The sequence below is a fragment of the Flavobacterium sp. Root186 genome (genome assembly GCF_001428525.1).
Classification (GTDB): domain Bacteria; phylum Bacteroidota; class Bacteroidia; order Flavobacteriales; family Flavobacteriaceae; genus Flavobacterium.
The window spans coordinates 553,177-610,847 of record NZ_LMHW01000010.1 but is presented as its reverse complement, the minus strand read 5'-3'; the positions used below and the strand labels follow the sequence as shown (position 1 = coordinate 610,847).

The window sequence follows — 57,671 nt, the reverse complement described above, 5'->3', positions numbered from 1 at the left end:
TCACTAATTACTTCTTACATTTAACATATAACATTTCACATTTAAAAAAAAATCACTACATTTGTAATATATTTTATTACAGTATGCTTTCAGGTAAATTTGCCATAACAATTCACATTCTTACTTTGCTCAATAAATTTCCGAATGATTATTTATCATCAGAATATATTGCAGGAAGTATTAATTTGAATCCTGTTTTGGTTCGAAAAGAGATTGCAAACTTAAAAGCACATCATATTGTAGAAAGTAAAGAAGGAAAAAACGGCGGCACAAAACTGGCTGTAGATTCATCAAAGCTGACTTTAAAAGAAATTTTTGAAATGACTTTTGAAACCATCAATCTGGGTTATGCTAAAAATCAGCCCAATCCGGATTGTCCTGTGGGAAAAAAAATCAATCAGAATCTGGATGCTTTGTATGCAGACATGAATCAAAAAGTGAGTGCACAATTACAAGGCATTTCTTTAGAAGATTTTTCGAACCAATTTTAAAACTATTTTTTTACCTTAAACTGTAACATTTTTTATTACTAAATAAATTTATATATTATGAAAATCGCAATTATTGGAGCCACAGGATTTGTAGGCTCAGCAATCTTGAACGAATTGGCAGGCAGAAATCACGACATTACTGCTATTGCAAGAAACCCAAAAGACACCGCTGGCATTAACTGGAAAAGTGCTAATATCTTTAATGTAACCGAATTGGCAGCAATTTTAAAAGGAAACGACGCTGTTATCAACGCTTATAATTCAGGATGGACAAACCCTAATATTTATGATGATTTTATTTCAGGGTCTAAAGCCATTCAGGAAGCGGTAAAAAAATCGGGTGTAAAACGTTATATCACAATTGGCGGTGCAGGAAGTTTGTTTGTAGCTCCAGGTTTACAAGCAGTGGACACACCAGATTTTCCAAAAGAATTTTATGCCGGCGCAACAGCAGCAAGAGATTATTTAAATATTTTAAAAGAAGAAAAAGAATTAGACTGGGCATTTTTTAGTCCGGCTTTCGAAATGCACCAGGGTATTACAACCGGAAGAACAGGAAAATATCGTTTAGGTTTAGAAAATCCTGTTTTTAACGATGAGCAAAGAAGCATTTTATCCGTAGAAGATTTAGCCGTCGTTATTGCTGATGAAACTGAAACTCCAAAACATCATCAGGTTCGTTTTACTGCAGCTTATTGATTTTTTCTTTTGCCACGAATTAAACGAATTTTCACAAATTATTTTTTTAATACTTAATTTCAGCATAACAAATTAGTGGAAATTCGTGTAATTCGTGGCAAACTAACTTTTTGAAACTGTTTTTGTTTTCTGTACTTTTACAATATTAAAAAAGTATTTTGTCAAGTTTAAAGAAACAGTCGGGGAGTTTAACTGAAAAAGCTGGAATTTCATCTCCTGAAATTACCAATGTTTCGGCTATCAATCAAATTAAAAACAAACGCAGACAGCAGCCTTCTGCAGCCGAATTAGTCTCTGGAATTCTTTCCGGAAATATAACAGCACTGAGCCGCGCGATTACACTTATCGAAAGCACAAATCCGGAACATGCAGCAAAAGCAGACGAAGTAATAAAAGGCTGCCTTCCCCATGCCAATAAATCAATTCGCATAGGGATTACGGGTGTTCCCGGAGTTGGTAAAAGTACTTTTATTGAGGCTTTTGGAACTTATTTGACTCAGGCAGGAAAAAAAGTGGCTGTTCTGGCCGTTGATCCCAGCAGTTCGATTTCGCACGGAAGTATTCTGGGCGATAAAACCCGAATGGAAGAACTCGTAAAAGATGAAAATGCTTTTATCCGTCCAAGTGCATCTGGAGAAAATCTGGGTGGCGTTGCCCGTAAAACCCGTGAAACGATTATTTTATGCGAAGCCGCCCGTTTTGATACGATAATTATAGAAACGGTTGGTGTGGGACAAAGTGAAACTGCTGTTCACAGTATGGTTGACTTTTTTCTTTTATTAAAAATTTCCGGTGCAGGCGATGAACTTCAAGGCATCAAACGCGGTATTATGGAAATGGCAGACACCATCGTCATCAATAAAGCAGACGGTGATAATATCAAAAAAGCCAATCAGGCGAAACTGGAGTTTAACCGTGCGTTGCATTTATTTCCTCCAAAAAAATCAAACTGGCAGCCCAAAGTCACGACTTGCAGCGCCATTACAAAAGAGGGTATTTCGGAGATCTGGAACACCATTTCTGATTATTTCGAAATGACAAAAGAAACAGGATTCTTTCAGGAAAAAAGAAACGAACAAAATCAGTTTTGGATGATGGAAACTATCAACGAACAATTGAAACAAAATTTCTACAATCAGTCCGAAATCATTTCATTATTGGAACAAAATAAAAAAGCGGTGCAAAATAATGAAATATCACCTTTTGCCGCTGCGCAAAAGTTATTAAAATTGTATTTTAATAAAGGTTCAAGGTAACAAAGGCGCAAAGGTTTATCTTTATTTGTCAGTTCTAGCGGAGTCGAGAACTTATTATATTCTTAAACGGTTCGAAATAATAAAGGTGCAAAGAAATAAAGTTTTTTTTTCTCTGTTTCTTTGAACCTTTGTTCCTCTGGACCTTTGTCCCTGAATGAACCTATTTTTTTCTCAATTTATACTTATTCTCTTTATACAAATTCCCCGCTGTAATAACGTGTGCTAAGGCATCTTTTGCTAATTCTTCGTTTAACTTAACCGGAATTAAAGTTGTATCGTTTTTAATTTCGAACTGAAGCGGTTTTAGATTTGGCTGCATAATAACAACCTGATTCTCTACTCTAAAAGCGTTGATATCATTAAACTGCATAATCGATCTTCCCTGCACTTTTGAATCTAGTTTATTTAAGTTTCTTCCCACCATTGGTGTTTCAAAAGAAAGTCCTAAATAGCTTAACAATGTTGGCGGAATATCGATTTGACTTGCCAATCTGTCATAAACTGCTCCTTTTGGAACTCCAGGTCCCATAATAAATGCCGGAATATGGAATTTATTAATTGGTACTAAATTCTTTCCGTATGTTCTTGTATTGTGATCTGCGATTACAATGAAAATAGTATTTTTAAAATACGGCTCTTTTTTAGCCATTTCGAAGAATTTTCCAATTGAGAAATCGGCATATTTCATGGCGTTGTTTACCGTTGCTGCTTTTTTATCAAATTGCTTTATTCTCCCTGCCGGATATTCAAACGGTTCATGATTTGAAGTCGAAAACATTAAGGAGAAGAATGGTTTATCGCCTTTTGATTTGAAATAATTATTGGCTTTTGTTACCAAATCTTCATCAGAGTAGCCCCAAGTTCCCTTGAAAGCATATTTATTTCCATCTGATTCAAAATCTTCCTGATCTACAATATCGCTGAAACCATTTCCGTTGAAAAACGAAGCCATATTATCGAAATTCGCCATTCCGCCATAAATGAAACTTGTATCGTATCCTTTTTGTTTTAAAGCATCGGCAAGAGTAAAAAATCCTTGTTGTGAATTTCCAAGTTTCACCACACTTTCTGACGGCGATGGTAAAAATCCGGTTACAACGGCTTCAATTCCGCGAACGCTTCTGGTTCCTGTACAGTATAAATTAGTAAACAATAATCCTTCTTTTGATAATTTATCAAATTCGGGTGTCAGCGGTTTTCCACCTAAAATTCCAACATATTCTGCACCTAAACTTTCTTGTAGAAAAATCACCAAATTATATGGTTTTTTCTTAACCGAATCTGGCTGCTGTACATGCAGAAACGGAATTTCGGCATCTGTAAAACCATTTGGTCCGGCAATCATGTATTTTTTTACACGAGCAATGGCTTCGGCTTCATCCATTTTACCATACATTTTTGTGTTTCCTTCATTCTTAATTGAATAAGCGGCAAAAGCAACTGTATAAAATGAATTTAGTCCTAAAGTATTGGTCAATTGATCTGTCGAGAAAACAGCATTACTGGCATTAATAGGACGTTTTGAAGTAAGACTTGAACGTGCTCCAAAAAACAATAAAAATGCTACTAATGGAAAAGCGATTAGTTTGAATTTATATTCAGTGCTTGTAGTATGAAAATATTTTTTCCCTTTTTTGAAGGCAAAATAAATGGCTGTTCCCAAAATTATAAAAGTAACGATGATTGAAATCAGGTAACTTTTTAAAAGCATTCCAACCACTTCCTTAGGATAAATCAAATAATCTAAGAAAATCTTATTCGGACGCGTGTCGTATTGTTTTACGAAGTCTGGTGAAGCTAATTCTACAAAAAGAATCAAAAACAGGAATAAGAAACTATAAATTACTAAAAAACTATTGGTGAATTTCAACCATTTATTTGGCAGAAAAGTAATTAAAACAGCCGGCAGAAACGACAAATAACAAAGTAAAATCAAATCCATTCGCAAACCGATTGGAAAAATATACCAGAAATCAGGTGTCTGCTCTACCCTTTCTTTAAAAAGGAAAAATAAAAATATTCGGCTTAATGTTGTAATCAGTAATCCGATTAATATAAAATTGAAAATAGGTTTTAAATAACTTAATTTTTTCATTAGATGAATTACATTAATTTTTTAATTGAGAATATGGGAAGATACTAACTCGCTAAGTTTTTGTTTTAATCCGTTATTTTTTTAATCTCGCAAAAGTCGCAGAGTCGCAAACTTTTATTAAAAAGACTTAAAAAAACAAAAACTTTGCGACTCTGCGACTTTGCGAGCAATTTTTGGTGTTATAGAAAAAACTCGAATGCATAAAAGACGCACTGCAGTGCGTCTCTACATACGCGTCTTTACTCCTCGTAGCGGTTTATTTCTCTGTCGTAAAATTCATTGGCTTTAACAATAAGACCTTCCATTTCTGCATTTAATTCTGCTTCATCAAGATCTTCGGCTTCTTCCATAAATTCAACCTCATCATCTTTTAAGTTGATTATAAATCTTGGATAATCAAGATGAATGATGAAGATATCATCCGGAAAATCAGTATTATCGCCAAGTAAAAATTTAGGTAATTCCATTTTATTTAAGTTTATTTTTTTAAATTATAATGTCTGTTTTTGACCCACAGATTTTACAGATTGAACAGATTCGAATTCTGTGTTATTTAAATAAATCCGTGAAATCTGTGGGCCTATATTTTTAAGCTTCAAATTTAGTTATTTGAAACTGAATCAGTAATTAATTTCTTAGTTAAGTAATGAAAGCGCATGTACAGGAAAATTGCCGCTGTGGTTAATCCTGCCAAAAGCCCAATCCAAACGCCCTGCGCCTTCCATTCTGTATATTCTCCCAAATAATAAGAAATAGGAAAACCAATAACCCAATAGGCTACAAAAGTGATATACATTGGAATTTTGACATCCTGTAAGCCACGTAAAGCTCCCAGAACCACAACCTGAACTCCATCGGAAATTTGAAAAATAGCCGCTATCAATAATAATTTTGAAGCAATTTTGATTACTTCGGTATTATCCAGAATTTGTCCGCTGTTTTCCATATTTAAAAAAATGTGCGGGAAAAAATCATGAAAAACGACAAATAGAAAAGCAAAAAAAGTTTCGATGACAATGGCAAGCAAAAATATAGAACGGGCTACAACAACAAGATTTTTATAATCCTGCAGTCCTCTTTGATTACTTACTCTAATCATCGATGTAACGCTTAATCCCATCGCAAACATAAAAGTAAGCGACGACAAACTCAATGCAATTTGATTGGCTGCCTGACTGGTTTTACCAATATTACCGCAAAGCCAGATCGAAGCTGTAAACAAAACAACTTCAAAAAGCATCTGCATGGCTGATGGAAATCCTAAGTTTATTATTTTTTTGAGCGTTGCACTTTTAATTTCACTGAAACTGAAATTTTTAAAAAAATGTTTTAAATCATTTCTTCTTGACAGCATAATATGCATGAACATAACCAAAAATATTCTCGAAATCACGGTACCAAGTGCCGCGCCGATAATTCCCATTTTAGGAAAAATCCAAATACCATAAATCAAGAGATAATTTATACCTACGTGAAGCACATTTGCCATAATCATGGCGTACATCGAATATTTGGTCATCGATTTTCCGTCGGCAAATTGTTTGTAGCCCTGATACATTACTAAAGGAATCAATGAGAAAGCAACCCAGTCTAAGTATGGTTTTGCCAATACAATTACTTCTTTAGGCTGTTCTAATAACTCCATTAATGGTTTTGCCAAAACAATTAAAGTAAAAAGCAATAACCCAATAATGGCGCATAAAAACAAACCATGATGAAATGCAGAACGAATTTTGCCATCGTTTTTTTCAGCATCGCCTTCGGCTACAATTGGTGTAATTGCTGTCGAAAAACCAATTCCTAATGACATGGCAATAAAAATCATACTGTTTCCAAGTGAAACTGCCGCCAATTCAGTACTTCCTAATTTCCCTACCATTATATTGTCGACAATACCAATTAAAGTATGGCCAACCATACCTAATATAATAGGATATGCCAGTCTGAAATTATATGAAAACTCTTTGGTGTACTGCTTTAAATTCACTTTACTGCTTTTTTAGTGGGCAAAGATAATCAGAAGCTTCGAATTCTATCCTATTAATAAAAAGATAAGCCAATTTTAAGGCTAAATTAGCATACCGTAATATTATATAACGATTTTTAAAAATTATATAACAAGTTCAAAAGGGCTCTATTTTACTTTTACATTATTAATAATTCAAAGATATATGCCATGAAAAAATTACAGTTTATATGCCTCGCTGCATTCGCATTTTTATATTCTAATGCCACTTTCGCTCAAGACAATGCAGCAACAAATTACGATCAGGGTTTTAGATTAGGAATTGGTTTAAACGGAGGAATCCCAACTGATACTGACGATTATGATTTTTCACTTGGTGGAGACGTTCGTTTACAATATGACTTATCTAAAAGAACATCTTTGACATTAACTACAGGTTTTACAAACTTGTTTGTGGGAGGCAAAGATGCTTTAGGAAATGACATAAAAGATTTAGGATTTATTCCTGCAAAAGCTGGTTTTAAAGCTTTTTTCTGGGAAGATCAATTTTATGTTTTAGGTGAAGTAGGTGCCGGTTTTGCTGTGACAAATGGGTATAATGACACCACATTTTTATGGGCTCCAGGAATTGGGTACGCCAACAAATACATTGACGTGAGTGTCCGTTATGAGGACTACGACAAGTTCAACACCAATCAAGTGGCTCTTCGTTTAGCCTATGGTTTTGATCTATAAAAAGAAAGGTTTATTTTATTTTTTTGTTTTTGGTAACAAACCCGGAAGTTTTCATAGTCTTCCGGGTTTTGTATTTTATTAAAGTTCCTAAAAAAAGTAAGCTCGATAGGGTTTAAGCTTTGAAAAAATTATCTAATTATCAAATTGACACATTATCTAATTCCTAACTCTTCTCCAAAGTCTTCTTATAGGTATCAAAATTGTCTTTAATCTCTTTCGGTAATTCCGGAACCTGAATATCGGTGTATTGTTTCATTTCTTCCCAAATAATCTTCGCTACAATATAACGCGCCATATCTTTATCATCTGCGGGAATTACGTACCATGGAGCTTTTTCTGTCGAAGTCTCATTTATTGCTTCTTCATAATATTGCTGGTATTCGTCCCAATGTTCACGTTCTTTTAAATCGCCGGGAGAAAATTTCCAGTTGTGTTTTCCTTCTTCTAAACGACGAAGCAAACGATTCTTTTGTTCGTCTTTACTCAAATGCAGAAAAAACTTCATGACAACTGTTCCGTTTTGAGTAATATGTTTTTCGAAGTTATTGATCTGCTCGATTCTGTTTTTCCAGAATTTAGGTTTTATATCGTCAACCGAATTAATTCCGGGTAAATTTTCTGCCAGAATAAATTCAGGATGAACTCGCGTAACCAAAATATTCTCGTAATGCGTTCGGTTAAAAATTGCAAACTTTCCTTTTTCGGGCAAAGCAATATAATGACGCCATAAATAATCGTGTTCTAATTCAGTTGAATTTGGTGTTTTAAAACTATGAACCACAACCCCACGCGGATTAAATTCTTTAAAAACTTCTCTGATCAAACTGTCTTTTCCGGAAGTATCCATTCCCTGAAGGCATATCAAAACCCCATATTTATTGTGTGCATACATCACATCCTGAAAATCGCTCAATTTTGCCTGAACCTTATCGAGTTTTTCTTCTTTTTCATCATCATCGGCATCAATATTTAATAAAGTTGGAAGTTTACTTAATTTAATTTTATCTGTGACTTTAAAATCTTTCGGTTCTATTGATTTCATATTTTCAAATTTTGTATTATAAATATAGTAATTTTACGAAGCATATTCCTGCTATTCATTGCAATACTTTTTCAATAAATTGCTTTTTCCAAAGCCACAACAAGAGCTTCCGCTGGTCGCTTTGTTCTGTCAGGAAAAAATTCAATTTCTTTTCAAAGTATTTCCATTACTATCAGGGCTGGGCAATTATTTTCAAAACAACATTCATGGAAAAATTCACATTAGAAATATTATTTCAAATCATCGGAATCGGTTCAGCATCAGGATTATTTTATAACAATGATGCGCTTTATATCATTGGCGACAATAGCGGATTCTTATACGAATACAACATGCAGAATCAGCAGTTAAACCAACATCCTTTAATTGATAATCCAACGCAAAATATTCCGAAAAATCTAAAACCCGATTTTGAATCTTTAACGCATCATAACGATACACTATATGTTTTTGGTTCCGGCTCTACCGAAAACAGAAACAAGATGATTGAGTTTAATATTAAATCAAAAACCGTTTTACAAAAAAATAATCTAGTCGATTTATATGCCGTAATGCAAAATTTTGGTTCTATAAAACCTGCAGATTTCAATCTTGAAGGTGCAGTTTTTGACGGCGAGAACTGGTACTTATTCAACCGCGGAAACGGAATTTCAAACAAAAACATCATTTTTACGATTCATGCCAAAAGTCTTGGAGATGAATTTGCTTTGGTTGCGACCAATTATAAACTGCCTAAAATAAAAGGTGTTCGCTCTAGTTTTACCGATGCAATTTTAGTGGAAGACAAAATCTATTTCCTATCTACTGCCGAAGACACAAAATCAACTTACGACGACGGAGAAATCCTTGGAAGTTTCATTGGAAGAATTGATCTTAAAACCATGAAAATTGATTTTACTCAAAAAATAACTTCAACCAATAAATTTGAAGGTTTAACTTTCTATAAAAAAGAAAATAACAAAATTGATTTTTTACTTTGTGAGGATAATGATACGGATCTTTTAGAGACTAAGATTTTTAAATTGACTTTGCCTATTAAATAAGAATTACGCAAAGTATATCTATTACAATAGTAATGTAGAGGCGCACAGCTGTGCGTCTCCATAAAGAATGTAATAATGATGATGACAAAGATTGCGAATTTACGAGACATTAGACACACTGCTATGCGTCTCTACATAAAACCTTTGTAACTTTGAAACTATGAACCTTTGAACCTGAAAAAAAAACTTTTTTTCAACCTCGTCCCAACCTTTTTATCTTTTTCGCTCTCTTTATAATTAAAGACCAATATTGTGATAAACGAAACGCTAATTTCTAACTGCAAAAAAATGAACCGCGATGCGCAGCGTCAGGTTTATGAGCACATGGCTCCAAAATTGTATCGCGTTTGCAAACGATACCTCAAGAAGGAAGAAGAAATCGAAGAAGCCTTGGCTGACGCTTTCTATACCATATTTACAAAACTAGATCAGCTTAAGGAAGAAAAAGCCTTTGAAGCCTGGGCCAGAAAAATTGCCGTTAATTACTGTTTGGCTTCCATCAAGAAAAACACAAATTTCAATATGTATCTTGATGATGTAAAAATGCTTGCACAGCCATTTACAGAAGAAATGAACTCATTAGAAGAAGAAGACTTACTTAATTTATTAAACCATATTCCCGATGGCTGTAAGACTGTTTTTAACCTTTTTGTTATTGAAGGTTTCGGACATAAAGAAATTGCAGCAATGCTCAATATTTCTGAAGGCACTTCAAAATCACAATTGAATGCTGCGAAAACCAAGCTAAAGGAATTAGTAAATAAATTGTATTATCAAAAAGCAAAATAGTCATGGACAATCAAGATAAAATATTCAACAGATTTAAGGAAGCTGCAGATAATGCAGAACCCAAAGATTTTCCGGGAATGGAAAAAGTCTGGTCACGCCTTGAAGACAAACTCGACCGAAAAGAAGATAAAAAAAGCATTGCTCTTTGGAAAAAAATCGCTGTCGCTGCTTCACTTTTATTAGTAATTTCTTTAGGATATCAGTTTTTAAAAACAGACAAAACGACTATTATTCAAACACCAGATAAGGTTGTGGTTAATGAAACTGAAAAAGAAACAATTAATAATTCAGCTTTAGAGAAAAACAAAGCCGTTGTTACTGCAGATTCACAATTAGTTCCAAAAGAAGAAGCTGCTAAAATTCTGGAGAAACAAATTAAACAGCAGGAAAGAGTGGCGATTCAGGAAATTGCAAGTTCTACCGATGTAGTTGCAACACCAAACTATGATGCAATGCCTGCGCTTAGTGCACCTGCCGCCGTTGCTGTAGAATCAGAATATTCGGAAGAAGAAACTGAAGTTTCAAAAGCCAAAGATAAAATAGATGTAAGTTCCGGATATTCAAGAAAAATGGAGAAAGAAACTTTTAAAGCCTCTTCTGCAGAAATGCAATCTCAAAGAGCTAAAAAAAGTGCCCCTTTAGTTATCCTTAACGGTAATGCAATGGCTCACAGCGACGAGGTAAAAAAAGACAAAATGATGCAGGCTGAAATTACAAATCTACAGCCTGAGAATGTAGAATCTCTAGTTGTTTTAGATGAACCTTTGTACATTATTGACGGAATTTACTATTCTGAAAATGATTTATTTGGAAATAATCCAACTAGTCCTTACGCGCCTTTAGACAAACAAGACATTAAAACAATAACCATTTTACAAGATCTTGAAGCCACATCAAAATATGGTGAAAAAGGAAAAAAAGGAGTTGTTATCATAACTACAAAAACAGGAAAACCGGCTTTAAAGAAATAGCCAAAACTCAACAAATCTTAGTCAAAGTTTAAAGCTTTGACTAAGAAAAAAATCCGAACATTAATTTAAAACTTACTATCATGAAAAGTCTAAAACTTATTTCATCAGCCATTGCTATGCTTATATGTTTCGTGTCAATGGCGCAGGAAAGAACGATTACAGGAATTGTTACAGATGCAAGTTCGATTGCGCTTCCGGGGGTTAATGTCTACATTCAAGGGACAAAAACATATGTTGCAACGGATTTTGATGGAAAATACAGCATTCAAGCTCAAAAAGGTGATGCTCTTGTTTTTTCTTATATCGGAATGAAGAGCCAAACAATTATTGTACAAGATTCAAATGTTATCAATGTTGCATTAAAAGACGAATCTAATCAGCTGCAGGAAGTTGTTACAGTGGCTTACGGAATTTCAAGAACTAAAAGAAAAGCCGCAAAACAATCAAAAAGCCAATATACGCCAGCTCCAAGTGTCACGGAATCTGTTTCTCCTAAAAATGAACCGATTTACATTGTTGACGGAGTTGCGATAAAAGCCGATCAAATGGCAAAAATTAATCCGAATGATATTGATGATGTAAAGGTTTTAAAGGATGAATCGGCTATCTCAATTTATGGAAATAAAGCGGCAAACGGCGCAGTAGTTATTGTAACGAAAGACGGACTTTACAAAAATCTTACGGAACAAGAATTAGACAAGAAATTAAATATTATCAGACTAAACCCTGTTCAGCCAGCTCAGGAAGATTATGATACTTTCGTAGAAAATGCTTTTGAAAGCCCAAAAACGGCTCCGCTTTCTACTTTTTCTATTGATGTAGATAATGCTTCTTATACCAATATCAGACGTTTTTTGAATAGTGGACAAGAAGTCCCAAAAGATGCGGTGCGTGTAGAAGAAATGGTCAACTTTTTTAAATACAATTATCCTCAGCCTAAAAATGAACATCCGTTTTCTATTAATACTGAAGTAAGCGATTCACCATGGAACTCACAAAACAAAATTCTGAAAATTGGTTTACAAGGAAAAAATATCCCTACAGATGATTTACCGGCTTCAAATCTTGTTTTCTTAATTGACGTATCAGGTTCAATGGAAGACATGACTAAACTGCCTTTGCTAAAACAATCCATGAAAATATTGGTAAATGAACTACGACCAAATGACAAAGTAGCAATTGTGGTCTATGCGGGAGCAGCAGGAATGGTTTTACCTCCAACTTCTGGAAACGAGAAAAAAACAATAATTAAAGCGCTGGATAAATTAGAAGCCGGAGGAAGTACAGCCGGAGGCGCAGGGATCGAACTCGCTTATAAAATTGCCACTGAAAATTTTATCAAAAGCGGAAACAATCGTGTAATTCTGGCAACCGACGGTGATTTTAATGTGGGAAGTTCTTCAAATTCTGATATGGAGAAATTAATCGAAGAGAAAAGAAAAACCGGCGTTTTCTTAACTTGTCTGGGTTACGGAATGGGAAATTACAAAGACAGTAAAATGGAAATCCTTGCTGATAAAGGAAACGGAAATTATGCCTATATCGATAATATTCAGGAAGCAAATCGTTTTCTTGGAAAAGAGTTTAAAGGTTCAATGTTTGCGATTGCAAAAGATGTAAAAATTCAAATTGAATTCAACCCAAAACAAGTTCAGGCATATCGATTGATTGGTTATGAAAACAGAAAACTTCGTCCGGAAGATTTTAAAAATGATGCAATTGATGCCGGAGAATTAGGAAGTAATCATACCGTTACGGCTTTATATGAAATTATTCCTGCCGGTGTAAAAAGCGATTATTTAAACGTTCAGCCTGATGATTTAAAATACACTCAAACCGAAACAAGTTCAAACAATTACAGCGGTGAACTGGCAACAATAAAATTCCGTTACAAAAAACCTGACGGTGATAAAAGTATCGAAATGGTTCAGATAATCAACAACAGATCGGTTAGTTTAGATAAAGCGAGTGATGATTTTAAATTCAGTACGGCTGTGGCTTGGTTTGGATTAAAACTAAGAGATTCAAAATTAATTACTGATAAATCATCTGAAGCTATTGCAGAATTAGCACAACAAGGAATGTCATTCGACAAAGGAGGTTACAAAGCCGAATTTATTCGCCTTGTTGAAACTTCCGAACAATATAATTAATAAATATTTCTTTACATTTGGTTTTTAATCGAATCATTAATTTTAATAAACGTATGAATCCAATTTTAAGCCAAAATCTATTTTTAGTTAAAGAACATATCGGAATGTTTAAAGCTGCTAACAACTACGACATTTACGACCCTCAAACGAATCAAATAATTATGAACTGCCGAGAAAATAATCTTGGTTTCTTTACTAAAGTATTTCGTTTTACAGATTATAAAAGAGCGACACCTTTTAATGTTGAAATCACAACTGCTTCGGGCGAAAAATTAATTTCGGTAAAAAGAGGAATTGCAATATTCAGATCGACGGTTGAAGTTTTTGACGAAAAAGACAGGTTAATTGGAACTTTCAAACAAAAATTTTTCTCATTTGGAGGAAGATTCGAAATCTTAGATAAAAATGAAAAACCTGTTGCAACATTACAAGGAAAATGGACAGGATGGGATTTTAAATTTTCTTATGAAAATAAACAGCTTGCGCAGGTAAGCAAGAAATGGGCCGGATTAGGAAAAGAGTTCTTTACAAGTGCAGATAATTATGTACTTCAAATTGAAGATACTGTACCATCTGATAGTCCGCTTAGACAATTAATTCTTGCTGCCGTTATGTGTATCGATATGGTTTTGAAAGAATAAAAAAGTTGTTAAACTTAGATTAAGAAAACACCTAAAAGCATCATTTTAGTTGGCAAAAGCTTTATTTTTGTTAGACTTAAAATGATGCTTTTTGCATTTCTAAACATAAATCATGACAGACTTAAAAAATAAAAATGCGCTTATTACAGGCGCTGGTAAAGGAATTGGAAAAGCGATCGCCATTGCTTTGGCAAAAGAAGGTGTAAACGTGATTCTTGTTGCGAGAACTCAGGCCGATGTTGATCAATTGGCCGCTGAAGTAAATAAATTAGGTGTAAAATCGTTAGCTTTATCTGCAGATGTTTCTGATATCAATTCTGTAAATGCTGCTGTTAAAAAAGCTTTAGCCGAATTTAAAACTATTGACATTTTAATTAATAATGCCGGAATTGGTGCTTTTGGAAAATTCCTTGAATTAGAACCAGCTGACTGGGAAAGAATTATTCAGGTAAATTTAATGGGAACGTATTATACAACCCGCGCTGTTATTCCTCAAATGATTGAAAGACAAACGGGCGATATTATTAATATTTCTTCAACAGCAGGATTAAACGGAAATGCTGTAACAAGTGCTTACAGTGCCTCAAAATTTGCTGTTATGGGTTTAACTGATTCACTAATGCAGGAAATGAGAAAACACAATATTCGTGTTACTGCTTTAACGCCGAGTACAGTAGCAACGGATTTGGCAATCGATTTAAAATTAACAGATGGAAACCCAGAAAAAGTAATGCAGTCTGAAGATGTTGCTGAATTGATTATTGCACAGCTTAAATTAAACCGACGAGTTTTTATAAAAAACAGCAGTATTTGGTCTACAAATCCTTAAAAAAATAAACTCCAAATTTTAAATTCCAAATTCCAACTCTTAGTGAAATTGGAATTTGGAGTTTAAAAAAATTGGAATTTTTCAAAACTAATATGATGGAACAATATTTAAGACAATTAATTGCGATAGAATTTCAGGATAAAAAAGAAATTTTTACCGGATTTCTTATTGATTATTCTGATGACTGGATTTTACTTCGAAACAATCCGGTTGATTATATTTTGGATGGTTATGTAATCCTGAAAAACAAAAACATCGAAGCAATTCACAGAGATCAGGATTTGGCCTTTACAGAAAAAGTAATTCGATTAAAAGGGCTAAAAACAAACGCAGAGGATATTATTCCGATTCGGGATTTGAATTCAATTTTAAATTTCATCAACAATCAGCACGGTATTTTTCAGATTTCTAAAAAGTCTGCAAAATCTGCTTATTTAGGAAAATTAATTTCGCTGACTGATGAAGAACTTACAATTGATTTCCTGGATACAAGAGGTCAGTTTGGCGGAGAATTAGCTTTTAATCCTGAAAAAATAAGGGTTATTGAATTTGATACAGATTATATTAATTCGTTAAAATTGGTGATTCCTGAAAATCAGAAGTAGATTTTTTGATACAATAAAAAAAGCCCTTTTAAAAGGGCTTTTTCTTTTTTCTGTCATTGCGGGAAACGAAGCAATCACACTCAGTATTACATTTGATTAGTAAACTTACTTATTATTAGTGAGGTTGCTTCGTTCCTCGCAATGACAAACTAGATGTATATTTTTTTAAGCTTCTGCCAATTTATTTACAAACTCCAAACGAACACTTCCATCTTCATCAATTTTTGTCAAATTGATTTCGTGTAAAGTATTAATCAATTCAGGATTCCAAGGCGTTTTTACTTTTACGTAGTTTTCGGTAAAACCGTGAATATAACCTTCTTTATTTTCGCTTTCGAATAAAACAGTTCTGTTTGTTCCTAATTGGCTTTCGTAAAAAGCACGACGTTTTTTAACAGATAATCCGCGTAACATTTTGCTTCTTTTTGCTCTTACATTCGCAGGAACAACTCCCGGCATATCTGCAGCTTCAGTATTATCTCTTTCAGAATAAGTAAAAACGTGTAGATAAGAAATATCCATTTCATTTAAGAAATGATAGGTTTCTAAGAAATGTTCATCGGTTTCACCAGGAAAACCAACAATTACATCGACACCAATACAGGCGTGCGGCATAACTTCACGAATTTTATTGACACGGTCTGTATACACTTCACGTAAATAACGACGTTTCATTAATTTTAAAATATCGTTGCTTCCTGATTGCAGCGGAATATGGAAATGCGGTACAAAAGTACGGCTTTGTGAAACGAACTCTATTGTTTCATTTTTCAATAAATTAGGCTCGATAGATGAAATACGAAGACGCTCAATTCCTTCAACTTCATCTAAAGCTTTAACTAAATCAAGAAAAGTATGTTCGTGTTTTTTGTTCCCGAATTCGCCTTTTCCGTAATCTCCAATATTAACTCCTGTTAAAACAATTTCTCTAATATTTTGTGCCGAAATTTCTTTGGCATTTTTTAAGACATTCTCTAAAGCGTCACTTCTCGAAATTCCACGCGCTAACGGAATTGTACAATAGGTACATTTATAATCGCAGCCATCCTGAACTTTCAAAAATGCACGAGTACGATCGCCAATAGAATAACTTCCCACATAAAAATCAGCTTCGGCAATTTCGCAGGAATGAACTTCACCCATATCATTCTTGCTCAAGTCATGAATATAGTCTGTGATTTTAAATTTTTCTGTAGCTCCCAAAACTAAATCAACGCCGTCAACAGCTGCTAATTCTTCTGGTTTTAATTGTGCATAACATCCAACTGCTGCAACAAAAGCTTTATCATTAAGTTTCATTGCCTTTTTTACAACCTGCTTAAACTGCTTATCTGCATTTTCTGTTACAGAACAGGTATTGATAACATATATATCTGCAATTTCTTCAAAATCGACACGATCAAAACCTTCATCATTAAAGTTTCTGGCAATCGTAGAGGTTTCTGAGAAATTCAATTTGCAGCCAAGCGTATAAAAAGCAACTTTTTTTCTATTTTCCATAGGAATGCACTACATTTATAGTAGTAAGATATTATATTTACATCTCTGTTAAAGAGTTTGCAAATTTACATACAATATTCTTGAAAATAAAATCAATAATATACTATATATCAATATTTTGCATAAATCATCAATTTTAAAATGCATTAAAAAATCAAATAATAAAACAATTATTTCTTAATTTTTGTACTTTAGGTGATGATAGATTTTAATTCAATAGGAATAAAATGACAAAATTATCGATTAAGTGCAAATTTAATCGATTAAATACATTTTTTTGTCTTTTAAATTAAAATTTTCTTACATTTAACTTTGCTTAGAAAATTTCAACTTTATATTGAGTTTTTATAGATTTTAAACGGTAATATTAATATTATAACAATTCATATAAAACAATTTTGATTTTAAATCGTTATGTTGTTGTTTTGTTATTAAAAAACGAATGGGAACGCCGAAAACCATAAAGAGTAGGCAAAATTAAAAATTAAAAACTCCATTATGAAAGCATTTTTACCCACGATCTGCTTGATGTTCTTAACCATTTTTAGTTCGCAAGCGCAAACTAATGCTCCTGCTGCAGCTGCAAACCCATTTCCATCTATTAGTACTTTAACAAATTGGGCGAGTTTAAACTCTCAGTCACAATTTGATATTGCCATTCGTGCGGTAGGGTTTAAATTTGAAGTAAAGGAGCCAAGTGCAGAATCAACAGCTTACACGTATATTCGTAAAGTAACTGTAAACGAAGTAAACTATACTGATAGAATTGTTTACAGAATTACTAACAATAATTCAGCAAGTATTATCTCTTTAGTTACTGCTTCTACAGATTTAGTAAGTTTATATACTCCACAATTAGCAACATTCAAAAATAATAATTGTAAAACTGAAATGTCTAAAGATAAAAATACAACTTGCAGCTGTTACGAAAGTGCCGCTTATGCAATCGATCTTTGTGACGAACGTGTAAAACTTACAATGGGTGACGGAAATAAATATTTTGTTTCTGTAGCTAAAAAATAATTCAAAGAAACTACGTTTTCCAAATCTTTGCAGACTTTTATAGTTTTCAAAGATTTGGAGGAACGCATTTCTTAAAATATCCTTTATAAGTTTGGATTTTTGAGTTCATACCAAACTTCTATTTCTCCTTCATATTCGAAAGAATTCACAAAATGAAAACCTAGTTTTTCTAAAATCTTTCTGGAATTTTCATTTCCCGCATCCGCGAAAGCGTAAAGCTTCTCTACTTTCATTTCGTTAAAAGCATAATCAATAAAATTTTTTCCTGCCTCAGAAGCGTATCCTTTTCCCCAATGTTTTTCGATAAAACGATATCCCAACTCGTAAAAATTTTTATGATTATTGATTTCGTCTGTAATATACTTTATTCCTGACCAGCCAATAAATTCATTGGTTTCTTTGAGAACTACTGCCCAGCGGCCTGTTCCAAAATCTTTGTATTGTTTTTGAACAAATTTGATATAACCAATACTTTCTTCAATATGTTTTACGGGATTATTCCCTAAAAACAAATGTACATTCGGATTCGAATCCAATTCGAACATTCCTTCTGCATCAGAAAGTTCTAATTCCCGTAATATCAAACGTTCTGTTTCGATTGGATTTTTCATCTCAAAAATTAATTTAAAATATATTTCTGTACTACTTCGGCAACTCCGTCATTGTTATTTGAAGATACAATTAAATTGGCTTTATCTCGCAATTCAGGCGTTACATTATCAACCCAAACACCTAAACCGGCATATTCGATCATAGTTAAATCATTTCCGGCGTTTCCGATGGCAATAATTTCACTTTGATGAATTCCGAGTTTATCTGCCAATTGTTTTAAACTTGCCGCTTTATCTATTCCGTTTTGTGCTGCTTCAAGAAAAAAAGGTTTAGACATCGAAACGCTTAAATGCGGCATTGCGGCTAATAAATCTTTTTCAACTTCTTTTAAATAAGCAGGATTTTCAAGTAAAATACATTTTACAGCAGGTCTGTCAACATAATCTTTAAAACTCGAAACTTTACGGTGCGCCATACCCGTAATATCTTTTTCGATTTCGATATATTCAGAATCGGTTTCGCTTATAATCTCGTCATCTAAATATGTTATAATGTGCGTTTTCATTTTTATACTATAATCGTATAAAGCGTGAATTTGTTCTATAGTAAGCTTCTGTTCAAATAAAATCAAATCATCTTTCACCTGGCTGATAATAGCTCCGTTAAAAGAAATCATATAAGAATCATTTAAATCTAATTCCAGCTCTTTAGCATAAGCAGTCATTGCCGATGTTGGTCTTCCCGAAGCCAAAACAACATAAATACCTTTTGCCTGTGCCTCTAATAAAACTTTTTTATTTAAATCTGAAATTTTGTGGTCGTCTGTCAACAAGGTATCATCCATGTCCAGAACTAACATTTTGTATTGCATTTTTTTTTTAGTTTGCAGTTTTGAGTAATATTCAGTTTTCAGTGTTCAGTATTTAGTGTTCAGTCACAGTTTTGATGCAAACTGAACACTAAATACTGAACACTGAAAAAAAAACTTCCTAAATACTCATTCTAAATTCTTCAATAACCGGATTTGCTTTTGCAAAATCTGTTTCCTGAATAAAAACCTCAACGGCCAAATCTGTACCGCCAAAGCCTCCTAAACGAGCTGATTGAATATTATCTTTTTTTACAGTTTCTACGCCGGCTTCTTCTAATCTTTCCTGCAAAGCAATTGCTAATACTTCACTTCCTGAAAACACCTTCATTAATCCCATGACATTTTTATTTTATTAATTATTAATCTATTCTAGTATTGTTTTTAATTGATTTTGAAAATCTTCATTTTCATTTACTCCAATATGTTCCTGATTTTTTAATGGATAAAAAGCAGCATTTGCTTTCAAAAGTTTTTTTAACCGAACTGAATTCTCAAAAGGAATTAATTGGTCTGCCGTTCCATGAAAAATATAAATTGGAGCTTTTATCTGCGGAAGATAAACATTGGTTTCTAAACTAAACTTTTTCATAAAGTCTGGAAACATTGGCACTCGTTTACTTGACAATTCTAAAAAATTATAATACGGCGCCTGCAGCAGTAAAGCTTTTGGTTTATTTTCGAAAGCTAATTTAGCCGCAAATCCAGAACCAATCGAATATCCGGCAATTATGATTTTATCTTCAGGATATTTTTTAGTCATTAACTGATATACAATTGAAATATCTTTTGATAATTGTTCTTCATTTTCGATTTCACCTTCACTTTTCCCGAAACTTCTATAATCTAAAATAAAGATGTCGTATCCTAATGAAGTATATACTTTTGCAATTTTACCCCAGGTTTCAAGTGTTCCGGCATTTCCATGAAGATAAAAAACCAGTCCTTTAGAATTTTCAGCCTTAAATAACAATCCGTTAAGAATAGTTCCATCAAATGATTTGATGTTTATCTCTTCGAATTTTTGCTGATAATCAAACTTGTAATCTTTTGGTAATCTCGAACTATGAAAAACTAATTCAACCTGATTAAAATAAACATATGAAATTATCAAAACATAAATAATCAGAAAAAAGCACAGAAGTACGATTGACAAAAATTTGAGTGTTTTGAATATTTCCATATATTATTATTTAGTTTTCAGTCTCAGTTTACAGTTTTTTTACTGTAAACTGAGACTGAAAACTGCCGCTATTCTCTCTGATATTCGTAAGTTAAATTATAGTCTGAACCAGCCCAAAATATAAATAAAAACGCTCCATTATTACTTACCGCTTCATTAATTAGAAGGTTACCGTTTTTAGCTAAACCAATTCTTCTTTTATTATTTTGAGAACCACCTAAAAGATAAGGTACTCCTGTCCATTTTAAGAACTTATTATCAAGGTAAAACATTCCGTCTTTAAATTCACCGGAAATTACCGTTTCTACAATAGGCATGGAGTTTTCCAGAACTTTTACAGATAATTGTTTATTATTCTCAAATTTGAGATTTAGCAAAATTGTATTATTTACTGACTTGATAGTATTTAATTGTCTTTTTTGCATAAAATTCTGATTCACTATAAAGTCATACGCATTATTAAACTTTATTGAGTCTCTTGAATGACCCGCAATCTTAGTTGCTCCGGATTTTGTATAACTTGAAATTGGATTTAAGACATAATTCCCTTCTAAACGGGAAATATTCTCTGCACTCAAATTTTCTAAATCTTTAGCAAATTTCTTTTTTGAAAAACCGGCACAGCCTAAAAAACTGCCCGCTAAAAGAATTGTAATCAAAAAATATAGATGATCTCTTTTCATTCTCTTTATCAATTACAATTCTTTTTTTATGGTCTACTCTTCTTCCTCAATATCATCTTCCTCTTCATCCAATTCCTCCTCACCTTCTTCATCCATATCAAATAAATAAGGTTCTAACAGCATTTTATCTGCCAAAATCTCGATACGTTCTGTCAAAGTTTCAGCAAAAATTAAACGTTGTGTTTTGGCAATACTGTTAGAAATACGCATGATTTTAGTTTCATGACGTAATTTCAAAATAGGATCTGCATCATCCAGAATAAACATTTTCAAACGGTTTACATTGTAACCCGCTGTCGAAAACATATCACTCAATTTATTTGGCGTTCCAATTAAAACATCGACTCCGGTAGAAATGTAATTTTTATCGTAATCCATATCGCCTTTGTCATGAACACCGTACACTTCAAGATTGGTATATTTTCCGTATTTCTCAAAAAGCTCTTCCATTTCAAGCACTTTTGCTTTGTCTTCCACAATAATCAAAGCACGTGGTGATTCTTCTGTTTTTCCAGCCAATTGCTGAATCACATTCAAAACAATTGTAGTTGTTTTTCCACTTTTTTCTGGAGAAATAATAATACAATCCGCACCACTTTTTATGGTTGAAAAAGTTTCCATCTGCAAAACATTTGCTTCTGTTAAACCGTTTTCAATTAGTCCGTCTTGTAATTTCTCGTTTATTTTTTTTAGTTTCATGTTTTTATGCTTTAAGCTTTAAGCAATACGCTATAAGCAAAAATTATTTATAATTTAATAGCCTAAAGCTTAAAGCTTATAGCCTACAGCGCGAAGCTTATTTGCTTGCGAACATTTTTACATCGGTTTCAGAAATTTCTGTTCCTCCTAAAATGATTAATCTTTCGACAACATTTCGAAGTTCACGAATATTTCCTGTCCAATCGTATTCCTGCAATAATTGTATGGCTTGCGCCGAAAATACTTTGACTACATTTCCCTGTTCAGAAGCAATTTTCTCAGCGAAGTGTCTAATTAAAGAAGGAATATCGTCACGTCTCTCATTCAATGGCGGAACTTTAATCAAAATTACAGCCAAACGATGGTATAAATCTTCACGGAAACGGCCTTCGGCAATTTCTGTTTTTAAATCTTTATTTGTTGCAGCAACTACGCGAACATCAACTTTAATATCTTTATCCGCACCAACTCTTGTAATCATACTTTCCTGAAGCGCACGTAAAACTTTGGCTTGCGCCGAAAGACTCATGTCTCCAATTTCATCTAAGAAAATAGTTCCTTTATCAGCTGCTTCAAACTTTCCGGCACGATCCTTAACTGCCGATGTAAAAGCACCTTTAACGTGTCCGAATAATTCACTTTCGATCAATTCACTCGGAATCGCCGCACAGTTTACTTCAATTAATGGAAAATTGGCGCGTTCGCTTTTTTCGTGCAATTGATGCGCTACTAATTCTTTTCCTGTTCCGTTTGGCCCCGTAATCAAAACTCTTGCTTCGGTTTGAGCAACTTTATCAATCATCACTTTTATATGATTAATCGATTCGCTGTCGCCAATCATTTCATAATTTTTGCTGACTTTTTTCTTTAGGATTTTATTTTCAACAACTAATTGTTTCTTGTCTAAAGCATTACGAACGGTATTCAATAATCGGTTTAAATCTGGTGGTTTTGAGATATAGTCAAAAGCTCCCAAACGCATGGTATGAATTGCCGTTTCCATATCGCCATGACCCGAAATCATAACCATCGGAATCTCCGGCTTAATCTTTTTTACTTCTTCTAAAACCTCAACGCCGTCCAGTTTTGGCATTTTGATATCACACAAAACCAAATCATAATCGTTGTTCTTTATTTTTTCAAGACCCGCGGCGCCATCTTCAGCCTCTTCAACCTGATAGGTATCATTTTCTTCTGATAATATTTTTACCAAAACTCTTCTAATCGCTGCTTCGTCTTCAATTATTAGTATCCTGCTCATTCTTCGTAATTTTCAATTTTAAAAATTCCAAAATCCAACCATTGGAATTTGGGATTTATCCCCATTCTTTTTGAATTGGAATTTAATACTTTAACCATTTATATAACTCTTTCCACGTTGGTTTTTTGCCGTACATTAAAATACCTACACGGTAAATTTTTGCTGCAAACCAAACGACAAGGAAAAATGTAGCAAACAATAATGATACCGAAATTGCGATTTGCCACCACGGTACACCAAACGGAATACGCATTAACATAACTATTGGCGACGTAAGCGGAATCATTGAAAATACAACGGCTACCGTTCCGTGCGGGTCATTTACAACCGTAAAAAATCCGATGTAGACACTTAGAATTAACGGCATTAATATTGGCAAAAGAAATTGCTGCGAATCGGTTTGATTGTCTACAGCTGCTCCGATTGCCGCATAAAACGAACTGTATAGGAAATAGCCTCCAATAAAATAAATTACAAAACCAATTAGAATACTTGGAATAGGTAAATTCCATGCTTCTCTTAATCCCATTTGTATTATTTGAGAAAAATTATGCTCTACTGATTGCATTAATACAGGTGGAATATTAGATCCCGGCCTGATATTTATACCAAAAAATGCCGAAGCTGCAAACATTAATCCCAAACCAATAATCGCCCAAATCATAAATTGTAAAATTCCGGCCAATGATGTTCCTACGATCTTACCAATCATTAACTGAAAGGGTTTTACAGATGAAATAATGATTTCGATAATTCGGTTTGTTTTTTCTTCGATTACACTTCTCATTACCATATTTCCGTAGATGATAATAAACATCATAATTAAATAACCAAATGCACCGCCTATAGCAATTTTTATTTCATTTAATCCTTTTAAACTTTCTTCTCCCGAAGCTTTAACCAAATGAATATTGACATCTGACTGTGCTTTTTGAATTGCCAGCGTATCTAGTTTTGCTTCTTCCAGATTTAGTTTCGTGATTTTTGTTCCGATGATTTTCTGCGTGCTTTCTATAAAAGAAATACTTGGACTATTGTTCGAAATAAACTCAATTTTACTTTCTAAATCTTTTGTCTTATTTGTTTTTGGAATAACAATTAAGCCACTGAAATTTTCTTTTGTAATACTGTCTTTTAAAGCTTTTACATCAATTTCAGACAAATTCAGGTATTTGAATTCAGCACCTTTTTTATTTTCTTTTAAAAAATCTGCAGCAAAAAGTCCGGTTTCGTCATGAATTGCAATACGTTTTGTTTCGGCTTTCATCGTGCTTAAATAACCTATAAAAACGGCTATCGCAACAAACAAAAGCGGACTCAAAAAAGTCATGACAACAAAAGATTTATTGCGGACTTTGGCAATAAATTCTCTTTTTATAATCAACGAAATGATGCTCATAAATATTTTAAATTTTCAAATTCCAAATTCCGATTTTGAACACTCTTAAATTGGAATTTGGAATTTCTTTTTTGGAATTTTATTTTGTGTTTTCAGTAACTGTCTGGATAAATATATCGTTTACACTTGGAATTTTTTCTACGAAATGCGTTACTTGTCCGCGTTGTGTCAGGACATTCAATAATTCATTTGGTGTTGCATTTCCTATTTGAATATTTAATTTTAAATCATCATTTAAAGATTTGAAATTAGCCGGCGAAACGGTAAACTTTTGTGTAATATCGTACATTAAACCTTCAACATTATTAGTCAGAATTCCAACTTCAAAACTGTTGGTTTTAAACTGGCGTTTTACATCACCAACTTTTCCTTCAATCAGTTTATTTGATTTATGAATTAATGCTATATGATCGCAAAGTTCTTCTACGCTTTCCATTCTGTGGGTCGAGAAAATAATGGTTGAACCCTGCTCTTTTAACGCCAGAATCTCATCTTTTATAACATTGGCATTTACGGGATCAAAACCTGAAAAAGGCTCATCAAAAATCAGCAATTTTGGTTTATGCAAAACACAAACTACAAACTGAATTTTCTGCGCCATTCCTTTAGAAAGTTCCTGAATTTTTTTATTCCACCAGCCTTGAATTCCTAAACGGTCAAACCAATAATCCAATTGTTTTTTAGCTTCAGCTTTAGAAAGTCCTTTCATTTGTGCGAGATACAAACATTGTTCCCCTACTTTCATCGAGCTGTATAAACCTCTTTCTTCCGGAAGATAACCAATTGTCTGCACGTGTTTTGGCTGCAGTCTTTCTCCATCTAAAATTATTTCGCCGCTGTCCGGCATTGTAATTTGATTGATAATTCTGATTAGGGAAGTTTTTCCAGCTCCATTCGGACCTAAAAGTCCATATATACTGCCTTTTGGCACATTTAATGAAACTTCGTTAAGCGCTACATAATCGCCATATTGTTTTACGACTTTATGTACTTCGAGTAAGTTGCTCATTTTGTTTTTTTGGATTTTCTTGTGCTGGCTTTTGCTATTTTTACCAACAGTCTGTAAAAGTAAATAATTACTATCGAATCTGCATAATAATACGCAAAAAACCCATTCTATTTATGTTTAGAATGGGTTTTGAATTTATTTAAACATTTAGAAAAAGTTTAGATTATGAGAACATATCTTTTACTTTTTCAAAAAATGATTTCTCAGATTTTTCTGGACTTGGCACAAAATGTTCATCGTTTAAAGCATTTTCAAAGAATTGTTTTTGTTCTTTGTTTAATGTTTTTGGTGTCCATACATTTACGTGAACCAATAAATCTCCGTTTCCGTAACCGTTTAAACTTGGAATACCTTTTCCTTTTAATCTTAAGATTTTTCCAGATTGAATACCTTCTTCAAGTTTAATACGAACTTTTCCGTTGATTGCTTCAATATCTTTTGAAACTCCTAAAACTGCTTCCGGGAAACTGATGTATAAATCAAAATGAATATTTTCGCCTTCACGTTTTAAGAATTCGTGTTCTACTTCTTCAATGGCAACGATTAAATCACCCGGAATACTATTTCCCGGCGCATCGTTTCCTTTGTTTGAAACTTTCAACTGCATTCCGTCAGTAACACCTGCCGGGATTTTGATTGATACGGTTTCATCTTCCTGAACCATTCCTTGTGCATCTGCTTCAGAAGGTCTTTTATCTAAAATTTGACCAGAACCACCACAAGTAGGACATGTTGATGCTGACTGCATTCTTCCTAAAATGGTATTAGTTACACGCATTACCTGACCTTGACCGTTACAAGTCGTACAAGTTTTATACGTTACACCTTTTGCCTGAACTTTACGTTTTACTTTTACTTTTTTCTCAACACCATTTGCAATTTCTTCTAAAGTAAGTTTTACTTTAATTCGAAGATTGCTTCCTTTAGCACGGCGAGGACCTCCGCCTCCGCCTCCAAAACCGCCGAATCCTCCACCAAAAATATCACCAAACTGACTGAAAATATCATCCATATTCATACCGCCGTGACCACCGCCAAATCCGCCAGAACCATCAAATGCCTGATGTCCGTACTGATCGTATTTTGCTTTTTTCTGTGGATCGCTTAAAACTTCATAAGCTTCAGCTGCTAATTTAAAGTTTTCTTCTGCCTCTTTGTCGCCTGGATTTTTATCAGGGTGGTATTTAAGCGCACTTTTTCTATATGCTTTTTTTATTTCGGCAGCGTCAGCATTTTTTGAAATGCCTAGTATTTCGTAAAAATCTTTTTTCATAATTAGGTTTAAATTCCAAATCTAAAAATTCCAAAATCCAAACTTTGGCATTGAAACTTCTGTTCGTATTTTTTAGTTTCCGATTACTACTTTAGGGAAACGAATAATTTTGTCTCCTAATTTGTATCCTTTTTCAATAACATCAACAATTTTCCCTTTTAATTCATCAGACGGAGCCGGAATTTGGGTAATTGCCTCAGCAAAATCAGCATTAAAAGCATCACCTGCTCTTACTTCAACTTGCTCTAAACCTTTAGAAACTAAAGTACTTTTAAGCTTTTCATGAATCAACTCAACTCCTTTTTTCAAATTTTCATCGTCAGATTTGTTGATTTCTACAGCCGCTCTGTCAAAATCATCTAAAACAGGAAGCATTGCTAACAAAACTTCTTGATTTGCAGTTTTAAACAGATCCATACGCTCTTTTGAAGTTCTTTTTTTGTAATTTTCAAATTCGGCAAATAATCTCAAAAACTTATCTTTTTCCTTTGCCAAGTCTTGAGCTAATTGCTCTTCAACACTTAATTCTTCAACAATTAACTGCTCACCGTTGGCATTGTTCTCTAACGTTACATCATCTAATTCCTGATCGAATTCTGTATTTTCAGTAGTCATATTACTTTTATTTTTAAAAATATTCTTAAACTTCATTTTTATTTCTTTCTGTTGGATTGCAAAAGTACTGCCAAATCTTCTAAAATGTCAAATTGTCACTTTATTAAGTATGAGAGTTTTAAAAACCGAAATTAGGCAATAAAAATTTATTATAATTTTAAGACTATTACGATTTAGTTTGTCGTATATTTGGTATCCAAATTGGGAACATAAATTATTACCTATCAAAATTGAATTTAAGGGTTGGCTTCGGCCTCATAAATAATTATTAATTCAAGTTTACCTTATATTAAAAAAAGCTTCGCCTTACAGAGACGAAGCTTTTTTTTATGTTTTTATCGCACGGGCGGAGGGATTCGAACCCCCATCAACGGTTTTGGAGACCGCTATTCTACCCTTGAACTACGCCCGTAACTTAAGGTCGGCAAATTAAAAGTTTTTTTTCTTTCCCAGCAACTATTTCACATAGAGATTTAAAAAGAAAATCCTTTAAATCTGTCTAATCTGAGGCAAAAACCTTCGTTCCAAATAGTTAACCTAACAAAGCTTTTTTTAATCCTTCGAAATCTATTCGCTTGTCATTAAAAACTTTTATTTTACGCAGATTTTAAAAAAGATTTAGGCAGATTTAATTTGATTTTTATATTAAATTAAATCTGCCGAACCTGCGTAAATAAAAAATCCTTTTAATCTGTGTAATCTGTGGCAAAAAAACCTTCGCCCTAAGACATTTGACCTAACAAAGCTTTTTTCAATCCTTCGAAATCTACAGAAACCTGCTCACCAGTCACTAAATTCTTTAAAGCATAAGAATCTGATGCAATTTCCTGATCGCCGGCAATTACTGCAAACGGAATCAAACGTTTATCTGCATACTGAAACTGTTTACCAACTTTTACATTATCCGGATACAATTCTACTTTTATATTTTCTTGTCTTAATTTCTGAATGGCTTTTGAAGCATACAAAGCTTCTTTATCTCCATAATTAATAAATATTGCTTTTGAAGTCGCCGCAACAGTTTCTGGAAACAATTGTAATTCTTCTAAAACCAAGTAAATTCTATCTAATCCAAAAGAGATTCCGACACCGCTCATATTTTTTAAACCAAAAATACCAGTCAAATCGTCGTATCTACCGCCACCGCCAATAGAACCCATTGAAACCGTTTTTGGAGCTCCAACTTCAAAAATAGCACCTGTATAATAATTTAATCCGCGTGCCAAAGTCACATCAAGATCTAAAATTGCGCTTGACAATCCTAAAACTGCAACATTGTCACAAATAAATTTCAATTCTTCAACACCTTTCATTCCTTCTTCTGATGAAGCTAATAATTCTGAAAGCTGCTTAATTTTATCTGCGAAAGTTCCGGTAAAGCTAAAAAGCGGCTGTACTTTTACCAAGGCTGTTTCAGAAATACCTTTTTCGATCATTTCTTTCTTTACGCCGTCTTCGCCAATTTTATCTAATTTATCAAGAGCAACTGTAAAATCAATTAATTTATCTGAAGCGCCAATTACCTCAGCGATTCCAGACAATATTTTTCTGTTGTTTATTTTGATTGTAACTCCTTCTAAACCTAAAGATGTAAAAACGGTATCATATAACTGAACTAATTCTACTTCCTGCCAAAGTGATGTTGAACCCACAACATCGGCATCACATTGATAGAATTCTCTATAACGCCCTCTTTGTGGTCTGTCTGCTCTCCAAACCAGTTGGATTTGATATCTTTTAAAAGGAAATTCAATTTCATTTTGGTGCTGCACAACGTATCTTGCAAACGGCACTGTTAAGTCGTAACGCAATGCTTTTTCTGAAATTCTTCCTGTAAATTTATTCAGCTCAATTCTTTGGCCTAAATCAATAGTTTCGGCAGAATTAACTTGAAGCGATTCTATAGATTCCGGTAATTCAATTTTATTTTTATTGAAGAAAAAGTTACCTGAATTCAGGATTTTAAAAATCAAACGATCGCCTTCTTCCCCATATTTCCCCATCAAGGTGTCTGAATTCTCAAACGAAGGAGTTTCGATAGGTTGAAAACCAAATTTTTCAAAATTAGTTTTTATCGTCTGAATAATATATTGACGTTTTGACACCTCGGCAGGCGAAAAATCTCTTGTTCCTTGTGGAATGCTTGGTTTTGAAGCCATCTCTTTTTTATTTTAGATTTCTGATTTTAGATTTAGATTTGCTATTGAAATCCTTATTTAAAATCTTTTTTTGGTTTATTTTATTTTCAGATTTGTAATTTATTTTCGAAATCACAAATTCTAAATGGACTGCAAATATCTTACTTTTTAAAATAAATAATAGCGGTTCGAAAACAAACTTGTAACAAAAACCGTATTTTCGTGACAAATTGGTCATGATGCTAAAATTATTTAAAGAAAATATCCGAATTGCTTTTGGTTCTATCAAAACTCAATTGCTGCGAACCATTCTTACTGTTTTAATTATTGCTATCGGAATTACCGCTTTGGTTGGAATTTTAACTGTTGTAACAGCACTTGAAAACACCGTTTCGACCAATTTTGCTTCTATGGGAGCAAATACTTTTAACATCAATCAATATGAAAATACGGTTCGTAACCGCGGTGGAAACGAGCGGGAAATTATAAATCCGATTATTTCTTATCCTGAAGCGGTGGCCTTCAAAAATAAATACAAATATCCTTTTACCGAAACTTCTCTTTCGTTTACAGCAACTTCAAAAGCAGAAGTAAAATATTTGGACACTAAAACAGATCCTGAAATTACAATTGTGGGTGTTGACGAACATTTTATTTCAAACTCAGGTTTAGAAACTACTTTAGGACGTTCTTTCAATCAATTTGATGTTGACAATAATACTTATTCCTGCATTGTAGGTTCTGATTTTGAAAAAGGTTTATTAAAAGATGTAAACCCAATTGACAAAGTAATTTCGATTCGCGGTGCACGTTTTAAAGTTATTGGCGTTTTAAAAGAAAAAGGCTCAACTTTTGGAAACAGTCAGGATTTGCGCGTTTTAATTCCTATTCAGGTAGCACGATCTTTATTTACTGCACCTAACATTAATTACACTGTCAGTGTGATGGTTTCTAAAAAAGAACTTTTAGACGAAGCCGTTGATAATGCAACAAGTACAATGCGAAGAGTTCGAAAACTAAGTCCGGTTCGTGATAACAATTTTGGTATTGGCCGAAGCGATGATTTAATCAATAGAATTCTTGGAATTACAAAATACTTAGGCTGGGCATCGTGGATTATTTCTGTTATCACTATTTTAGGTTCATCAATCGCTTTAATGAATATTATGATTGTTTCGGTTACAGAACGTACCCGCGAAATTGGTGTTCGAAAAGCTTTGGGCGCAACAAAAGTTACAATCTCAGTTCAGTTTTTTATCGAAACTTTATTAATTGGACAAATTGGCGGTTTGGTCGGAATTGTGCTAGGAATTCTAATAGGTTTCGCTTTTGCAGCCGCAATGAGTTTTGCTTTTGTGATTCCGTGGATGGCAATTTTTGCCGCTTTTGGAACCAGTTTTATGGTTGCCATTGTTTCCGGTTTATATCCTGCAATTAAAGCTTCGCAATTAGACCCTATTGAGGCTTTACGATATGAGTAATTTTTACGTTTCCTGCAAGGTTTTCATAAGTTTTCTTTTCTCAACTCCTATTATGTCAAATTCAAAATAGTTCTCGAACTCAATTATTTCATGAGGCTGTTCATTTAGAATTGTATCTATTGTCTCACCATCAAATGTTATAGTTTCAGCAAATAGATCATCTACAATTAAAATACAATTTTCGTGCAAATAAAAAAAAGGAAAATCTAAAGAGTAATCAACTACATTTCTTTTCAATCTTTTGTTTTTCAAATCAATTATTCCCCATTGATAAATGAATCTGAAGAAAATTAAATCTATATTTTTGAAATAAACAAAGTTAAAATCGTCTAATTTCAAATTATTTTGATTGAGCAGAAATTTTGCAGTAATATTATACTCTGGCTTTTCTTCAAACTCAAAATCAACATAGCAAATCTTTAAATCTGAAGAATCATCAGAAGGAATTTCGATATCAAATCTTTCAGATATTTGATGTGCATTAAAATTCCTAATTTGTAATTTCATTTTTTGCTATTGAATAAAAATACCTACAAGGTTTTAGAAACCTTGCAGGAAATCATGCGGTCGTTATCATAAATATCTTTACGAAGATCGATGTTTATAAAATCCATTTTACCTAGCAAATCGATCATTTCTTTTCCCAAATACTGATTGATTTCAAAGTACAATTGTCCGTTTTCCAAGAGATTATTATGTGCTAGAGAAGCTATTTTTCTATAAAAAACTAACGCATCATTATCATCTACAAATAATGCCAAATGCGGTTCGTAGTCGAGAACATTTTTCTTGATTTCTTCTTTTTCAAGATTTCGCACATAAGGCGGATTTGAAACAATTACATCAAATTGACATTTTAATTCTTCTGTTTCTAAAATATCCTGAAACATAAAAGTAACATCTACTTTATTTCTGTTCGCATTTCGTTTTGCAGTTTCTATTGCTTTTTTTGAAACATCTATGGCATATACATCTGCGTGAGGCAGATTTTTAGCCAATGAAATAGCAATACATCCGCTTCCGGTTCCGATATCAAGAATTTTTAGTTTTTTGGTTTTATCAAGCGATTTATTTTCATTAATAATCCATTCGACCAATTCTTCTGTTTCCGGTCTCGGAATCAAAACATTTTCGTTTACTTCAAATTCTAAACCGTAAAAACTGGTTTTACCTAATAAATATTGAATAGGAACTTCTTTTTTTAACTGTGCCAATAATAGTTCCCAAACAGCAAAATCAGACTCAGAAAAAAATAATTCATGATTTAGAGCCAAATCTATTTGACGCAGCCTGTGTTTATCTTCTAAAATTAAATAGAAAAAACTTTCCGCTTCGTACGCATCGTACAAAGGAGATAACTCTTTAATAAACTGAGTACGATATTGTTTAATTTTCATTGCGTTTATTGCGTATTATTTTTCAGCCAAAGCTAATTATTCTTCACATAAATTTTACAAAACCAACTCATTAAAATTAGTTCTGCAAATCTTTCAACATCCATACTGGGCAAGAATTATGCCCGGTACAACCCATTGGTGCATCTAAATATTCAAAGCCTGATTTTTTATATAATTTTTGAGCCGCATGCATAAACGGCATTGTTTCTATGTAACATTTTTCAAAACCAAAATTCCTTGCTTCATTTAGACATTCATCCATCATTTTACTTCCAATTCCTAATCCGCGAACTTCTGGTAAAAAATACATTTTTTGCAATTCACAAATTTTTGAATCTCCATTTTCTAATGGCGCAATTCCGGCACAGCCTAAAATTTCGCCTTGACTTTCAACTACAAAATAGACTGATTGCGGTTTATTGTATTCTTCAAACATTAAATCTAAATAGGGATCTTCATAAGCGGTTCCCACTTTTGGAATCTCCATTTCGTCAAAAACGGATCGTATTAATTTTGCAACTGCTTGATTGTCTTCTTTTTTAATTTTTCTGATACTCCAATTTCTCATTTTATTTATTCACTTATATCTACAAAAATAAAAATACTTTTCCGATAGTTTCATAACATTTTGTTTTGTTTCACAACAATAATTGCAACATTAGACTCAAAACTCAAAAATAGTTACTTTTGCAGGGTGAATATACATGAGAAATATATTAAACGATGCATCGAACTTGCTAAGAATGGTTTTGGAACAACTTATCCAAACCCAATGGTGGGAAGTGTAATTGTTTATGAAGATAAAATTATTGGTGAAGGCTGGCACAAAAAAGCCGGCGAGCCACACGCCGAAGTGAATGCGGTTCGATCTGTAAAAGATAAACCGCTATTAAAAAAAGCAACCATTTATGTGAGTTTAGAACCCTGCTCTCATTTTGGAAAAACGCCGCCTTGCTGTGATTTAATTATTGCAAATGAAATTCCGAATGTGGTTGTTGGAACGGTCGATCCTAATGAAAAAGTAGCCGGAAACGGAATCAAAAAATTGGTTGAAGCCGGAGCAAACGTAACCGTAGGTATTTTAGAAGATGAATGTAACGAACTCAACAAACGCTTTTTTACTTTTCATCAAAAAAAGAGACCTTATATTATATTAAAGTGGGCCGAAAGTCAGGATGGATTTTTAGCTCCCGAAAAAGAAGAGAATCAGGAACGCAAACCTGTTTGGATAACCAACAAATATTCAAGACAATTGGTTCACAAATGGAGAAGCGAAGAACAAGCCATTTTAGCCGGTACGCAGACAGTTGTTGTTGATAATCCGAAATTAAATGTTCGCGACTGGTCGGGAAACAATCCTGTTCGGGTGATTTTAGATCAAAACAACCGAATTTCAAAAAATAGTTTTGTTTTTGATGATAGTGTAAAAACTATTGTGTTTTCGAAATCTGAAAACAATCTTTCGACCGAAAACACCATTTTTGAAAAGATTGATTTTAATGAAAACGTGATTGAGAATCTTTTATCTGTTTTATATCAACATCAAATTCAATCTATAATTATTGAAGGCGGAAGACAGACTCTGCAGTCTTTTATAGATCAAAATATTTGGGACGAAGCGAGAATTTTTGTTGGAAAAAACACATTTGAAAAAGGAATAAAAGCGCCAAAACTTCAAAAGAAAAATGCCCTTAAAACTTATATTCAAAACGACGAATTAATATACGTAAGAAACCATGATTGATACGATAATTTTTGACTTTGGAGATATTTTTATCAATTTAGACAAACAAGGAACGATTTCAGGTTTGCAAAATTTGGGATTGACGGAATGGAATACTGAACTTGACCGATTGAATTTATTATTTGAAACTGGAGATATTTCATATGATGATTTTATAGTCGGGTTTCAAAAACAGCTTCCAAATGCACCAGTTGAAGAAATTCTAAAAGCATGGAATGCTGTTTTGGCTGATTTTCCTTCTTATCGATTAGATTTCTTAAAAGAACTTTCAAAAAGATACCGTTTGTTTTTATTAAGCAATACGGATGCTATTCATATTGCTACTTTTGAGAAAACGACTGGTATTCCTTTTTATACTGATTTCTATAATTGTTTTGAAAAAGTTCATTTTTCTTTTGAAATCAGAAAACGAAAACCAAATGCGGAGTCTTTTCAACATTTAATAGATGAACATAATTTAATTCCTGAGCAAACGTTATTTGTTGATGATAAAAAAGAAAATACCGATGCAGCAGCAGCATTAGGTTTACATGTTTGGAATTTACAAGTGGGACAGGAAGATGTTGTCGATTTGTTTACCAAAGGATTATTGTAGAAATATTCACATAAATTTCAAGATTAAAATGTTTTTTTCACGCAGATTTAAAAAGATTTAAGCTGATCTACACAGATTATAATAAAAATTAAATCTGCTCAAATCTGCAGAATCTGCGTGAAAACTTTTAAAATTTGTGAAAAAAAATAATTTAGAATATTAGATTTGGAATATAACGATACGTATCAAACCATTGCCAGAGAATCTGAAGAAGTGCTTTTTAAGGAAAAAGGAAGCAAATTCTTTGGTTATGCATTTCCTATAGAAAATGAGGATGAAGTAAAACCGATTATCGAAGACTTAAGAAAACTTCATCCGCATGCTGTACATTTTTGTTATGCTTATCAATTAGGTACTGCTCCCAAAATTTCTTATCGTGCCAACGATGATGGGGAACCGAGCAACACCGCGGGCGCGCCTATTTACGGGCAAATACAATCTTTTGGCGTAACGAATGTCCTTATAGTTGTGGTTCGTATTTTTGGCGGTACAAAATTAGGTGTTGGCGGTTTGATCGCAGCTTATAGAACAACAGCGCAAATGACATTAGAAGTTTCCGAAATTGTAGAAAAAACAATTGATGTTCAATTTTTAATTTCCTTTGATTATAAAAACATGAATAAAGTAATGCGTGTTATAAAGGAGAAAAAATTGGAAATAATTTCTCAGGAAATGGAAATGGATGAAGACTCCGGTCTTCCAATTGGCAAAATAATAACTAAAACTCGAAAAAAAAATGCCGAATCTATATTCGACATTTTTGATTTAATGTTTGAAATCGATATTAAAATTGTGTAATTTAGTATAAAAACATCCTTCGTTTTAACAATTACGCTAGGGTTTTAAATAATTCTAAAATATAATCAGGAGGGGCAGTTGGTCGACCTGATTTTAACGAAATAAATACTAAAATAAACACTGCGGTTGTTAATAACTCATTTGCTTCATTATAGATTTCGCAGTCAAATTCAATCTTAACAGACGACTGACTTTTGAATGTTGTGTGAATTGTTAAAAGTTCATCATAACGCGCTGATTTTTTATAATTGATTTGCATTGAAACAATCGGAAGTCCAATTCCGCTTTCTTCCATACTTTTATACGAAATCCCTTTATTTCTAAGCCATTCCACACGTCCAATTTCAAAATAAGGCACATAATTTCCGTGATAAACGACCCCCATTTGGTCAGTTTCGGAGTAACGAACACGCACTTGCGTTTGATGATTTTTCATTATTTATACATTAAAAAATTTAAAATTACTGAAGTTCTCTTACAACATTTTTTTATAAAATTAGATACCAAAATATTTTTTTTTACAGAAATTTGTTCACATATTTGTTATCCTGAAAAACGGAAAAATTTTGCTCCTTTTTTATAGGAGAATCTTTATCAATAATAAAAAAATTTATTTGAATCTATGACTAAAACTGCTCAATCGGTATGGGAAAACTGTTTGTCTTTTATAAAGGACAATATTCAAGATCAAGCATACAAAACTTGGTTTGAACCAATCAAATCAGTTGAGCTAACCGACAACGCGTTATATATTCAAGTACCAAGTAAATTTTTCTACGAATGGCTCGAAGAGCATTACGTAAAATTATTGAAAGTTGCGCTTACCAAAGAACTGGGAAAAAACGCAAAGTTACTCTATAAAATTAAAATGGAGAACACTTATGGAAATAAACAGCCGTTTACCGAGCAGCTGCCAAGTTCTAACAGAGTTCCTATGAAACCACAAGAAGTTGACGCTCCGTTTAAAAATTTAAATCCTGAACTTAAGAATCCGTTTGTAATTCCTGGTATCAGAAATTTAAAAATCGAATCACAGCTAAATCCTAATTATAGTTTTGATAATTTCCTTGAAGGAGATTCAAACCGTTTAGCCCGTTCTGCAGGTATGGCCGTTGCCAATAAACCTGGAGGAACTTCATTTAATCCGCTATTGATTTTTGGAGGAGTTGGTTTAGGAAAAACGCACTTAGCACACGCTATTGGTGTTGAAGTAAAAGACAAATATCCTGAAAAGACGGTTTTATATATTTCTGCCGAGATTTTCACACAACAATATATTGATTCGGTTAAAAAGAATAATCGTAATGATTTCATTCACTTTTACCAATTAATCGACGTTTTGATTATTGATGATGTTCAGTTTTTATCTGGAAAATCAGGAACTCAGGACGTATTTTTCCACATTTTTAACTATTTGCACCAAAACGGAAAACAGGTAATTTTAACTTCTGACAAAGCTCCTGTAGACATGCAGGATATTGAGCAGCGTTTATTATCTCGTTTCAAATGGGGATTGTCTGCAGAATTGCACCAACCTGATTATGAAACCCGTATTTCGATCTTAAAAAACATTTTATATCGTGATGGTGTTGATATGCCGGAAGATATTTTGGAATATGTTGCCCGCAACATTAAATCTAACGTAAGAGAGCTTGAAGGTGCTATAATTTCATTAATCGCTCAATCTTCTTTCAACAAAAAAGAGGTTACGCTTGAATTAGCGAAAAGTGTAGTTGAGAAATTTGTTAAAAACGTAAAGAGGGAAATCTCTATCGATTATATCCAAAAAATTGTGTCTGATTATTTTCAGCTGGATATTGAAACACTTCAATCTAAAACCAGAAAAAGACACGTTGTTCAGGCGAGACAATTGGCCATGTTTTTTGCAAAGAAATTTACAAAAGCTTCTTTGGCAAACATTGGTTCACAAATTGGAGACCGCGATCACGCTACCGTTTTACATGCTTGTAAAACAGTTGACAATTTAGTTTCTACAGACAAACAATTCAAAAAATTTGTCGAAGACATCAACAAAAAACTAACGCTATAAACGCGAATCATGCCAGTAAAAGTTTTAATGGTTTGTTTAGGAAATATCTGCCGATCTCCTTTAGCAGAAGGAATTTTAGCATCCAAATTACCTAAAGACAAATTTATTGTTGATTCAGCCGGAACAGGATCATGGCATATTGGTCATGCTCCGGACAAACGTTCGATTGCTGTTGCTCAAAAAAATGGTTTATGTATTGATGGTCAAAAAGGAAGACAATTTAAAGCTTCAGATTTTGACGAGTTCGATTATATCTACGTTATGGACAGCTCGAATTTGCGTGACGTCCTTCATCTGGCCAAAACTCCTGAACATAAAAACAAAGTTCGTCTTATTCTGAATGAATTATTTCCAGACGAAAATGTAGATGTTCCAGATCCTTATTACGGAGTCGCCAACGGATTTGATAATGTTTATCAAATGCTGGACGAAGTATCTGAAATAATTGCCCAAAAACTTATCGAAAAGCATTCATAATTTAATTTGTATTTCAATTGTTCCTTATATAATTGAAATACATTTTTTATTTTAATTTATAAAATATCACAAAATGAAACTCCTAGGAAAACTATACTTAATTCCAACCACAATGGGCGAAAGCGATCCGATGGATGTTTTACCACAAACCGTAAAAAGAGCAATAGAACTTATTGACCACTATATTGTTGAGAATGATAAAACAGCCAGAAAATCTATAAAAGCAGTTTATCCTGAAAAAAAACAATCGGAATTGGTACTTTTTACCCTAAATAAAAGAACAGAACCAAGCGAACATTTAGATTTTATAAAACCTTTGTTAGAAGGAAAAAACATGGGATTAATGAGCGAAGCCGGATGCCCGGGAGTTGCTGATCCCGGTGCTGTCATTGTAAAACTGGCACACGAAAAAGGAATTCAGGTGGTACCTTTAGTCGGCCCTTCTTCTATCCTATTGGCTATGATGGCTTCCGGAATGAACGGTCAAAGTTTTACTTTCAACGGTTATTTACCTATTGACAAAGACGAGAAAAAATCGGCATTGAGACATTTTGAGAAATTATCTCAGGATAAAAATCAATCACAGATTTTTATTGAGACGCCTTATAGAAATAATAAATTAGTAGAGGATATTCTGCAAATCGTAAATCCTTCAACACATTTATGTATTGCGACAGATATTACACTGCCAACAGAATTCATTAAGACAATGAAAATTTCGGATTGGAAAAAATTAAAAGTAGATTTACATAACAGACCGACCATTTTTATTATTCATAAAATGTAAACTAACTATAAAACCATCATAATGAAAAAGTTTTTAATTCTGATTTTAATTTGCTTCGCACAAAATATTTTTTCCCAAGCAACGACAAAAGATTCTTCTGACAAAACATCTCCTAAAAATACTGAGGATCTACCTTATATGCCAATCGGTGTAGTTGTAGAAGAAGACAATCCAGTTTATAACACCGCTGGTATAGAAGTAAAACCAGAATTCCCAGGAGGAGTAGAAGCAATGAACAGCTTTATAAAACAAAATTTCAAAAATCCAAAAGAAGGTTTAAAAGGAAAGATATACGCCACTTTTATTATTGAAAAAGATGGATCGTTAAGCGATATTAAAATTTTAAGAGACCTTGGACACGAAACAGGTGCAGAAGCCATAAGAGTTTTAAAATCATTTCCAAAATGGAGCCCGGGAAAACAAAACAATAAAACTGTTAGAGTCCTCTACTCCATACCAATGGTAATAAATTAAGTTTTTTTATTCACTCACAAGTTTTCCCCAAATCAAACTTTATCATGAGTAAACTTCCAAACGTAACCACAAGCATTTTTACGGTAATGTCAAAAATGGCAGCTGAATATAATGCAATAAATCTTTCGCAGGGATTTCCAAATTTTCCTGTTGATGAAAGATTAACGGATATTGTTGCCCGATTATCAAAGGAAAACGTACACCAATACACACCAATGGCAGGTTATCCACCATTGATGAATAAAATTGCAAAGCTGATTCAGGATTCTTACAACAGAACAATCAATCCTGATTTAGAACTTTTAGTTACGGCTGGCGCAACGCAGGGAATTTTTACTTCAATTTTAGCTTTGGTAAAAGAAAACGACGAAGTAATTATTCTCGATCCAAGTTATGATTCTTACGAATCTCCGGTTTTACTGTGCAAAGCAAAACCAGTTCGTGTGCCGCTGAACGACGATTATACACCAAACTGGGAAACAATCGAAAAAGCCTGTTCTGCAAAAAGCCGAATGATTATCATCAATAATCCACATAATCCAACAGGAAAAATATTAAATGAAGCTGATTTTCTTCAACTTGAAAAAATACTTTCAAAATATCCTGATATCATAGTTTTATCTGATGAAGTTTACGAATACATTACTTTCGAAGAAAAACATATCTCGGCACATACCAAAAGCTTTCTTTTAGATCGCTGTATTATGGTTTCTTCTTTCGGGAAATCATTTCATATCACGGGATGGAAAATTGGCTACACGATTACGCCTGAATATTTAATGAAGGAAATCAAAAAAATACATCAGTTTTTAGTTTTCAGTGTCAATAGTATTTCACAATTTGCGATCAGCGAATATCTAGATATTGTTGATGTCAATTTACTTGGAAAATTCTATCAGGAAAAAAGAGATTACTTTCAAAAACTCCTTAAAAACAGCAAATTTGAATTAAAACCATGCGAAGGAACTTATTTTCAGGTTGCTTCTTATGCTAATATTTCCAATGAAGATGATGTAACCTTCTGCAAAAATCTAATTATTGATCACGGTGTTGCTGCAATTCCTATTTCCACTTTTTACTCCGATCATAAAGATCAAAAATTAATACGTTTTTGCTTTGCCAAAGACAATTTCACCTTAGAATCTGCCGCGAAAAAACTATGTGATATATAAAGTTTATCAAAATTTTATAACAATATTATGCGTGCATCCTATTTTTTTAATTAATATTGTAAAAAAAGAAAAGTATGAGCTATACAGATAAAATGTTACGTGACGACGCTTTAAAAGGAAAAGTCATTGTAGTTACAGGCGGCGGAAGCGGTTTAGGAAAAGCAATGACCAAATATTTTCTTGAATTAGGCGCACAAGTTGCGATAACTTCAAGAGATTTAGAAAAGCTGAAAACTACTGCAGCAGAGCTTGAAAGTGAAACTGGTGGAAAATGTTTACCACTTCAATGTGATGTTCGCCATTATGAAGAAGTAGAAAATATGCTTCAGGGAACTTTAAAAGCTTTTGGAAAAGTGGATGTTCTTTTGAACAATGCAGCCGGAAATTTTATTTCTCCAACAGAACGTTTATCTGCAAATGCATTTGATACTGTTATAGATATCGTACTTAAAGGTTCTAAAAACTGTACGCTGGCTTTTGGAAAACACTGGATTGACACCAAACAAACATCGGCAACGATTTTAAATATTGTAACAACTTATGCCTGGACAGGTTCTGCTTATGTGGTGCCAAGTGCGACTGCAAAAGCAGGAGTTTTAGCCATGACAAGAAGTCTTGCTGTAGAATGGGCAAAATACGGAATTCGTTCTAATGCGATTGCGCCAGGGCCATTCCCTACAAAAGGTGCATGGGACAGACTATTGCCGGGAGATCTTTCTGAAAAGTTCGATATGGCAAAAAAAGTGCCTTTGAAACGTGTGGGAGATCATCAGGAATTAGCCAATTTAGCAGCTTATTTAGTGTCTGATTTTTCAGCTTATGTAAATGGTGATGTAATTACGATTGACGGCGGCGAATGGCTAAAAGGCGCTGGACAATTCAATTTATTAGAAGCAATTCCGGAAGAACTTTGGGATCAGCTTGAAATGATGATTAAAGCAAAGAAAAACAAATAATTACAAGTGCTTACTAAATTCAGAATATTTTTTTAAACTATACTGATTGCACCAAATCCCGAAGGTCTACTTTCGGGATTTTTTTATGTTTTTCATCATATGAGTGATAATCATTTTAACCATATAAGTAATATAAGTTCAGTTAAGTACTGTTTTACTTAAATATTTTGCTGCTTAAATTTACTTACATTACTTATATGGTTAAATTACATAATATGTTTAGCAATTCAGTTAAATTATTATTTTTGCCAAACAAATATCAAACAAAATTTTTATGCTCATTATTGGACTTGCAGGAGGAACAGGAAGTGGAAAAACAACGGTAGTACACCAAATCATGAACGAATTACCAGACACTGAAGTGGGTGTAATTTCTCAGGATTCGTACTATAAACAAACCGATAATTTATCGTTTGACGAAAGAGCCTTAATTAATTTTGATCATCCGCGTGCAATCGATTTTGAATTATTGGTAAGACATCTTAAAGCTTTAAAAGCAGGTGAAACTATCGATCAGCCGGTTTATTCTTTTATTCAGCATAACAGAACTGACGATACTGTTTCGACACATCCAAGAAAAGTAATGATTGTTGAAGGTATTTTAATTTTAACAAATCCTGAATTACGTGAACTTTTTGATATCAAAATTTTCGTTCATGCTGATTCTGATGAAAGATTAATTCGTCGTTTAAAAAGAGATATTTCAGAACGCGGACGTGATATTGATGAGGTTTTAAACCGTTATCAAAATACGTTAAAACCTATGCATGAGCAATTTATCGAGCCTTCAAAAGCATTTGCAGACATTATTATCCCGAATGATAAATACAATACTGTAGCTATTGATGTAGTTCGCGCTGTAATTAATCAGAGAATTTCATAATTTTTATCGTAAATTTAAACCATAAAAGTTAGGAGCCGTTTCCCGCTTTCGTCTTTCTTTTTATGATCTTGTTAAAGAAACGAGACCATAAAAAGGATACCGGCTCAAACGAAGTTCACTGAACACAAATAAAAAATATTAACTCGGTGAAGTAATCGGGGCTAAAAAAGACCTATCTAATTCAAAAAAAATAATAGGGTTATAAAAAATGAAGATAAAAAATCCATATAAAGACAAAAAATGGTTCAGATTTCTAGGCAATAAATATGTCTGGGTTTTACTTTTTTTTGTGATCTGGATGTTATTTTTAGACAATTACTCCTATTTTGATCATCGCTTTTTAGACGGGCAGATCAATGAATTACAGGACAATAAAAAATATTATCAGGAAGAAATAAAGAAAGATCAGGAACAGATCAAACAACTTAAAAATCCTGAACAAATAGAAAAATATGCTCGCGAAAAGTACTTTATGAAAAAAGACAGCGAAGATATTTACATCATCCAGTTTGAAGGAGATACCATTCAAGATAAAGAATAAACACAAAAAAAACTAAATGGCCACTAACCTATTCGACGATTTTAATCCGATTTCATCCAAACAATGGAAACAAAAAATTCAGTTTGAATTAGATGGAGCCGATTATAACCAAACCGTGATTTGGAATTCTCCAGAGGATATTCAGGTAAAACCTTTTTATCACAGCGACGAATTTACCAAAAGTGCCACTGTTAAAACTCAGGCTTCAGAATTTAAAATCTGTCAAAACATATTTGTTCACGATGTTGAAAAATCTATCAGCAGAGCAATAAATACAATTGAAAGAGGTGCCGAAAGTTTACGTTTTACGATTCAAAACGAAAATACCGATATTCACAAATTATTAGAAAATCTTCCTTTAGAAAATAAAACTGTTTATTTTCATTTGAGTTTTCTCTCAATCGATTTCGTAAAAAAACTGGACGCTATTTCTGCTCATAAAAAAGCAATATTTTATTGCAATTTAGATCCAATTGGACAATTAGCCCGTGACGGAAACTGGTTTACAACATCGGATAAAAATAATTTTGAAACGCTTGAAAAAATATCAAACCAAACCAATCTTCCATTTCTTAGTGTAGATTTGGGTTTGTATCAAAATTCAGGAGCTAATATTACACAGCAAATCGCCTATAGTTTAGCGCATGCCAATGAATATTTAAACCGTTTTTCAGGTTCAGCAAAACCTATTATTTTCGAAATATCAGTTGGAACAAATTATTTCTTTGAGATTGCAAAACTTCGCGCTTTGCGAATGCTTTTCAAACTAATTGCTGCAGAATACAATCCTGATTTAGACTGTCATTTTTTGGTTACACCAACCAAACGAAATAAAACCATCTATGATTATAATGTCAATATGCTTCGTACTACAACCGAATGTATGTCGGCAATTTTGGGTGGTGCAGATGCTGTTGCTAATTTGCCATACGATTCATTATATCACAAAGACAACGAATTTGGGGATAGAATTGCACGAAACCAGCTTTTAGTTTTAAAACACGAAAGTTATTTTGACAAAGTCGATAATCCAGCCGATGGAAGTTATTATATCGAAAGTTTAACAATGCAATTGGCAGAAAAAAGTTTAAACTTATTTAAAGATATTGAAGCTAACGGAGGTTTTTTGAAACTTTTGAATGACGGAACTATCAAAAAGAAAATCCTTGAAAGTGCTACAAAAGAGCAAGAATTATTCGATTCTAAAAAAGAAGTTTTATTAGGCACCAATAAATATCCTAACAAAGAAGACAGAATGAAACATGATTTAGAATTGTTTCCTTTTGTAAAAATCAAACCTAGAAAAACATTAATTACACCTATTATAGAAAAAAGATTAGCCGAGAAACTGGAACAGGAAAGACTTGAGCTTGAATAAATTTTTAAACGTAATTAATATTTACACCAAAGAAAGTGTCTCCATGATAAGAAAAGACCTTAAACATATTAATCTTCAAAGTCAAAAGTCAAAAGTCGAAAGTCAAAAATTAGACTGTCAGACAGATAATTTTGTAACTGCTGAAGGAATTGAACTCAAAAAAAGCTATTCTGAAAAAGACATAGAAGATTTAGAGTTTCTGGATTTCGGAGCTGGCTTTACTCCTAATTTACGAGGGCCTTACGCTACGATGTACGTTCGTCGTCCGTGGACGATTCGCCAGTACGCCGGATTTTCGACTGCAGAAGAAAGTAATGCATTTTATAGAAGAAATCTTGCTGCAGGTCAAAAAGGACTTTCAATAGCTTTTGATTTACCAACCCACCGCGGTTACGATTCAGATCATGAAAGAGTTGTTGGAGATGTTGGAAAAGCAGGTGTCGCTATTGATTCTGTTGAAGATATGAAAGTATTATTCGATCAGATTCCGCTTGACGAAATGTCGGTTTCAATGACTATGAACGGTGCCGTTTTACCTATTATGGCATTTTATATTGTTGCTGCCGAAGAACAAGGTGTTGAAATCAGTAAACTTTCGGGAACGATTCAGAATGATATTTTAAAGGAATTCATGGTTCGTAATACCTATATTTATCCGCCAGCCCCTTCGATGAAAATCATTGCCGATATTTTTGAATTTACGAGCAAAAAAATGCCGAAATTTAATTCTATCTCTATTTCCGGATATCACATGCAGGAAGCCGGAGCAACGGCCGATATTGAATTAGCTTATACTTTAGCAGATGGTTTAGAATATATCCGAACTGGTTTATCAACTGGAATGACGATTGATGAATTTGCTCCCCGCCTGTCTTTCTTTTGGGCAATTGGAATGAATCATTTTATGGAAATTGCAAAAATGAGAGCCGGTCGAATGATTTGGGCAAAACTATTGCAGCAGTTTAACCCGAAAAGCGAGAAATCATTGGCATTAAGAACACATTGTCAAACAAGTGGCTGGAGTTTAACAGAACAAGATCCGTTTAATAATGTGGCGAGGACTTGTATCGAAGCTACGGCTGCGGCATTTGGAGGAACACAGTCTTTGCACACCAACGCACTTGATGAAGCAATTGCTTTACCAACTGACTTTTCGGCCAGAATTGCACGTAATACACAGATTTATTTACAGGAAGAAACTAAGATCACTAAAACCGTTGACCCTTGGGGCGGTAGTTATTATGTAGAATCTTTGACAAATGAGATTTTAGAAAATACCTGGAAACTAATTGAAGAGGTCGAAGAACTGGGCGGCATGACAAAAGCGATTGAAGCCGGAATTCCGAAACTTCGAATTGAAGAAGCCGCAGCCAGAAAGCAAGCGAGAATCGACAGCGGGCAGGATATCATTGTTGGTGTAAATAAATTTAGATTAGAAAAAGAAGATGCGCTGCATATTTTAGATGTTGACAACCAAATGGTTCGCAAACAACAAATAGAGCGACTTGAAGATATTAAAGCAAAAAGAGATACTGAAAAAGTAAATCAATCACTAGAAAAATTAATTCATTGTGCTAAAACCGGAGAAGGAAACTTATTAGAAATCGCCGTTGAAGCTGCCCGAAACAGAGCTACATTAGGCGAAATAAGTGATGCTTTGGAAACAATCTTCGGAAGGTTCAAGGCACAAATTAAATCATTTAGCGGTGTGTATAGTGCAGCAATAAAAAATGACGAAAATTTTGAAAAAGCAAAACAATTAGCAGATGCTTTTGCAAACCAAGAGGGAAGACGCCCAAGAATTATGATTGCTAAAATGGGGCAAGACGGCCACGATCGCGGTGCAAAAGTTGTAGCAACCGGTTATGCTGATGTAGGTTTTGATGTTGATATAGGTCCGTTGTTTCAAACTCCGGCTGAAGCGGCAAAACAAGCTGTAGAAAACGATGTTCATATTTTAGGTGTTTCATCACTTGCAGCGGGACATAAAACATTGGTTCCGCAAGTAATTGAAGAACTAAAAAAACATGATCGTGAAGATATTATGGTAATTGTTGGCGGTGTGATTCCTGCACAGGACTATCAATTTTTATTTGATGCAGGGGCAGTAGCTGTATTTGGACCCGGAACTAAGATAAGTGAAGCTGCTATTAAAATTTTAGAAATATTAATTGACTAATAAAAATATTCAAAAAAAAATCCCGAATTATCATTCGGGATTTTTTTTTAGTTTTTAATCGTTTATTGTCGCATTATTGTCTGCTTCAATAAAAGAAAGGTCATAGCCTGCAAAATCACGCATATAACTTTTTAAAGAAGTTCCGAAAGCATCTCTAAAATGCCTGTTTCCTCCATGTCTAAAAAAGTTTTTTACTGACCCTGCACCTCCTAGATGTGCAGCTGCTAAAATACCAGATTCTGTGATTTCGACACCATTAATAACTTTTCCTTCATACTTTTCGATTTCATTACGTAAAATCCATTTGTTTTTAGATAATAACGCAACAAAAGCTTTTTCCTGTAATGCGGGATCTGTCAAGAAGTCTTTTTCATTTCTGACTCCGATAGCGCGTAATGCTTTTGAACCAAATTGATATTTTCCCATGTAGCCCAGCGAATTTACCATTCGGTATTTTCCTTGTGACTCTTTAAAAGCAACTGCTTCTTTAAAACCGATAAGATGATTTCCAGTGTATGGGACGTTTAGATTTACTTTAGGATAATCATCCTTTTCTAAAGATGGAAAAATGTATTCTGATCCATCTGTTTTTTCTGTTAGAAACCACGGTTTGGTTTCGACACTAAAGGGTTTAAAACCCAAACTCAAAAATGTAATAATAACGATTAAACTCGCATAAAAATACCACTTCTTTATCATAAATTGTTTTTCTTCAAAACGCTGTCACCTTTTTGAAATTTCTACAGTGCAAAGGTAATAAAAAACAAAAAAATCTGATATTCAACAGTTTAACTCAAACTAAAAATAGAGTGCATGTGCTTTAAAGCCTTTATTGGCGGAGTATTCGAGAGTTGGAGCCGGGATTTTTATAGTGTTGAAAACAGAAAAAATAGTTTTCAAAAAATGCGATTTTGTGTCAATTTTAGCTAAATTTACATCAAATGAAAGAAAAAACTGACGGTATCTTTCTGGGGTTTCCACCGAAAATGGAATATCATCCTGAACATTTCCCGATAACATTCCTTCGGCTCCATATCCAAAAGCAACATTCAGCCACTTCGGAATTTTACTTTCTTTTGCGAAAGAATGAACATTCACAGAAAGCCAATAAGTCTGTCCATTATAATCTTTTAAAATCTCTTCATTTAATGATTTCCCTAATAGATTCGGGCGCATACTGGCGTATTGCGTTGTATGAAATGAAAATTTCGGAATGATACGCTGTTCTTTCCACAATAATTCTTGAGAAACGTACAAACCTGTTCCAGTTGCATTAGCAATAATATCACCTGGTGAAGCTCCCCATTCTGATGAATATCCATCTAAAACTTCAACTGCAGTTAAAAAGGCAAAACCTAAACCTGCACCGTAAATCAACTGTTTTTTTTGATCTGCGCCGCCCCAATTTAGCATTTCAGCACCAAATCTGCCCAAATGATACGCAGAATACATATGCCCTACTTTATCCATTTGAAGCCATTCGTTGTTATCATTTATAAAATGAAACTTTGACCTTGGATAATCGGCATACCAAAGCTGATTTAAACCCAGTAAAGTAGCTGAAGCCAAAGCGGTTTCAGTTACTATTACCGTATTTTGTCTTTTCTTATTTAATGTATCAGAAGGAGTTAAAAAGCTTTCAATCTTACTTTGAGAAAAAGATTGAAAACTAAACGCAAATAAAACCGATAAAAAAAAGTAATCTTTTAAATTCAAAACTATCTTGTTACGCCTTGACTAGCAATCCAGTCTGAATATCTTTTTGCATTTTTTGTGTGCTCTGCATAATTTGAAGCAAATTCATGATAGCCAAAACGATCAACACTTGCACAAAAATAAATGTAATCGTTTTTCTCTGGGTTTAAAACAGCTTCAAGCGCCGTAATATCAGCCATAGCAATCGGTCCCGGAGGAAGACCTATATTAACGTAAGTATTGTATGGAGATCTCATAACTAAATCATTATAAAAAACTCGTTTTATGACCTGATCAAAATTATTGTCTCTTAATTTTAAGGCATAAATAACGGTTGGATCTGCCTGCAATGGCATTTCTAAACGTAAACGGTTTAAGTAAACACCCGCAATACGAGGTCTCTCATCTTTTTTAACCGATTCTTTGTGAACAATTGAAGCCAAAATAGAAACCTGAACCGGAGTTAAGCCTTGTTTTTTTGCTTCTTCAATTCTTTTATCTGTCCAAAAATTATGATATTCTTTGATCATTTTATCACGGAATTTCTCTGCAGATGTATTCCAATATACTTCATACGTATTTGGAATAAACATAGCAAAAACATTTTCTTCATTAAATCCGTTTGCAGCTAAAAAAGTAGAATCTTTAAAAGCTTTCATTAATGATAAACTATCTGCTTCGATTTCAGAACCAACTCTTCCAGCAAAATTTTCAAGACGTTCCTGATTGTTAAAGGCTAACTTAACTGGAACATTTGAACGCATTGCACGAACTAAATCAATGTTATTCATATCTTTCTTTAAAAGAAAACGTCCTGATTTTACATTTTCAGGGTAACTTCTTTTGCTGGCAACCAGTTCAAAATTGTCAAAGTTTTTGATATATGGTTCTAATATTTTCTTTACATCAGTATAATTTGCCCCAGTTGGAACGTAAACGTAAACTTCTTTTTCTTCAAATTTTGTATTGGCACTAAAAATTTGGCTGATTAAAATAAAACCGTAAATCAGTAAAACAGAAATTACGGCTACGGCAGCTAGTGTGATTATTTTTTTTAATTTCAAAGCTATTAGTTTAAATGTTTTTATTGATTAACTGAAAAATTGCTTCATCTTGATAGTGGTTATTTAGCAAAATCCAGTCTTTTTTAATTCCTATTTTCTCAAAACCAAATTTAGTAAAAAGTGCTATACTTGCTTCATTATTTGTACTAATATTTGCATAAAGCTGATGCAGGTTTAAATTAAAAAAAGAATATTTAATGAGAAGTTCTAATGCCTCAGAACCAATATTTTGTCTTCTGTTTTTATTTTTCTGAATGACAATACCAATTCCTGCCCTATTATTTCTTGGGTCAAATTCAAATAAATCGATCAATCCAATCGCCGGGAAATCCTCGTCCTGACAAATTGCTAAACGTAATTGTTTGGCTTCGTAAATATCCTGTTGTGCATTTTCAAGATATTGACGAATCAAAAACCGACTATAAGGAGTATTGGTATTGCTGACTTCCCAAATGCTTTGATCATTTTCCATCGAATGCACAAACTCCAGATCTTCTGGTTCAAGTGCACGTAGATAAATAGTATCGCCTTTGAGTGTGATCATTTGCAATTTTAGATTTTAGATTGTTGATTTTAGATTGCTGATTTTGGAATTTGGAATTTGGAATTTTAAATTTCTATAGTTCCTTTAAAAACAAATTTTGCTGGGCCTGTTAGAAAAACATTTGTAAAATGATCTCCTAATTTATCGAAAGAAACAACTAATTTTCCTCCTTCAACATTTAAGTTAATTGAAGTTTTGTCAGTTTGACCAATTGCGTTCATTGCAATTGCTACAGCTGTTGCTCCAGTCCCGCAAGCTAAAGTTTCGTCTTCAACTCCTCTTTCATAAGTTCGAAGAGAGAAAGTATCATCATCTACTTTTTTTACGAAATTAACATTGCTTCCTTTTTCTCCGTATAAATCTCCGTAGCGAATAGCTGCTCCGTTTTCTTTTACATTATAATGCTCCAAATCATCAACAATCTGCACGTGATGCGGAGATCCTGTATTTAAAAAAGTATAAGAATCTTTTTTTTGTATTTCATCAACATCAATCATTTGAAGAGAAACAATCGCATCATTTCCTACTGATGCGTGGTGTAAACCATCTGTAGCAATAAAAGTTGTTTTATCGTCGATAACTCCTAATTGATTTGCAAAAGCTACCAGGCAGCGGCCGCCATTTCCACACATTGAACTTTGGTTTCCATCTGAATTATAGTAAACCATCTTAAAGTCAGTTTCAGAATCATTTTCTAACAAAATTAGGCCGTCAGCTCCAATTCCGAAACGTCTGTCGCACAAGCGCTCAATCAACTTTACATCTTCTTTTGGGAAGAAATTAGATCTGTTGTCGATCATTACAAAATCGTTGCCTGTACCTTGATATTTATAAAATTCTACTTGCATTTTTTATTCATTAAGAAATACAAAAGTACGAAGAAACTATGAAGATTAATTAAGGAAATGTTAATCAATGTTAAAGAGAGTTAAACCATTTTCTCAAATAATTTTTTGGCATAATTTTACGTTATAAATGTTAAAAACAAATCCCTAAATAACTCAAAACATAAATGTAATATGAAAAGATTTTCAACCTTATTTCTAGTTTCACTACTAAGCGGTGCCACTACCCTTGGTGCTTACAAGTTATTATTTGACGGCAGTGATTCTTTTTTTGGAAAAGGAAACTCTGTTGTTACCCTAGCTCCTAATTCATATGGAAGAACTGTTGGATTACCCGGAGAAGCAGTTGATTTTACTGAAGCTGCAGATAAAACCATTCATACCGTTGTTCACGTAAAAAATGTATCGAGAAGAACAGTCAGCAATCCTATGATGGAATTTTTCTACGGTTATGGCGGACAGCAGCAGCAAGAACAAGTAGGAACCGGATCTGGTGTTATTATTTCTGAAGATGGATATATCGTGACAAACAATCACGTTATTAAAGATGCATCTGAAATTGAAATTACTTTGAACAATAAAAAATCGTACAAGGCAAAATTAGTTGGTACAGATTCTAAAATGGATATCGCATTATTAAAAATAAGTGCTGATGAAAAATTACCATATACTGCTTTTGCAAACTCTGATTCTGTAAAAATTGGAGAATGGGTTTTGGCAGTTGGTAATCCATACAATTTAACTTCAACCGTTACCGCTGGAATTGTTTCGGCGAAAGCCAGAAATTTAGACCAAAGCGGAATTCAATCCTTCATTCAAACTGATGCGGCTGTAAATCCAGGGAATTCTGGCGGTGCATTAGTAAATACAAGAGGTGAATTAATTGGAATTAATACGATGATTTCATCTATGACCGGATCGTATGTTGGATATTCTTTTGCTGTTCCTTCAAATATTGCTCGAAAAATTATTGAGGACATTATGGAATATGGAAATGTTCAAAGAGGAATTCTGGGTGTTGAAGGCGGCGAATTAAACAGTACAGCTTCAAAAGAATTAGGGATTACAGAGACTCAAGGTTTCTACATTAATAAAGTTTCTAAAAATTCTGGTGCAGAAAAAGCGGGTCTTACAAAAGGTGATATTATTGTAAAACTGGACGAGCAAAACATTTCGACCTTTGCAGATCTTTCAGGCTACATTAATACAAAACGCCCTAATGACGTTGTAAAAGTAACTTATATTAAAGATGGAAAAACTAAAACTGTTCCGGTTACTTTAAGCAAAAATGAGTTTTTTAGTACCGAATTTAAAGGAATTGAATTAGAAAATATTGATGCTGCTGATAAAAAGAAATTCAAAATTGATTATGGTGTAAAAATTAAAAACATCACAAATGAGAATTTAATGCAGTATCAAAATGAATTGCAGGGAAATATTATTTTGAGTATCGATAACGTAAAAGCAACAAATGTGGAAACTGTTTCTAAACTTTTAAACAAAAAAGACGAAGGGCAAAGTGTACGCATCGAAATGATCAACAAAAACGGCGAAATTTTTAGAATTATTATTTAAAAATTAGTCGCAGTTATCAGTCACAGTTTACAGTTTCTTATAAAACTGCAAACTGTGACTGCGACTGAGAACTCAAAAAAAACCATCTTAAGAAATTAAGGTGGCTTTTTTTGTTTTGAAAAATAAATGCTAAAATAGTTTACGAAATCGATTGAAATGGATACTTTTGCGCAAAATTATAAAATAAGTGAGCGTTTTATTATTTCAATTTAATCAATTATGAGCAAAAATTCTTTGTACCAAAAAGAGGTATCATTACAAGTCGACCGAAGAAGAGCTGGCGTCGAATTAATAAAAGTGATAAGTGATTTGTGGTATGACAAATCCATTGAAATGGTTTTATTCAAAAATCAATTATTGGATAAAAATGTCAGCGATATTATCAATCTTCATCAATATGCGGGTGAATTTGTGGGTAAACCTATAACTATTTTCGATTCGGTTGAAATCGCAAAAGTTGTTTTGTCTTTAGATCTTCCGCCTGCGAAAATAGATCTTGGAAAATTAACTTACGAGTATCATTTAGAAGATGAGAAATATCCGGACGCAAGATATTTTGTTATCGAAAAATTGAAAAAATCAAAATCTTCGCAAGAAATTCAGCCCAAAGATGTTGTTCTTTATGGCTTTGGAAGAATCGGACGTTTATTGGCCAGAGAATTAATGTCGAAGACCGGAAAAGGAAATCAATTGCGTTTGAGAGCGATTGTGACCCGAGATAAAAATGACGCTGTAACTTTAGAGAAACGTGCTTCTTTATTACGTTACGATTCTATTCACGGAGATTTTCAAGGCTCTGTAATTGCAGATGCTAAAAACAGTGCATTAATAATTAACGGAACTACCGTTCATATTATTTCCGCAAATTCTCCGGAAGAAATCGATTATACCGAATATGAAATTAATGATGCTTTAGTAATCGATAATACAGGGGCATTTACAACTGAAGAAGCTTTAAAAAGGCATTTAACATCAAATGGGGTTCATAAAGTTTTATTGACTGCTCCTGGAAAAGGAGTTCCAAATATTGTGCACGGAGTTAACCATAATGACTATAATCCAGATGAGAATAACATTTTCTCTGCAGCATCTTGCACAACAAACGCTATTACACCGGTTTTAAAAGTTATTGAAGACACTTTAGGAGTTGTAAAAGGACACTTAGAAACTATTCATTCTTATACCAACGATCAAAATTTGGTAGATAATATGCATAGAAAATATCGTCGCGGAAGAGCCGCTGCTTTAAACATGGTAATTACAGAAACTGGTGCTGGAAGTGCTGTTGCGAAAGCTTTACCCTCATTAGAAGGAAAATTAACTTCTAATGCTATTCGGGTTCCTGTTCCTAATGGTTCTTTAGTAGTTTTAAATTTAGAGGTTAAAAAAGCAACATCGATTACTGCTATCAATAAAATCATGAAAAAATATGCTCTTGAAGGAGAACTGGTAGAGCAAATTAAATATTCACTGAATAATGAACTGGTTTCATCTGATATTGTGGGAACTTCTGCTCCTTCAATTTACGACAGCAATGCAACTATTGTTTCAAAGGACGGAAAAAACATCGTACTCTATATTTGGTATGATAATGAATACGGTTATAGTCATCAAGTTATACGTCTTGCAAAATATATTGCCAAGGTAAGACGTTATACTTATTATTAATTCAATCTAACTACTTACTTAAACCATCGAGTTTACTTGGTGGTTTTTGTTTTTATTAAATAGGTAAAACAGTTGTGCTTTTCACTTCTGATATTACGAATACTGTATTTATAAGTGAAACTTCAGGTAGAACAGATAGTTTTTTTTGATGAAAGTGATGATAGCTTTCCATATCCGGAATTATAATTTTAAGCATATAATCAAAGTTTCCCGAAACGTAATTGCACTCCACAACCTCAGGTAAATTTAAAATTGACTGATTAAATCCTTCAGAGGTATCATAAGTCTGCTTAGTAAGGGTAACCTGACAGTAAACAGTTAAATTGTTTCCAAGTTTTTTCTTGTCTAAAATCGTAACGTATTTTTCTATAATCCCATCTTTTTCAAGACGTTTCACCCGATCGTGAACCGGAGTCAAAGATAAATTTATTTTGTTTGCGATGTCTTTTAAAGTATAATGCGCATCTTCCTGCAAAAGACGTAAGATTTTTTTGTCAATTTCATCTAAAGCCATAGCGAAAACGTTTTATTAGAGTAGTATCTTTTAGTTTTTTTTTCTTTTTGAAGAATAAATTATAGGCCAAAACAGAATAATTTTCTGTAAAAGTAAAAAATAAAATAATATTTTCTTATTTATTAATCAGTAAACCATAATTTATTCTCTCTCTGTAGCTTTGTAAAACAAATTCAATAAAAAACAAAAAAATATATCAAATGATAATAGGTGTTCCAAAAGAAATAAAAAACAATGAGAACAGAGTTGCTTTAACTCCTGCAGGTGTTTCTGAAATGAAAAAACATGGACATACAGTTTATGTTCAGGCTACTGCTGGTTTAGGTAGTGGTTTTGCTGATGAAGAATATACCCAAGCTGGTGCTGTAGTTTTACCAACTATTGAGGAAATTTATGCTATTGCAGAAATGATCATTAAAGTTAAAGAACCAATTGCATCTGAATACCCATTAATTAAAAAAGATCAATTGTTATTTACTTATTTCCACTTTGCTTCATCTGAGCCATTAACTCACGCAATGCTTGAAAAAGGTGCAGTTTGTTTAGCTTATGAAACTGTTGAAAAAACAGACCGCAGCTTGCCATTATTAATTCCAATGTCAGAAGTTGCAGGTCGTATGGCTATTCAACAAGGAGCAAAATATCTTGAAAAACCATTAAAAGGAAGAGGAATTCTTTTAGGTGGTGTTCCAGGTGTTCCACCAGCAAAAGTATTAGTTTTAGGCGGGGGAATTGTTGGAACTCAAGCCGCAAAAATGGCTGCTGGTTTAGGAGCTCAGGTAACTATTATGGATTTAAGTCTGCCACGTTTACGTCAATTAGATGACATCATGCCAGCAAATGTAAATACAGAAATGTCTAACCATTATAATATTACAAGAGCAATTAAAGATGCTGATTTAATTGTTGGAGCAGTTTTAATTCCAGGAGCAAAAGCGCCTCACTTAATCACACGTGATATGCTTAAACTAATGCGTCCGGGAACTGTTGTTGTTGACGTTGCAGTTGATCAAGGTGGATGTATCGAAACTTGTACTCCTACAACTCACGAAAATCCAACTTTTATTATTGATGATATCGTACACTATTGTGTAGCTAATATGCCAGGAGCTGTTCCTTATACATCTACTTTAGCTTTGACTAATGCTACTTTACCTTATGCAGTACAATTAGCAAACAAAGGATGGGAAAAAGCTTGTGCAGAAAACGAAGAATTGAAAAAAGGTTTAAACATTGCTAACGGAAAAATCCTTTATAAAGGAGTTGCTGAAGCATGGAACCTTCCTTTTAATGAAGAATTAGTGTTGGCAAACGCATAGTGCCAATATTAAATAAGTGCTTACTAAGCAATAAAGTAAAAAGGCTTTTCGTAATGAAAAGCCTTTTTTTATGCCATAAAAAACCTATCTTTAAAAACAGGTTTTTATTTTAATTCCTAAATATTATTTCTTTTCATCTAAAACTTCTTGCAATACTTTTGCTTCAGTTCCATTAGGAAAAGTAACTTTAATTTTTTGGGCAATAGTTGGTGCTATCTCCGTAATTGCTTTTTTATCGTAAGATTCTCCTTTTTTAATATGCCATCCGTAAAAAATAGCTGGAACATGCGTGTCATAACTGTATATTGTTCCATGTGAAGTTCCAGTAGTAGCATATTCAATATCCCCAGGTTTGTCAACAATTACAAGATCTCCATTTTGAGTTACGTCATAACCTTTTGCTACAAAATTCAGAGAATAATCGTTTCCTGCATTGGCTAAAATCTCTTCTTCTGTATACACCTTCTTAACTTGTGGCTGCGAAATCAGAAACTCTTTAAAAGCTTGTTTAACTTTTGCTAATTCTAAACCTTTTTCTTTTATGGTTTGTTTATTGAAGAAAACATTGAAATTTGAATAATTTTGGATTAAATCAACTCCAAAAGTCTTTGTAGAAAAATCCTGCATACTTTTCTTTACATCTTTTGAAGGATAATTGTCTACATTATATTTATGATCCTTTAAATAAATTACATTCTCAGCACCTGCATGATCAGCAGTTAAGAAAAGTAAATAGTTTCCTTTTCCAACTGTTTTATCTAAATAAGCCAAGAAGTCAGCAATTGTTTGATCTAATCTCAAATAAGTATCCTGAAGTTCCATAGATCTTGGCCCAAGTAAATGTCCAACATAATCTGTAGAAGAAAAACTAACCGTTAAAAAGTCAGTATTATTATCCTTTCCAAGTTCTTCTTTTTCGATTGCTCTTTTAGCAAAATCAGCAAGCAGATCATTTCCATAAGGAGTTGCACGAATAACTCCTGCATCATTTTTCTCATACATTGATTTTAAATCATATGGAAAAACTGGTGCTGTACTTCCATATAATTTACCTTCATAAGGATTATTATCAGGAAGACTTTCATTGTATTCAGTAGCGGGTTTGTATAAATCCCAGCCTTTATTGATGTATTTTAGATAGTTTTTTTCGTTGTTGAATTCTGACACCCATTCTGGTAATTTTTCTCCGTAAAAAGTACTAGAAATAAATGATCCGGTTTTACTGTACCAAAATGCCCAATTTGCAAAATGTCCAGCTGGTAAAATTGCACCACGATCTTTAAGACTCATTCCAATAACTTTTCCATTAAAATTAGTAGCCATACGAACTTCATCTGTAATTGTAGTACTTTGAAGATTTTTAGGGGACATTGCTCCTTCCTCTGAAGTTCCGTCACCAACTGTTTTTACAGCTGCGTCGTCTGTACAATACATTTCTTTACCTAGAGTTCTACTAAACCATTCGTTACCAACAATTCCGTGCGTAGCAGGTGTCGTGCCGGTATATATTGAAGCGTGTCCTGGCGCAGTGTAAGTTGGCATATAATTATAATGCATATTCTGAAAAACAAATCCATCATTCATTAACTTCTTAAAACCATTTGGGGAAAAATCATCTGAAAATCGATATAAATATTCCATTTTCATTTGATCAACTACTATACCTACAACTAATTTGGGACGTTGTTGTGCACTTAAATTTGTGATAACAAAAAGTGTCAACAGTAAAATACTTTTCTTCATGTTTACTAAATAATTTAAGCACAAAAATACTCATTCATATTTAAAACTTCTAAAGTCTGAATGATGAAGAACAAACAATTGACTATAATTTAACAGTTTCGTCTTGTAATCTAAGTAGCTTTTAGCAAAAAAATACCAAACAAAAAAACCCTATCCATAAAGGATAGGGTTTTTAAAAAGAAAGGCGACGACATACTCTCCCACAATACTGCAGTACCATCTGCGCAGGCGGGCTTAACTACTCTGTTCGGGATGGGAAGAGGTGAGCCCCGCC

General features: G+C 33.4%; 57 protein-coding genes, 1 tRNA gene and 1 rRNA gene. 29 read left to right on the top strand and 30 right to left on the bottom strand.

The features are described from left to right. Positions 1-83 precede the first annotated feature (83 nt). The 3 genes from ASD98_RS06475 to meaB all read left to right on the top strand — a co-directional run bounded on the left by ASD98_RS06475 (position 84) and on the right by meaB (position 2,446). Entirely contained in the window at positions 84-491 is a 408-nt protein-coding gene (locus ASD98_RS06475) for an Rrf2 family transcriptional regulator (RefSeq protein ID WP_056201713.1), read from the top strand. A gap of 57 nt (positions 492-548) precedes the next feature. Continuing rightward, positions 549-1,190 (top strand): NAD(P)-dependent oxidoreductase, encoded by a 642-nt coding sequence (locus ASD98_RS06470; protein WP_056201709.1) that lies wholly within the window; start codon positions 549-551, stop codon positions 1,188-1,190. Between the two features lie 158 nt (positions 1,191-1,348). Next, a complete protein-coding gene (gene meaB / locus ASD98_RS06465) occupies positions 1,349-2,446 on the top strand; it encodes a methylmalonyl Co-A mutase-associated GTPase MeaB (RefSeq protein WP_056201705.1) in 1,098 nt (365 codons plus the stop codon). 160 nt (positions 2,447-2,606) lie between these two features. Here the strand turns inward: meaB and ASD98_RS06460 are convergent, their stop codons facing one another. The 3 genes from ASD98_RS06460 to ASD98_RS06450 form a co-directional block, all read right to left on the bottom strand. Then, positions 2,607-4,541 carry an LTA synthase family protein gene (locus ASD98_RS06460; protein WP_056201703.1) on the bottom strand — a complete coding sequence of 645 codons (1,935 nt, stop codon included), beginning with the start codon at positions 4,539-4,541 and terminating at the stop codon, positions 2,607-2,609. Positions 4,542-4,780: 239 nt separating this feature from the next. Next, positions 4,781-5,008, bottom strand: a complete 228-nt coding sequence (locus ASD98_RS06455; RefSeq protein ID WP_053474023.1) for a hypothetical protein — start codon at positions 5,006-5,008, stop codon at positions 4,781-4,783. Positions 5,009-5,142: 134 nt separating this feature from the next. Continuing rightward, a complete protein-coding gene (locus ASD98_RS06450; RefSeq protein WP_056201700.1) occupies positions 5,143-6,528 on the bottom strand; it encodes an MATE family efflux transporter in 1,386 nt (461 codons plus the stop codon). A gap of 189 nt (positions 6,529-6,717) precedes the next feature. Between ASD98_RS06450 and ASD98_RS06445 the strand changes: the two genes are divergently transcribed. Continuing rightward, positions 6,718-7,242 carry a hypothetical protein gene (locus ASD98_RS06445; RefSeq protein WP_056201697.1) on the top strand — a complete coding sequence of 175 codons (525 nt, stop codon included), beginning with the start codon at positions 6,718-6,720 and terminating at the stop codon, positions 7,240-7,242. 163 nt (positions 7,243-7,405) lie between these two features. On the opposite strand, the gene ASD98_RS06440 is transcribed toward ASD98_RS06445, so the two are convergent. Continuing rightward, positions 7,406-8,284, bottom strand: coding sequence for a PPK2 family polyphosphate kinase (locus ASD98_RS06440; protein ID WP_056201695.1), 879 nt, complete (start codon positions 8,282-8,284; stop codon positions 7,406-7,408). A 206-nt stretch (positions 8,285-8,490) separates the two neighbouring features. Here ASD98_RS06440 and ASD98_RS06435 point away from each other — a divergent pair, with 206 nt between their 5' ends. From ASD98_RS06435 to ASD98_RS06405, 7 genes are all read left to right on the top strand, one after another. Continuing rightward, on the top strand, positions 8,491-9,327 hold the full coding sequence (locus tag ASD98_RS06435) for a hypothetical protein (RefSeq protein WP_056201692.1): 837 nt from the start codon (positions 8,491-8,493) through the stop codon (positions 9,325-9,327). A 288-nt stretch (positions 9,328-9,615) separates the two neighbouring features. After that, the gene (locus ASD98_RS06430) at positions 9,616-10,116 is read left to right on the top strand and encodes an RNA polymerase sigma factor (protein WP_053474076.1); all 501 of its coding nucleotides are present in this window, start codon (positions 9,616-9,618) and stop codon (positions 10,114-10,116) included. A 2-nt stretch (positions 10,117-10,118) separates the two neighbouring features. Then, complete coding sequence (locus ASD98_RS06425; RefSeq protein WP_056201689.1) at positions 10,119-11,087, top strand: hypothetical protein; 969 nt, start codon at positions 10,119-10,121, stop codon at positions 11,085-11,087. 80 nt (positions 11,088-11,167) lie between these two features. Next, positions 11,168-13,240: a VWA domain-containing protein gene (locus ASD98_RS06420; protein WP_056201685.1), complete on the top strand. Its 2,073-nt coding sequence runs from the start codon at positions 11,168-11,170 to the stop codon at positions 13,238-13,240. A gap of 53 nt (positions 13,241-13,293) precedes the next feature. Next, a complete protein-coding gene (locus tag ASD98_RS06415) occupies positions 13,294-13,881 on the top strand; it encodes an LURP-one-related/scramblase family protein (protein WP_056201684.1) in 588 nt (195 codons plus the stop codon). A 112-nt stretch (positions 13,882-13,993) separates the two neighbouring features. Next, on the top strand, positions 13,994-14,710 hold the full coding sequence (locus tag ASD98_RS06410) for a 3-ketoacyl-ACP reductase (protein ID WP_056201681.1): 717 nt from the start codon (positions 13,994-13,996) through the stop codon (positions 14,708-14,710). 95 nt (positions 14,711-14,805) lie between these two features. Further along, positions 14,806-15,315 (top strand): hypothetical protein, encoded by a 510-nt coding sequence (locus ASD98_RS06405; protein ID WP_056201678.1) that lies wholly within the window; start codon positions 14,806-14,808, stop codon positions 15,313-15,315. Positions 15,316-15,480: 165 nt separating this feature from the next. On the opposite strand, the gene mtaB is transcribed toward ASD98_RS06405, so the two are convergent. Beyond that, positions 15,481-16,815 carry a tRNA (N(6)-L-threonylcarbamoyladenosine(37)-C(2))-methylthiotransferase MtaB gene (gene mtaB, locus ASD98_RS06400; protein ID WP_056201676.1) on the bottom strand — a complete coding sequence of 445 codons (1,335 nt, stop codon included), beginning with the start codon at positions 16,813-16,815 and terminating at the stop codon, positions 15,481-15,483. 498 nt (positions 16,816-17,313) lie between these two features. Here mtaB and ASD98_RS06395 point away from each other — a divergent pair, with 498 nt between their 5' ends. Further along, the gene (locus ASD98_RS06395; protein ID WP_056201674.1) at positions 17,314-17,838 is read left to right on the top strand and encodes a hypothetical protein; all 525 of its coding nucleotides are present in this window, start codon (positions 17,314-17,316) and stop codon (positions 17,836-17,838) included. A gap of 83 nt (positions 17,839-17,921) precedes the next feature. Here the strand turns inward: ASD98_RS06395 and ASD98_RS06390 are convergent, their stop codons facing one another. The 13 genes from ASD98_RS06390 to hisS all read right to left on the bottom strand — a co-directional run bounded on the left by ASD98_RS06390 (position 17,922) and on the right by hisS (position 29,539). Further along, a complete protein-coding gene (locus tag ASD98_RS06390) occupies positions 17,922-18,449 on the bottom strand; it encodes a GNAT family N-acetyltransferase (protein ID WP_056201671.1) in 528 nt (175 codons plus the stop codon). A gap of 8 nt (positions 18,450-18,457) precedes the next feature. Then, on the bottom strand, positions 18,458-19,261 hold the full coding sequence (locus ASD98_RS06385) for a Cof-type HAD-IIB family hydrolase (protein ID WP_056201668.1): 804 nt from the start codon (positions 19,259-19,261) through the stop codon (positions 18,458-18,460). 118 nt (positions 19,262-19,379) lie between these two features. Further along, positions 19,380-19,598 (bottom strand): putative signal transducing protein, encoded by a 219-nt coding sequence (locus ASD98_RS06380; protein ID WP_053474039.1) that lies wholly within the window; start codon positions 19,596-19,598, stop codon positions 19,380-19,382. A 27-nt stretch (positions 19,599-19,625) separates the two neighbouring features. Then, positions 19,626-20,441 (bottom strand): alpha/beta hydrolase, encoded by an 816-nt coding sequence (locus tag ASD98_RS06375; protein ID WP_056201665.1) that lies wholly within the window; start codon positions 20,439-20,441, stop codon positions 19,626-19,628. A 68-nt stretch (positions 20,442-20,509) separates the two neighbouring features. Beyond that, a complete protein-coding gene (locus ASD98_RS06370; protein WP_128414790.1) occupies positions 20,510-21,100 on the bottom strand; it encodes a hypothetical protein in 591 nt (196 codons plus the stop codon). 57 nt (positions 21,101-21,157) lie between these two features. Then, positions 21,158-21,823, bottom strand: coding sequence for a DEAD/DEAH box helicase (locus ASD98_RS06365; protein ID WP_056201657.1), 666 nt, complete (start codon positions 21,821-21,823; stop codon positions 21,158-21,160). A gap of 97 nt (positions 21,824-21,920) precedes the next feature. Further along, a complete protein-coding gene (locus ASD98_RS06360) occupies positions 21,921-23,084 on the bottom strand; it encodes a sigma-54 dependent transcriptional regulator (RefSeq protein WP_056201654.1) in 1,164 nt (387 codons plus the stop codon). An 82-nt stretch (positions 23,085-23,166) separates the two neighbouring features. Then, on the bottom strand, positions 23,167-24,483 hold the full coding sequence (locus ASD98_RS06355; RefSeq protein WP_056201651.1) for an ABC transporter permease: 1,317 nt from the start codon (positions 24,481-24,483) through the stop codon (positions 23,167-23,169). Positions 24,484-24,562: 79 nt separating this feature from the next. Then, positions 24,563-25,492, bottom strand: coding sequence for an ABC transporter ATP-binding protein (locus ASD98_RS06350; RefSeq protein ID WP_056201648.1), 930 nt, complete (start codon positions 25,490-25,492; stop codon positions 24,563-24,565). Between the two features lie 163 nt (positions 25,493-25,655). Then, on the bottom strand, positions 25,656-26,765 hold the full coding sequence (gene dnaJ, locus ASD98_RS06345; protein ID WP_056201644.1) for a molecular chaperone DnaJ: 1,110 nt from the start codon (positions 26,763-26,765) through the stop codon (positions 25,656-25,658). A 72-nt stretch (positions 26,766-26,837) separates the two neighbouring features. Continuing rightward, positions 26,838-27,416 (bottom strand): nucleotide exchange factor GrpE, encoded by a 579-nt coding sequence (locus ASD98_RS06340; protein WP_056201642.1) that lies wholly within the window; start codon positions 27,414-27,416, stop codon positions 26,838-26,840. A 305-nt stretch (positions 27,417-27,721) separates the two neighbouring features. Beyond that, a tRNA-Trp gene (locus tag ASD98_RS06335) sits at positions 27,722-27,792 on the bottom strand. 310 nt (positions 27,793-28,102) lie between these two features. Continuing rightward, on the bottom strand, positions 28,103-29,539 hold the full coding sequence (gene hisS / locus ASD98_RS06330) for a histidine--tRNA ligase (RefSeq protein ID WP_056201639.1): 1,437 nt from the start codon (positions 29,537-29,539) through the stop codon (positions 28,103-28,105). Between the two features lie 215 nt (positions 29,540-29,754). Between hisS and ASD98_RS06320 the strand changes: the two genes are divergently transcribed. Continuing rightward, the gene (locus ASD98_RS06320) at positions 29,755-30,999 is read left to right on the top strand and encodes an ABC transporter permease (protein ID WP_056201633.1); all 1,245 of its coding nucleotides are present in this window, start codon (positions 29,755-29,757) and stop codon (positions 30,997-30,999) included. Between the two features lie 3 nt (positions 31,000-31,002). Here ASD98_RS06320 and ASD98_RS06315 read toward each other — a convergent pair whose 3' ends face one another. The 3 genes from ASD98_RS06315 to ASD98_RS06305 all read right to left on the bottom strand — a co-directional run bounded on the left by ASD98_RS06315 (position 31,003) and on the right by ASD98_RS06305 (position 32,964). Then, positions 31,003-31,506, bottom strand: coding sequence for a hypothetical protein (locus ASD98_RS06315; protein WP_056201630.1), 504 nt, complete (start codon positions 31,504-31,506; stop codon positions 31,003-31,005). A 23-nt stretch (positions 31,507-31,529) separates the two neighbouring features. After that, a complete protein-coding gene (prmC, locus tag ASD98_RS06310; protein ID WP_056201627.1) occupies positions 31,530-32,396 on the bottom strand; it encodes a peptide chain release factor N(5)-glutamine methyltransferase in 867 nt (288 codons plus the stop codon). Between the two features lie 76 nt (positions 32,397-32,472). Beyond that, positions 32,473-32,964 (bottom strand): GNAT family N-acetyltransferase, encoded by a 492-nt coding sequence (locus ASD98_RS06305; RefSeq protein ID WP_056201624.1) that lies wholly within the window; start codon positions 32,962-32,964, stop codon positions 32,473-32,475. 126 nt (positions 32,965-33,090) lie between these two features. Between ASD98_RS06305 and ribD the strand changes: the two genes are divergently transcribed. From ribD to ASD98_RS06290, 3 genes are all read left to right on the top strand, one after another. After that, complete coding sequence (gene ribD, locus ASD98_RS06300; RefSeq protein WP_056201622.1) at positions 33,091-34,140, top strand: bifunctional diaminohydroxyphosphoribosylaminopyrimidine deaminase/5-amino-6-(5-phosphoribosylamino)uracil reductase RibD; 1,050 nt, start codon at positions 33,091-33,093, stop codon at positions 34,138-34,140. Beyond that, positions 34,133-34,735: an HAD family phosphatase gene (locus ASD98_RS06295; RefSeq protein WP_056201620.1), complete on the top strand. Its 603-nt coding sequence runs from the start codon at positions 34,133-34,135 to the stop codon at positions 34,733-34,735. The genes ribD and ASD98_RS06295 overlap by 8 nt, the downstream gene beginning before the upstream one ends. 165 nt (positions 34,736-34,900) lie before the next feature. Next, a complete protein-coding gene (locus tag ASD98_RS06290; protein ID WP_056201617.1) occupies positions 34,901-35,533 on the top strand; it encodes a YigZ family protein in 633 nt (210 codons plus the stop codon). A gap of 31 nt (positions 35,534-35,564) precedes the next feature. On the opposite strand, the gene ASD98_RS06285 is transcribed toward ASD98_RS06290, so the two are convergent. After that, the gene (locus tag ASD98_RS06285; protein WP_056201614.1) at positions 35,565-35,969 is read right to left on the bottom strand and encodes a thioesterase family protein; all 405 of its coding nucleotides are present in this window, start codon (positions 35,967-35,969) and stop codon (positions 35,565-35,567) included. 186 nt (positions 35,970-36,155) lie between these two features. On the opposite strand from ASD98_RS06285, the gene dnaA reads away from it, so the two are divergent. The 10 genes from dnaA (at position 36,156) to scpA (ending at position 46,430) form a co-directional block, all read left to right on the top strand. Beyond that, a complete protein-coding gene (gene dnaA, locus ASD98_RS06280) occupies positions 36,156-37,583 on the top strand; it encodes a chromosomal replication initiator protein DnaA (protein WP_056201610.1) in 1,428 nt (475 codons plus the stop codon). Positions 37,584-37,592: 9 nt separating this feature from the next. After that, complete coding sequence (locus ASD98_RS06275) at positions 37,593-38,060, top strand: low molecular weight protein-tyrosine-phosphatase (protein WP_053474056.1); 468 nt, start codon at positions 37,593-37,595, stop codon at positions 38,058-38,060. Between the two features lie 73 nt (positions 38,061-38,133). Then, the gene (locus ASD98_RS06270; RefSeq protein WP_056201607.1) at positions 38,134-38,847 is read left to right on the top strand and encodes an SAM-dependent methyltransferase; all 714 of its coding nucleotides are present in this window, start codon (positions 38,134-38,136) and stop codon (positions 38,845-38,847) included. A gap of 21 nt (positions 38,848-38,868) precedes the next feature. Further along, the gene (locus ASD98_RS06265) at positions 38,869-39,321 is read left to right on the top strand and encodes an energy transducer TonB (RefSeq protein ID WP_056201604.1); all 453 of its coding nucleotides are present in this window, start codon (positions 38,869-38,871) and stop codon (positions 39,319-39,321) included. 44 nt (positions 39,322-39,365) lie between these two features. After that, a complete protein-coding gene (locus ASD98_RS06260) occupies positions 39,366-40,493 on the top strand; it encodes a methionine aminotransferase (RefSeq protein ID WP_056201601.1) in 1,128 nt (375 codons plus the stop codon). 74 nt (positions 40,494-40,567) lie between these two features. Beyond that, positions 40,568-41,449, top strand: a complete 882-nt coding sequence (locus tag ASD98_RS06255) for an SDR family oxidoreductase (protein ID WP_056201599.1) — start codon at positions 40,568-40,570, stop codon at positions 41,447-41,449. Positions 41,450-41,723: 274 nt separating this feature from the next. After that, positions 41,724-42,332: a uridine kinase gene (gene udk / locus ASD98_RS06250; RefSeq protein WP_056201596.1), complete on the top strand. Its 609-nt coding sequence runs from the start codon at positions 41,724-41,726 to the stop codon at positions 42,330-42,332. A 208-nt stretch (positions 42,333-42,540) separates the two neighbouring features. Then, a complete protein-coding gene (locus ASD98_RS06245) occupies positions 42,541-42,873 on the top strand; it encodes a septum formation initiator family protein (RefSeq protein ID WP_056201594.1) in 333 nt (110 codons plus the stop codon). A gap of 16 nt (positions 42,874-42,889) precedes the next feature. After that, positions 42,890-44,251, top strand: a complete 1,362-nt coding sequence (locus tag ASD98_RS06240; protein WP_056201592.1) for a methylmalonyl-CoA mutase subunit beta — start codon at positions 42,890-42,892, stop codon at positions 44,249-44,251. A 43-nt stretch (positions 44,252-44,294) separates the two neighbouring features. Next, positions 44,295-46,430, top strand: a complete 2,136-nt coding sequence (scpA, locus tag ASD98_RS06235; protein ID WP_056201589.1) for a methylmalonyl-CoA mutase — start codon at positions 44,295-44,297, stop codon at positions 46,428-46,430. Positions 46,431-46,484: 54 nt separating this feature from the next. Here scpA and ASD98_RS06230 read toward each other — a convergent pair whose 3' ends face one another. The 5 genes from ASD98_RS06230 to dapF all read right to left on the bottom strand — a co-directional run bounded on the left by ASD98_RS06230 (position 46,485) and on the right by dapF (position 50,581). Further along, on the bottom strand, positions 46,485-47,129 hold the full coding sequence (locus tag ASD98_RS06230) for a hypothetical protein (protein ID WP_056201587.1): 645 nt from the start codon (positions 47,127-47,129) through the stop codon (positions 46,485-46,487). Between the two features lie 99 nt (positions 47,130-47,228). After that, complete coding sequence (locus tag ASD98_RS06225; RefSeq protein ID WP_056201584.1) at positions 47,229-48,146, bottom strand: DUF2279 domain-containing protein; 918 nt, start codon at positions 48,144-48,146, stop codon at positions 47,229-47,231. Between the two features lie 2 nt (positions 48,147-48,148). Then, positions 48,149-49,189, bottom strand: coding sequence for an endolytic transglycosylase MltG (gene mltG, locus ASD98_RS06220; protein WP_056201581.1), 1,041 nt, complete (start codon positions 49,187-49,189; stop codon positions 48,149-48,151). A gap of 10 nt (positions 49,190-49,199) precedes the next feature. After that, a complete protein-coding gene (locus ASD98_RS06215) occupies positions 49,200-49,733 on the bottom strand; it encodes a GNAT family N-acetyltransferase (RefSeq protein ID WP_056201578.1) in 534 nt (177 codons plus the stop codon). Between the two features lie 65 nt (positions 49,734-49,798). Further along, a complete protein-coding gene (gene dapF, locus ASD98_RS06210) occupies positions 49,799-50,581 on the bottom strand; it encodes a diaminopimelate epimerase (protein WP_056201575.1) in 783 nt (260 codons plus the stop codon). A gap of 171 nt (positions 50,582-50,752) precedes the next feature. Between dapF and ASD98_RS06205 the strand changes: the two genes are divergently transcribed. After that, on the top strand, positions 50,753-52,153 hold the full coding sequence (locus ASD98_RS06205) for a trypsin-like peptidase domain-containing protein (protein WP_053474071.1): 1,401 nt from the start codon (positions 50,753-50,755) through the stop codon (positions 52,151-52,153). Positions 52,154-52,372: 219 nt separating this feature from the next. Continuing rightward, positions 52,373-53,821, top strand: a complete 1,449-nt coding sequence (locus ASD98_RS06200) for a glyceraldehyde-3-phosphate dehydrogenase (protein ID WP_056201572.1) — start codon at positions 52,373-52,375, stop codon at positions 53,819-53,821. Positions 53,822-53,876: 55 nt separating this feature from the next. Here ASD98_RS06200 and ASD98_RS06195 read toward each other — a convergent pair whose 3' ends face one another. Beyond that, positions 53,877-54,335, bottom strand: a complete 459-nt coding sequence (locus ASD98_RS06195; protein ID WP_053474073.1) for an Lrp/AsnC family transcriptional regulator — start codon at positions 54,333-54,335, stop codon at positions 53,877-53,879. 200 nt (positions 54,336-54,535) lie between these two features. Here ASD98_RS06195 and ald point away from each other — a divergent pair, with 200 nt between their 5' ends. Then, positions 54,536-55,654: an alanine dehydrogenase gene (gene ald / locus ASD98_RS06190; RefSeq protein WP_056201569.1), complete on the top strand. Its 1,119-nt coding sequence runs from the start codon at positions 54,536-54,538 to the stop codon at positions 55,652-55,654. A 123-nt stretch (positions 55,655-55,777) separates the two neighbouring features. Here the strand turns inward: ald and pafA are convergent, their stop codons facing one another. Both pafA and rrf read right to left on the bottom strand, forming a co-directional pair. Beyond that, positions 55,778-57,397: an alkaline phosphatase PafA gene (gene pafA, locus ASD98_RS06185; RefSeq protein WP_056201567.1), complete on the bottom strand. Its 1,620-nt coding sequence runs from the start codon at positions 57,395-57,397 to the stop codon at positions 55,778-55,780. Between the two features lie 179 nt (positions 57,398-57,576). Further along, positions 57,577-57,671: ribosomal RNA gene (gene rrf / locus ASD98_RS06180) — 5S ribosomal RNA — on the bottom strand.

Coding starts and splice junctions, on each gene's coding strand:
- scpA (WP_056201589.1), top strand. CDS start 44,295: ATGATAAGAAAAGACCTTAAACATATTAATCTTCAAAGTCAAAAGTCA.
- ASD98_RS06305 (WP_056201624.1), bottom strand. CDS start 32,964: ATGAGAAATTGGAGTATCAGAAAAATTAAAAAAGAAGACAATCAAGCA.
- ASD98_RS06350 (WP_056201648.1), bottom strand. CDS start 25,492: ATGAGCAACTTACTCGAAGTACATAAAGTCGTAAAACAATATGGCGAT.
- ASD98_RS06315 (WP_056201630.1), bottom strand. CDS start 31,506: ATGAAATTACAAATTAGGAATTTTAATGCACATCAAATATCTGAAAGA.
- ASD98_RS06445 (WP_056201697.1), top strand. CDS start 6,718: ATGAAAAAATTACAGTTTATATGCCTCGCTGCATTCGCATTTTTATAT.
- ASD98_RS06430 (WP_053474076.1), top strand. CDS start 9,616: ATGAACCGCGATGCGCAGCGTCAGGTTTATGAGCACATGGCTCCAAAA.
- ASD98_RS06195 (WP_053474073.1), bottom strand. CDS start 54,335: ATGGCTTTAGATGAAATTGACAAAAAAATCTTACGTCTTTTGCAGGAA.
- ASD98_RS06360 (WP_056201654.1), bottom strand. CDS start 23,084: ATGAGCAGGATACTAATAATTGAAGACGAAGCAGCGATTAGAAGAGTT.
- ald (WP_056201569.1), top strand. CDS start 54,536: ATGATAATAGGTGTTCCAAAAGAAATAAAAAACAATGAGAACAGAGTT.
- ASD98_RS06320 (WP_056201633.1), top strand. CDS start 29,755: ATGATGCTAAAATTATTTAAAGAAAATATCCGAATTGCTTTTGGTTCT.
- ASD98_RS06270 (WP_056201607.1), top strand. CDS start 38,134: ATGAAACTCCTAGGAAAACTATACTTAATTCCAACCACAATGGGCGAA.
- ASD98_RS06390 (WP_056201671.1), bottom strand. CDS start 18,449: ATGAAAAATCCAATCGAAACAGAACGTTTGATATTACGGGAATTAGAA.
- pafA (WP_056201567.1), bottom strand. CDS start 57,397: ATGAAGAAAAGTATTTTACTGTTGACACTTTTTGTTATCACAAATTTA.
- ASD98_RS06355 (WP_056201651.1), bottom strand. CDS start 24,483: ATGAGCATCATTTCGTTGATTATAAAAAGAGAATTTATTGCCAAAGTC.
- ASD98_RS06375 (WP_056201665.1), bottom strand. CDS start 20,441: ATGGAAATATTCAAAACACTCAAATTTTTGTCAATCGTACTTCTGTGC.
- ASD98_RS06455 (WP_053474023.1), bottom strand. CDS start 5,008: ATGGAATTACCTAAATTTTTACTTGGCGATAATACTGATTTTCCGGAT.
- ASD98_RS06410 (WP_056201681.1), top strand. CDS start 13,994: ATGACAGACTTAAAAAATAAAAATGCGCTTATTACAGGCGCTGGTAAA.
- ASD98_RS06425 (WP_056201689.1), top strand. CDS start 10,119: ATGGACAATCAAGATAAAATATTCAACAGATTTAAGGAAGCTGCAGAT.
- ASD98_RS06240 (WP_056201592.1), top strand. CDS start 42,890: ATGGCCACTAACCTATTCGACGATTTTAATCCGATTTCATCCAAACAA.
- ASD98_RS06415 (WP_056201684.1), top strand. CDS start 13,294: ATGAATCCAATTTTAAGCCAAAATCTATTTTTAGTTAAAGAACATATC.
- ASD98_RS06470 (WP_056201709.1), top strand. CDS start 549: ATGAAAATCGCAATTATTGGAGCCACAGGATTTGTAGGCTCAGCAATC.
- dnaJ (WP_056201644.1), bottom strand. CDS start 26,765: ATGAAAAAAGATTTTTACGAAATACTAGGCATTTCAAAAAATGCTGAC.
- ASD98_RS06200 (WP_056201572.1), top strand. CDS start 52,373: ATGAGCAAAAATTCTTTGTACCAAAAAGAGGTATCATTACAAGTCGAC.
- hisS (WP_056201639.1), bottom strand. CDS start 29,539: ATGGCTTCAAAACCAAGCATTCCACAAGGAACAAGAGATTTTTCGCCT.
- ASD98_RS06295 (WP_056201620.1), top strand. CDS start 34,133: ATGATTGATACGATAATTTTTGACTTTGGAGATATTTTTATCAATTTA.
- ASD98_RS06245 (WP_056201594.1), top strand. CDS start 42,541: ATGAAGATAAAAAATCCATATAAAGACAAAAAATGGTTCAGATTTCTA.
- ASD98_RS06205 (WP_053474071.1), top strand. CDS start 50,753: ATGAAAAGATTTTCAACCTTATTTCTAGTTTCACTACTAAGCGGTGCC.
- ASD98_RS06405 (WP_056201678.1), top strand. CDS start 14,806: ATGGAACAATATTTAAGACAATTAATTGCGATAGAATTTCAGGATAAA.
- udk (WP_056201596.1), top strand. CDS start 41,724: ATGCTCATTATTGGACTTGCAGGAGGAACAGGAAGTGGAAAAACAACG.
- ASD98_RS06420 (WP_056201685.1), top strand. CDS start 11,168: ATGAAAAGTCTAAAACTTATTTCATCAGCCATTGCTATGCTTATATGT.
- ASD98_RS06365 (WP_056201657.1), bottom strand. CDS start 21,823: ATGAAACTAAAAAAAATAAACGAGAAATTACAAGACGGACTAATTGAA.
- ASD98_RS06385 (WP_056201668.1), bottom strand. CDS start 19,261: ATGCAATACAAAATGTTAGTTCTGGACATGGATGATACCTTGTTGACA.
- ASD98_RS06260 (WP_056201601.1), top strand. CDS start 39,366: ATGAGTAAACTTCCAAACGTAACCACAAGCATTTTTACGGTAATGTCA.
- ASD98_RS06215 (WP_056201578.1), bottom strand. CDS start 49,733: ATGATCACACTCAAAGGCGATACTATTTATCTACGTGCACTTGAACCA.
- ASD98_RS06265 (WP_056201604.1), top strand. CDS start 38,869: ATGAAAAAGTTTTTAATTCTGATTTTAATTTGCTTCGCACAAAATATT.
- ASD98_RS06440 (WP_056201695.1), bottom strand. CDS start 8,284: ATGAAATCAATAGAACCGAAAGATTTTAAAGTCACAGATAAAATTAAA.
- ASD98_RS06230 (WP_056201587.1), bottom strand. CDS start 47,129: ATGATAAAGAAGTGGTATTTTTATGCGAGTTTAATCGTTATTATTACA.
- ASD98_RS06340 (WP_056201642.1), bottom strand. CDS start 27,416: ATGAAGTTTAAGAATATTTTTAAAAATAAAAGTAATATGACTACTGAA.
- ASD98_RS06460 (WP_056201703.1), bottom strand. CDS start 4,541: ATGAAAAAATTAAGTTATTTAAAACCTATTTTCAATTTTATATTAATC.
- dapF (WP_056201575.1), bottom strand. CDS start 50,581: ATGCAAGTAGAATTTTATAAATATCAAGGTACAGGCAACGATTTTGTA.
- dnaA (WP_056201610.1), top strand. CDS start 36,156: ATGACTAAAACTGCTCAATCGGTATGGGAAAACTGTTTGTCTTTTATA.
- ASD98_RS06255 (WP_056201599.1), top strand. CDS start 40,568: ATGAGCTATACAGATAAAATGTTACGTGACGACGCTTTAAAAGGAAAA.
- ASD98_RS06380 (WP_053474039.1), bottom strand. CDS start 19,598: ATGGGATTAATGAAGGTGTTTTCAGGAAGTGAAGTATTAGCAATTGCT.
- ASD98_RS06395 (WP_056201674.1), top strand. CDS start 17,314: ATGAAAGCATTTTTACCCACGATCTGCTTGATGTTCTTAACCATTTTT.
- ASD98_RS06275 (WP_053474056.1), top strand. CDS start 37,593: ATGCCAGTAAAAGTTTTAATGGTTTGTTTAGGAAATATCTGCCGATCT.
- ASD98_RS06475 (WP_056201713.1), top strand. CDS start 84: ATGCTTTCAGGTAAATTTGCCATAACAATTCACATTCTTACTTTGCTC.
- ASD98_RS06435 (WP_056201692.1), top strand. CDS start 8,491: ATGGAAAAATTCACATTAGAAATATTATTTCAAATCATCGGAATCGGT.
- mtaB (WP_056201676.1), bottom strand. CDS start 16,815: ATGGAAAATAGAAAAAAAGTTGCTTTTTATACGCTTGGCTGCAAATTG.
- ASD98_RS06285 (WP_056201614.1), bottom strand. CDS start 35,969: ATGAAAAATCATCAAACGCAAGTGCGTGTTCGTTACTCCGAAACTGAC.
- prmC (WP_056201627.1), bottom strand. CDS start 32,396: ATGAAAATTAAACAATATCGTACTCAGTTTATTAAAGAGTTATCTCCT.